We start from the raw sequence: 54,039 nt of genomic DNA, 5'->3' as shown, positions 1-54,039 counted from the left end.
GGCGCTGGACGGCCTGCGCGCCGAAGGCGCGGGCGGCGGCCGCGATGCCGGGGTCGTCGGTGGAGACGACGACGTCGGTGACGCGCGGGGCGCCGAGGCAGGCCCGGACCGCGCGGCCCACCAGGGGGACGCCCGCCACGGCGGCGAGGTTCTTGGCGGGGACGCCCTTGGAGCCGCCCCGGGCCGGGATCACGGCGAGTACGGTCGTCGGCATCACAGTTCTCCCAGGCGGCGGATGACGGGGGCCACGCGCTGCACGCCGTGGCGGTAGGCGCCGCGCGCCGCCTCGCGGACGATCCGGCGCACCCCGCTCTCGCGGGGCTCGGGCGCGGTGACGTCGAGGCGGTGGCGGGCGAGGACGCCGGGCAGGTATCCGCCGGCGGTCTCGGCCGTGTAGTACGGGGCGATGGGCGGCAGCGCGGGACCGGCGAGGAGCTCGGCGACCCGGGCGCGGGCCGCGTCGAAGGCCCGCTCGTACGGGACCGTCCCCGGCCCGCCGACGCCGACGCCCTGCCGGGACAGCCACTCCTCGTCGGGCCGCGGTACGGCGCCCTGATCGAGGCGGTCGAAGGAGGTGAGCAGCCCCGAGCCGAGGAAGTGGTGGTTGCCGAGCGCCTCGCGCACCCCGAGGTCGGTGAGGATCGCGGTGGGGATCCTCCGGTGGAGCGCTTCGAGCGCGGCCGTGGAGGAGACGGTGACCAGCAGGTCGGTGCGGTCCAGGACCTCGCCCATGTGCCCGTAGACGAGCCGGAAGTTGGGCGGCACGGGCAGGTCGCGCACCAGCTTCTGGTACGGGAACTCCTCCAGGTGCGTGGTGTGTTCGCCCGGCTTGGAGCGCAGCTTGAGCAGCACCTCGCGGCCCGGGTGGCGCCGGGCGTGCTCGACGAGCCGGCGCAGCACGTAGCCGCGTTCGGCCCGGGTGACGGGCACGGACGGCTGGGCGGCGAAGACCAGGGTGTCGCGGCCGGCCTCGGGGGTGTGCGGGGCGCCGCCCAGGAAGGGCAGGGCGGCCTCGACCACGGCGCCCGGGTCGGCGCCGACGCCCTCGTAGACGGCGCGGAACCGCTCGGCGTCGTGGCGGGAGTTGGCGAGGACGACATCGGCGCCGTGGCGCAGCAGCAGTCCGTCGGCGAGCTTCTCGTAGACGACGCCGACATAGCCGGTGACGATCACCGGGCGGCGGTCCAGGCCGAGTTCGGCCAGGCCCTGGAGCAGGGCGCGGACGGTGCCGCCGACCAGGGCGAGCACGATCACGTCGTAGCCCTCGCCGCGGGCCGCGGCGTCGCGTACCTCACGCAGGAACTCCGTCCCCGTCACCTCGCGCGGGGCGGTGGCGGACACCCCGGTCTCGGCGAGCTGGCGGGCGGTGGGGGTGGCACGGCCGCGCAGGACGAATCCGGTCGGGGTCGTCTCCCGGGACTCACCGGATTCCCCGGATTCCGCGGATTCACGGGGTTCCCCGGGGGTGATTCTGCGGGCGGTGAGCACGCCCCATTTCCACCGGGTGTCGGAATCGGCGAGTACGGCGACGCGCGCCGCTCGTTCGGTACGTGATGGCACGTCGAGGACGCTAGGAGGGCCGGGGGATTGGCGGCCCAACTGGGCCACAACAAATGGTTAACAGCACCATGACGCATTGCGGGAAACGGACAGAAAGGGGACCGGATCCGGGGTGGTTAAGGGGCCCGCCGCTTCGTGTTCACCGGGCATCCCCTTGTCGGTCAGGACGAATGCCGGGGCGGCGCCTAGCGTCGCCTCCGTGGTCAAGCTCTCCGTCGTCGTGCCGTTCTTCAACGTGCAGACATACGCCCCCGACGCCCTTCGAAGCCTGCGCGCGAACGCCCGTGAGGACTTCGAGTTCCTGCTGGTCGACGACTGTTCGACGGACGGGACCGCGGAGCTCCTGGAACGGGCCGAGCGGGAGATCCCGGGGGCCCGGCTGATCCGGCACCCGCGCAACGAGGGGCTCGCGACCGCCCGCAACACCGGCCTGGACGCGGCCCGCGGCACCTATCTGGCGTTCCTGGACGGGGACGACTGGCTCTCCCCCGGCTTCTACGCGGGCCTGGTCGCGCGCATGGACGAGCTGGGCTGCGACTTCCTGCGCACCGACCACGTCCGGGTGACCGGCCGGACCAGGTCGGTGCGGCGGGCGCCGGTGGGGCGGCGCCTGGAGGTGCTGCGGCCGCGGGACGCGATCCTGCCGGCCGACCGGACGACCTCGGTGGACTACCCGTACGCCTGGGCCGGGATGTACCACCGGCGGCTCCTCGACCGGGGGCTGCTGCACTTCCCGCACGGGCTGCGGACGGCGGAGGACCGGCCGTGGATCTGGCGGCTGCACCGGGAGGCCGAGTCCTTCGCCGTCACCGGCGATCTCGGAATCTTCTACCGGCGCGGAGTCGCCACCTCGCTCACCCAGATCGGCGATGTCCGGCAGCTCGATTTCATTCGCGCTTTCGACCAGGTGATCGAGGAGACGAAGAAAGATCCGGACGCGGAACGACTTCTCCCGAAGGCCGTCCGCACCTATTGCGCGGTGATTTCCCACCACATCGGGAACATGGCCAAATTCGAACCCGCGGTCGGACGGGAATTGCGGGCGCTGAGCGCCGGCGCGCTGCGCCGCATGCCCGGGGACGTCCTCGCGCAGGCGCTGGCCGCCATGGGCGAGGACCGGGCAGGCCCGCTGCGCCGGCTCAAGCGCCGCCGCCCCGCCCCCGCACCGGCCCCCCTGGAGACGAACGCCGCATGAGCACCACCACGACCGGCACCACCCAGATCTTCTACGCCTCCACCCTGTACGGGGCGGCCACCGTGGCCGCGGCCCTGGACAGCGGCTGCTTCCGCCCCGCCGGACGGCGCCTGCTGCTCGTGTCCACCAACGCGGCGGTGCCCGAGACCACCACCCCCGTGCACGCGATGCCCGGCTTCGAGCGGCTGCGCGGCCGGTTCGACGCCGTCCTCGACTGGAACGAGACGATCGAACCGCTCCACCCGGGCGGCTGGACCCCCCGGCCGGACGACCTGCCCCTGCTCCAGCGGCATCTGCGGCGGCTGTGGGACCTCGGCACGGACCGGATCGAACTCGTCGTGGAGTCCCTCCAAGTCGCCCCGGCCCTGACGATCGCCCAGCTCCTCCCGGACGCGTCGATCGACGTGTACGCGGACGGGCTGATGAGCTACGGCCCGACCCGCAACAAGATCGACCCGCTGGTCGGCGAGCGGGTGCGCCGGCTGCTGCACCTGGATCTGGTGCCGGGGCTCGAGCCGCTGCTGCTCGCCGAGTTCGGGGCCGTCGCGGAGACCGTGCCGACGGAGGCGTTCACCAAGGTCGTCGAGGAGCTGTCGGGCCCCCAGGCCGCGGAGCCCTCCTCGGGCGAGGCCCCCGCCCTGCTGCTCGGCCAGTACCTGGCGGCGCTCTCCCTCCTGACCCCCGCCGAGGAGGCGGACCTGCACCTGCGGATGGTCCGCGGCGCGGTCGCCCGCGGCCACCGCCGGCTCGTCTTCAAGCCGCATCCCACGGCCCCCGACGCCTGGTCCCGGGCGCTCGTCCGGGAGGCGGAGGCGCTCGGCGCCGAACTGACCGTCCTGGACCGGCCGGTGCTCGCCGAGGTGCTCTACCGGGAACTGCGGCCCGCGCTCGTGGTGGGCTGCTTCTCCACGGCGCTGTTCACGGCGAGCGCGTTCTACGGGATCCAGACCGCCCGGGTCGGCACCCGCCCGCTGCTCGCCCGGCTCACGCCGTACCAGAACAGCAACCGGGTGCCGGTGGCGCTCGCCGACGCGCTCGTGCCCGACCTGGAGGGCGGCGACGGGTGGGCGGCGCCGGGGACGGCGGAGCTCGCGGGCCTGGTCGCCGCGGTCGGCTTCGCGATGCAGCCGAGGATCCGGCCGGACCTGCGGGAGGCGGCCGTACGGCACCTGTCCGGGCCGCTCGCGGCGGCCACCCGGCACCACTTCACCCGCCGCCGCCTCACCTCCCTGGGCCTCCCCGGCGGCCTGCCGGTCCCCCGCCACCCGGGCCTGCGCCGCCTGGCCCGCCGCGCCCTGAGACTGAAGCGGCGGGCCCTGGGCGGCCGGTGAAGCCCCGGGCCGGCGGCTACGGGCGGGTGACCGGCTCCTGGAGCTCGGTCACCCAGCGGCTCGTGTCCTCGGGGCACTCCAGATACAGCTCACGGGCGTAGCCGGCGGACACGTAGCCGTTGGTGTCGATCCAGCCCGCCAGGGTCTGGGCGGTCGGCAGGATGCCGTCCATCGCCCCTCGGTGGACGACGGTGGCCGCCTCCTCGATCCCGGGCAGCACCCGCACCTCGACCCCCTCGGCCTCGGTGCCCTCCGGGACCGTCATCCCGGCGTGCACGACGACCGAACCGTCCCCCCTGCCCGCGTCCTCGTAGTACGCGATCCCCGGGCCGAAGCCGGTGACCCCGGCGGCCTCCAGGCGGCCGCACAGCTCCTCGTACAGCGGGCCGATGACGGGCGTGATGTCGGCCGGGCCGAAACTCGCGGCGATGCCGGTCAGCTCGGCGATCCGCACGGCCGGGATCCTCTTGACGACGACGTCCTGTGTGGACATGCGTCCCTCGCTCTCGATGGCTCGGAGCCGCGCACCGACCCGGGCGAGCCGCGCCCGCGCCTCCTCCAGGGCCGTCTCCAGCTCGGCCTGGCGCAGCCGCAGCATCCCGCGCAGCTCCTCCGCGCCGATCTCCTCGTCGAGGACGGCCCCCACCTGTTCCAGGGTGAAGCCGAGGTCCTTGAGCGCGATGACGCGGTTGAGCCGGGCGAGCTGGGCCGCCTCGTAGAAGCGGTAGCCGCTGTGCGGGTCGACATGGGCCGGGCGCAGCAGTCCGATGGCGTCGTAGTGGCGCAGCATGCGGACCGACACCCGCCCGTGCCGGGCGAAGTCTCCGATGGTGAACATGACGCCCCCTACGGAACGGCCTCACACGGTGTCAGGGTCAAGGACCCGCGAGCGAGAGCTTCGCGGCGAAGCCGAGGAAGAGGGCACCGGCGGCCGTGGTGGCCCCGGCCGACAGCCGCCTGCGGCGCCGGAAGGCGGCCGCGAGCCGCGTCCCGCCGAATATCAGGGTGGTGAGGTAGAGGAAGCTGCCGAGCTGGAGCAGGGTGCCGAGGACCAGGAAGGACAGCGCCGGGTAGGCGTAGGACGGGTCCACGAACTGCACGAAGAAGGAGATCAGGAAGAGGATCGCCTTGGGGTTGAACAGGCTGATGATCAGGGCACGCCGGTAGGGGTGCTCCGACGGGCCGGCCGGTGCCTCGGCGGACGTGTCCTCGACGGTCTCGTGCCGCGTGCGCCACATCGCCCACGCGGCCCGCAGCATCCCGTACGCCATCCAGGCCAGATAGCCGGCGCCCGCGTACTTCACGATCATGAACAGCAGGGGCGTGGTCTGGAGCAGCGAGGCCGCGCCGAGGGCGGCGAGCGTCATGAGGACCGCGTCGCCGGTGAACACCCCGGCGGCGGCCTGGTATCCGGTCCGGGTGCCCTTGCGGGCGGCGACGGACAGCACGTACAGCGAGTTCGGCCCCGGCAGGAGGATGATGAGGACGAGCCCGGCGAGATAGGTCGGCAGATCGGTGACACCCAGCATGGAGCGGAGTGTCGCACGGGGGTACGACACTCCGCTGTGACCTGCGTCTAGAAGGCGTCGGTCGGGACGTAGGTGCCCCAGACCTCCCGCAGCGCGTTGCAGACCTCGCCGACGGTGGCGCGGGCCTTGAGCGCGTCCTTCATCGGGTAGAGCACGTTGTCCGTGCCCTCCGCGGCCTTCTTCAGCTCCGCGAGCGCCGCGTCCACGGCCGCCTGGTCCCGCTCGGCGCGCAGCTTGGCGAGGCGCTCGGCCTGCTGGGCCTCGATCGCCGGGTCGACCCGCAGCGGCTCGTAGGGCTCCTCGACGTCGATGGTGTAGCGGTTGACGCCGACGACGACCCGCTCGCCGGAGTCGGTCTCCTGCGCGATCCGGTAGGCGGAGCGCTCGATCTCGTTCTTCTGGAAGCCGCGCTCGATCGCGTTGACCGCGCCGCCCAGCTCCTCCACCTTGGCCATCAGCTCCAGGGCGGCGGCCTCGACGTCGTCGGTCATCTTCTCGACCACGTAACTGCCGGCGAACGGGTCGACGGTGGCGGTGACGTCGGTCTCGTAGGCGAGGACCTGCTGGGTGCGCAGCGCCAGGCGGGCCGACTTGTCCGTCGGCAGGGCGATGGCCTCGTCGAAGGAGTTGGTGTGCAGCGACTGGGTGCCGCCGAGGACGGCCGCGAGGCCCTGGACGGCGACGCGGACCAGGTTGACCTCGGGCTGCTGGGCGGTGAGCTGCACGCCGGCGGTCTGGGTGTGGAAGCGGAGCATCAGCGACTTGGGGTTCTTGGCGCCGAACTCCTCCTTCATCACCCGCGCCCAGATCCGGCGGGCCGCCCGGAACTTGGCGACCTCCTCCAGAATGGTGGTGCGGGCCACGAAGAAGAAGGACAGCCGCGGCGCGAAGTCGTCCACGTCCATGCCGGCGGCGACCGCGGTGCGGACGTACTCGATGCCGTCGGCCAGGGTGAACGCGATCTCCTGCGCGGGCGAGGCGCCCGCCTCGGCCATGTGGTAGCCGGAGATCGAGATCGTGTTCCACTTCGGGATCTCGGCCTTGCAGTACTTGAAGATGTCGGCGATCAGCCGCAGCGACGGCTTGGGCGGGAAGATGTACGTGCCGCGGGCGATGTACTCCTTCAGCACGTCGTTCTGGATCGTGCCGGTCAGCTTGTCCGCCGGGACGCCCTGCTCCTCGCCGACGAGTTGGTACAGCAGGAGCAGCAGGGAGGCGGGGGCGTTGATCGTCATCGACGTGGACACCTTGTCCAGCGGGATGCCGTCGAAGAGCACCCGCATGTCGTCGATCGAGTCGATCGCCACGCCCACCTTGCCGACCTCGCCGTGCGCGATCGGGGCGTCCGAGTCGTGGCCCATCTGCGTGGGCAGGTCGAAGGCGACCGACAGGCCCATGGTGCCGTTGTCGATCAGTTGCTTGTAGCGGGCGTTGGACTCCACGGCGGTGCCGAAGCCGGCGTACTGGCGCATGGTCCAGGGCCGGCCGGTGTACATCGACGGGTACACGCCGCGCGTGAACGGGTACGCCCCCGGCTCCCCCAGCTTCTCGGCCGGGTCCCATCCCTCCAGGGCGTCCGGTCCGTAGACCGGCTCGATGGGCAGCCCCGACTCCGACTCGCGCGCCATGTGTTGTGCCTCCCGATAGACCTGCTGCTCACTGCTTGCTGCTCGAAGACCGCTACTGAGCGGTACCCGCCCTCGCTGCGGACTGTAGCGGCGGGCGTGCGGCCGGGTGGAGAGCAGCACGCTGGGACCTTCCTCACAGCATGCCCGTCTCGTTTCGGTCACGTGCGCAACCGGGCGGGGGCGGCGGGCATCCCTCCGTACACACGTGATTTCCCGGGGGGCACCGATGAAGCGTTCGTCCGTCATACGCAGAGCAGTCCTGGCCGTCGCGGCCGTGACCCTGGCCGCGGGCTGTGTGCCCGAGGCCGCGGGCTCCGGCGGCACCCGTACCGCGCCGCCGTCCACGGGGTCCACCGCACCGTCCACGGGCGCCACCGCGCCGTCGCCGACGCCGTCCTCGGCCGCGCCGACCGGTGACGACAAGCCGTCGTCGCCCGCGCCGACGGCGAGGGTCCTGATGGACGACGGCGACGAGAGCGCGCGGGTGCGCGAGCTCCAGGCCCGGCTGCGGCAGCTCGGCCACTTCGACCGGGCGCCCACCGGCTTCTACGGGACGATGACCGGCGGCGCGGTGAGGGCCTTCCAGAAGAAGCGGGAGCTGCCGCGGACCGGCTCGGTCGACGAGGTCACCTGGCGGAAGCTGCTCGCCGCGACGCGCGAGCCGACCGCCGACGAGCTGCGTCCCGCGACCACCAACAAGCTGGACAAGCCCGACGCGCGCTGCATGACCGGCCGGGTGATGTGCATCAGCAAGGAGAGCCGGACGCTGGCGTGGATGATCGACGGCAAGGTCGTGTCGTCGTTCGACGTGCGGTTCGGTTCGGAGAACACCCCGACCCGTGAGGGCGAGTTCAAGGTCGAGTGGAAGGCCCGGGACTGGACCTCGACGATCTACCACACGCCGATGCCGTACGCGATGTTCTTCAGCCGCGGCCAGGCGGTGCACTACTCGTCGGACTTCGCGGCCCGCGGCTACAACGGGGCCTCGCACGGCTGCGTCAACGTGCGGGACAAGGGGAAGCTGGCGGTGCTGTTCGACCAGGTGAAGGTGGGCGACAAGGTCGTCGTGCACTGGTAGGCCCGCGAGGAGGAGAAAGGGGCGCGGGTGGGACCGGGGGAACGTGTCCCACCCGCGCCGGTGCGCCGAGCCGAAGGTACGGGGGGAACCCCGGCTCCGTGCGCTCGCCGATGACCAGTCGGCTCATTCAGTACAGCGTCGGCGGGTCGAAAAGTGTCACACCCGTCTTGCGGCGCTCTTGCCGCGCTATGAACGGGAGCGGTCCTTGCCGTGCGTGCCGGCTCCTTCGGGGCCGCCGCCGGCTCCTTCGGCGCCGCCCCTGGAGCCGCCGGCTCCGCCCTCGCGGTTCCGGTCGCCTCGGTCGTCCTTGTCGTCGCCGTCGGCGTCGCCCGACTCCGTGCCACCGCTGCCGGAGCCGCTTCCCGAGCCGCTGCCGGGGCTTCCGCCGGGGACGCCGCTGGTGCCGGAGGTCCGTCCGGTGGAGACGGGCGGCTGCGTCGCGCCGGTGGACGGCGCGCCGGCCAGGACCCGCTCGCAGTACCGCTTCACGGTCTCGCCGCTCCTGAGGGATCCGGCGATCCGCTGCCGGCCGCTGTCGGTGAGCCGGCCCGCGCGGTAGTCCTTGCACGCCTCGACGATCCGCTTGTCCCGGAGCGCGCCGCCCTGGTCCGGGCCGGCCGTGCCGCCGTCCGGGCCGGTGGTGGCTCCGGCGGTGTCGCCGGGCCCGGGCGCGGTGGTGGACGGGCCGTCGGTGGGCCCGGGGGTGCCGGTCCGCCCGTCGCGGTCGGCCGGCACGCCGGGTACGTCGGTGCCGTCGCCGGTGCCGTCGCCAGGCGAGCCGGAGACGGTGGGCGCGGTGGTGTCGGCGGCCGTGACCGAGCGCCCGGGGGCGGGTTCGGAGGTCAGCGGCAGCATGCCCGTACCGGCGGCGACGGCGACTCCGCCGACCGTGACGGCGGCGAGCGCGGCGGCGATCCCGTACCGCAGGGAGCGTCCCCAGCGGCGGCCGGTGAGGACGGGGGCGATGCGGACGGCGCCGAGGTCGGCGGGGGCGCTCCGGCCCGCGGATCCGGGTGCGGCGGCCGTGGCGGCCGTCGCGCGCTCGGCGACGGCCTTGCGGAAGGCGGCGAGGGCGGCGGCCTCGCCGGGGAGTTCGCCGTCCATGGCGGCGGCCGTCGGCGTACGGGCCGTGTCGAGGGCGCGCGCGAGGAGTTCGGCCTGCGCGCGGGACGCGTCGTCGACGGGGTCGACCGGCTCGCCGCGCAGCAGCCGCTCCGCGGCCTCCTGGTCGAGCCACTGGTACCGCTCGTCGGCCATCACATGTCCTTCTGCGTCCGCGCGTGCGATTGCGTCACACCGCCGGGCGTCGCGGCCCCGGCCCGGCGACCGCGCTGCGGGGGTACGCCGTCGAGCGGGGCGTCGCCGTCGGGACCGCCGTCGGGGTCGTCGCCGTGCCCGGCCGTGCCGAGGAGTTCGGCGAGCTTCTTGAGGCCCCGATGGGCGGCGGTGCGGACCGCGCCGGGGCGCTTGCCGAGGGTGTCGGCGGCGCTCTTGGCGTCCAGGCCGACGACGACCCGCAGGACGACGGCCTCGGCCTGGTCCTGCGGAAGCTGGGCGATGAGGTGCATGGTGCGGCCGGTGGCCAGGGCTTCCAGGGCCTCGCCCGCGGTGTCGGAGTCGGCGGGCTTGTCGGTGAGCTCGGTCTCGTCGCCGCCGACGGCGGGCCGGCGGCCGCGCATCCGGATGTGGTCGAGGGCGCGGTTGCGGGCGATGCGGGCGGCCCAGCCGCGGAAGCGGTCGGCGTCGCCGCTGAAGCGGTCGAGGTCGCGCGCGATCTGCAGCCAGCTCTCGGAGGCGACGTCCTCGGCGTCGGCCTCGCCGACCAGCGTGCGCAGGTAGCCGAGGAGCCGTGGATGCACCGCGCGATACACGGTGCGGAAGGCGTCCTCGTCGCCGTTCTGCGCGGCGAGCACTGCGGCCGTCAGCTCCGCCTCGTCCCCCAGCACTCCCCACACCTGTTCGTCGTCGCGCTCATCGCGGCTGGTCGTCACCGCCACGCCGCCCGGGCGCAGCAGAACGCTACGTCCTTTTCGGGCGCCGCGTCCACGCGGGTCCGGTTCTTTGTACAACTCGAAAGTTCGCGCGGTGCGAGCGGGGTGTGACAGAAAACGCACGCACGGCGCTGTTAGGAGTACGGGGCCGTCCTGCGGCTCCGCGGACGACGACCGGGGCCTCTCCTGTGGGGGGTGGCGGCCCCGGTCGTCTTCCTTTTCGGGCACCTGGTGACGAGGTGCCCTTTTTCTTTGCCCGTTCACTGTCAACCAACGGTTGACAGTGAGGGACTGTCAACCTAGGGTTGCACTCATGACGACTCCCCTCGGCATGACCCACCCCGTGCGACTCGACGACCTGATCGAAGCGATCAAGAAGTCCCACGCGGACGCCCTCGACCAACTGTCCGGCGCGGTCATCGCGGCGGACCACCTCGGCGAGGTCGCCGACCACCTCATCGGCCACTTCGTGGACCAGGCCCGGCGGGCCGGCGCCTCCTGGACCGACATCGGCAAGAGCATGGGCGTCACCCGGCAGGCCGCCCAGAAGCGCTTCGTCCCCAAGGACGACAAGGAGGCGGACGCGGCGAAGACCGACCCGAACGCCGGCTTCAGCCGCTTCACCCCCCGGGCCAGGAACGTCGTGATGGCGGCGCAGAACGAGGCGTCCGCCGCCCGCAACGACAAGACGGTCCCCGCCCACCTCGCGCTCGGCCTGCTCGCCGAACCCGAGGGGCTCGCGGCCGTGTGGATCGGCCGGCAGGGCGTCACCCCGGACCGGATCCGCGAGGCGGTCACCCCGACGCTGCCGCCGGCCGCCGCCGAGGTGCCCGCGCTCATCCCGTACGACGCCGACGCCAAGAAGGTCCTGGAGCTCACCTTCCGCGAGGCCCTGCGCCTCGGTCACACCTGGGTCGGCACCGAGCACATCCTGCTCGCCCTGCTCGAGTTCGAGGCCGGCGACGGCCCACTCACGGGCCTCGGCCTCGACAAGGCGCGGGCCGAGCGGGAGATCGCCGAGGCGATCGCCTCCCTGCGCATCGAGGAGCCGGCGTCCCAGACCGAGCCGGAAACGGAGCCGGGGGCCTGAGCAGGCCGGGGGCGGCGCCCCAACCGGCGGCCCCGCCCCCGGCGCTCAGGCGGTCCGGGCGCGGCGGGAGACCACCGCGCGCAGGACGCGGCCGCCCTCGGTGGACAGGTCCCGGGCCCGGCGCAGGCCGGTCGGGCCGTGGGCGGCGGCCTCCAGGACGGCCTGCTGGCGGCGGAGTTCGCCCGCGTGGAGCGGGCCCGCCTCGGTCGTGTCGTACAGGCGGTGCACGGCGAGCGCGACCGCGGAGCATCGCTCCGCCCAGTCCCGCAGCGGCTCCTCGGCCCACGCGGCGGGCATGCCGTCCAGCATCGCGCGCACCATGGTGACGACGCCGCCGGCGTCCGCCTCCCCGCCGCCCGCGCCCTCCAGCTCGACCCGCGCCTTCGCGACCGCCTCGGCCCAGGCCGCGTCCTCGCCGCGCGCCACCGCCGCCCACACGGGCCGCAGCACCTCGGCGCGCTCCGGCGCGAGGAGCGGCAGACACCGGTCCAGGCAGGCGAGCCCGGCGGCCGCGAGTCCCCGCGCGTCGGCACGGTCGATCAGTTCCTGCAGGCTCGTGCTCGTCACGGACGTCATGGACGCCTCCTCGCCAGCGATGCGGACGCAGTACTTCCACTACTGCGCCGTACGGCGCGTTTTCGTCACTACGCGGCCGGAATCATGCCAGTGGCCTTCACGTGCTGCATAGAGGTGAGGCGGCGGACGACGAGGATCGCGAGGACGGCGGCGATGATGTTCAGCAGGAAGCCGGTGAGGGACCACCAGGTCGCCGTGGTCCAGGCCGAAACGGTGTCCGCGTCGCCGTAGAGCGTCGTGGCGATCCGGTCCACCACCGTGCCGGTCACCCAGACGGTCCACCAGCCGTTCAGGAGCGTCAGCTCACGGGCGCCGTCGGCCTCATACGGGTCCGGGCGGCTCGCCCGCCAGATCTCGACGGCGATCCCCCGCGGGATCCACAAGTTCGCGATCGGGACGAACCAGCCGCCGATGGCCCAGCCCGGGCCGCGGCTCGGCACGTCGGGGGCCCAGACCCCGGCGTTCTGCCGCAGCCGGTGGAACCAGACGATGAAGACGATTCCGGTCGCCACGAACAGCGTGAACGCCATGCTGTAGGCGACGTTCAGGTCGACGGGGCCGAACACGGCGGCGTCGAAGGAGTACGGGTTGTCGGCGAGCAGACCGCGCACGTCGATCAGGGCGAGCAGGGCGTCGAAGGCGATGTTGCCCCCGAGCAGGGCGACGACGGCGTACGACAGACCGTTCGGATTGCGGAGCACGACGGAACTCATGGCGATGTGGACCCCCCGGATGAACGGCGTCCCCTCTCCGGGAGCGCCGGGCGCCCGCACGGCCGCCGAGCCCGGGACCGTACGCGGCCCGGCATGCGCATGTCCATCGGATAAGGCGGCGGCCCCGGCCCGGGCAGCGGGGGCGTGCCCGCTCAGCGCACCCGGTTCGCCAGGGACCGGAACTCCGCCCAGCTCAGGGTCGGTTTCCGGGCGTCCCACAGCTTCTGGGCCGTCGCCGTCAGCGGCATCCGGATGCCGTCCGCCACCTGGGCCTGGGTCTGCGAGCCCGCCAGGTCGCACCAGACGGCGAACACGCCGCCGAGGATCTGCGGGTCGTAGCGGGCCGGGACCGCGGTCGTGCCGCGCACGACGAGCGGGGTCCACTCCTGGTAGATGCGGCGGCCGGTCGGATACGTGAACTGGTTGGGCTGGCCGAGGACGTAGTAGAGGTACTCGTCGTTGTAATTGATCATCCTGCGGCCGGCGCTCAGGTACGAGGTCGGTGTCCGGGCGCCGATCTCCTTGCCCGTCCAGTAGGCGACCTGGATGTCCCGGTCGGCGCTCACCACCCCGCCGGTGAAGAAGCCGTCGTTCCAGGCCCGCAGCTCCTTGCCGGTCGGCCGGACCACGGCCGCGCGGTCGTTGAGCCAGCCGGTCGCCAGGTCCTGGACCCGGCCGGAGGCGCCGTACTTCGCGGTGGCGGCGCGGGCGAGCTGGGGATAGGTCGCCTCGGGGTTCTGCGACATGAGGGCCACGTACTCGTCGGCGCCCAGGTGCCAGTAGCGGCCCGGGAAGAGCCCCGCGTACTCGCGCAGCAGCTCGTCGACGATCTTCGCGGCGGCCGGCTTCGAGATGTCGAGAGCCCCGCGCGGCGTGCGCCCGGTGGCGCTGACGAGCTGGAGCTCGGGATGGGCGGCGATGACCGCGCCGAGGTGTCCGGGCGAGTCGATCTCGGGGACCACCGTGATGTGCAGGCTCGCCGCCAGGGCGACGATCCGCCGGACCTCGGCCTTGCTGAGGTGCTGGGCGGAGACCACCTCGGGGTGGCTGTCGGAGGCGATGCGGAAGCCCTGGTCGTCGGAGAAGTGCAGACCGAGCTGGTTGAGCTTGAGGTCGGCCATCTCGCGCAGCCGGGCCTCGATCCAGCCGGCGGTGAAGTGCTTGCGGGCGATGTCGACCATCAGTCCCCGCTGCGGCTTCGCCGGGGCGTCGGTGACCACGCCCTCCGGCATCGTGCCGGCCGACCTGACGGACTGCTTGAGCGTCCGGGTGCCGTAGAAGACACCGGCCTGGTCGGGCCCGGTGATGCGGACCCCGCCGCCGCGGACGGTGAGGGTGTACGACTCGGCCGCGCCCCGCCCGCCGAGGGCGAGGCTCACGTCGCCGGGCCGGGCGGCCGCGGTGCCCCGGTAGCGGACCTTCAGCTCCCCCGCGATCAGCCGGGCCTCGTCGGCGAGGGCCCGCTCGTCCTTCGCGGCGACGACGACACCGGTGTCCGGTCCCGGCTTCCAGCCCGGGCCGCGGGCCGCCGTGTGGTTCCGGACGGCCGGGATCACCTGGGGCGCGGTGGACAGCGGATGGACCGTCGTCGGGCTCGGTGTCGGGGTCGGCGTCGGGCTCGGGGGCGGCGCCGCCGTGGTGGTCGCCGCGCCGGACGGGGAGCTCCCGGTGGGGGCGGAGACGGCCGGCGGAGCGGACGGAGATCCGTCGGAACAGGCCGCCACGGTGACCAGTGCCACCGCGGCCGCCATCAGTGCGGGGCCCCGGCGGGGCCCTCGTATGGAGTACCGCATCACTCGGAATCCTCCCTCATCGGGTGAACAACGGCATCCCGGGGTTTTCCGGCACTTCCGTCCACCCCTGCGACGAAACCCACTCGTCCAGGTGAAATTCGCGCATCCGTCGGACACTTCCCCCGTCCCGCCGATAGCGTGGCGTCACATCCACCCCATCGCTTCCGCATGGCTCGCGCCCTTCGCCTCCGGAGTCCCCGCTGACCAGCGACACCCACGCCGCCTCCTGCCGGACCCCGATGCCCCCCGCCATACCTGCCCAGCAGGGCACCGCCCGGCACCTCGGCGCCCCCTCCGGCGCCTCCGGCACCTCCGGCCTGTCCGGCCTCGCGCGCTTCAACGCGGCCCCGGCCTCCGTCGCCCAGCACCTGCTGCTCGACTGCTGCGGCAGCCGCCGTTGGGCCGAACGGGTGGCCGCGCACCGGCCGTATCCGACCCTCGACGCGCTGCTCGCCGCCGCCGACGAGGCCGGCTACGACCTGTCGGGCGCCGACCTCGCCGAGGCCCTGTCCCGCGAGACCGCGGCACTGCCCCACCCGGACGCGCCGCCGGCCGCCCGCACGGCGCTGCGGGCCGCCCTCGCCGCGTACGAGAGCGGCTTCGGACACGCCTTCGTGATCAGCCTGGACGGCGTCCCGGCCGGTGAGCGGCTCGACCGGGTCCTCGCGGGCATCCGGTCACGTCTCGGCAACGAAAGGGAGGAGGAACGGGTGATCGCGGCCGAGGAACTCCGCCGACTCGCCCGGACCCGGCTCACCCGTTCGATCGCCGCCTGGTGAGTTCGCCCGTAATGCGGCGATTCGGGGGCGAAAGATAGCCCGTCCGTGCCTGTTTGATCACACCTATGGACCCCGCGCGAGCGAACCGACAACTCGTCGCTACGATGACCGGGGCCGGTGGACCGTACCCGGCCGGGCCTGACCGACAGAGAAGCCGGCCGGCCCCGATCCCCGCTCCCGGAGGGTTTTTCCGTGCCGGCTGGAACGCTGTACCGCGGCCGGGAAGGAATGTGGTCCTGGGTGGCTCACCGAGTCACCGGCGTCCTCATCTTCTTCTTCCTGTTCGTACACGTGCTGGACACCGCTCTCGTCCGCGTCTCCCCCGAGGCGTACGACGAGGTCGTCGCGACCTACAAGACGCCGATCGTCGCTCTGCTGGAGTACGGCCTCGTCGCCGCCATCCTCTTCCACGCGCTGAACGGTCTCCGTGTCATCGCCGTGGACTTCTGGTCCAAGGGCCCGCGCTACCAGAAGCAGATGCTCTGGACCGTCGTGGGCATCTGGGTCGTGTTGATGGCCTTCTCCATCTACCCGGTCCTCGGCCACGCCGCACGTGAACTGTTCGGGAGCTGACGCCAGACATGTCCGCTGACACCTCCACCACGATCGGTCCCGTCGAAGGCGCCGGCTACGACGTGGACAACCCGGCCCCGTACATCGAGGCCCCCCGCAAGCGCACGGGGAAGACCCCCCGGGCGACCCGCGGCAACTTCGAGATGGCCGCGTGGCTCTTCATGCGCCTGTCCGGTGTCGTCCTCGTCGTCCTGGTCCTCGGCCACCTGCTGATCCAGCTCTTCCTGGACGGCGGCGTCTCCAAGATCGGCTTCGCCTTCGTGGCCGGCCGCTGGGCGTCCCCGTTCTGGCAGGTCTGGGACCTGCTGATGCTGTGGCTCGCGATGCTGCACGGCGCCAACGGCCTCCGCACGGTCATCAACGACTACGCGGAGCGCGCCAACACGCGCCTGTGGCTCAAGGGCCTGCTGTACACCGCCACGGTGTTCACCATCCTTCTGGGCACGCTGGTGATCTTCACCTTCGACCCGAACATCCGCTAGGCACGGGGCTGAGGTAATCCACGTCATGAAGATCCACAAGTACGACACCGTCATCGTCGGCGCCGGCGGCGCCGGCATGCGCGCCGCCATCGAGGCGACGAAGCGCAGCCGCACCGCCGTGCTGACGAAGCTCTACCCCACCCGCTCCCACACGGGCGCCGCGCAGGGCGGCATGGCCGCCGCGCTGGCGAACGTGGAGGAGGACAACTGGGAGTGGCACACCTTCGACACGGTCAAGGGCGGTGACTACCTGGTCGACCAGGACGCCGCCGAGATCCTGGCGAAGGAGGCCATCGACGCCGTCCTCGACCTGGAGAAGATGGGCCTGCCGTTCAACCGGACCCCGGGCGGCACCATCGACCAGCGCCGCTTCGGCGGCCACTCCCGCAACCACGGCGAGGCCCCGGTCCGCCGGTCCTGCTACGCCGCGGACCGCACCGGTCACATGATCCTCCAGACGCTGTACCAGAACTGCGTCAAGGAGGGCGTGGAGTTCTTCAACGAGTTCTACGTCCTGGACCAGCTCATCACCGAGGTCGACGGCGTCAAGACGTCGGCCGGTGTGGTCGCCTACGAGCTGGCCACCGGCGAGATCCACGTCTTCCAGGCGAAGGCCGTGATCTACGCGTCCGGCGGCACCGGCAAGTTCTTCAAGGTGACGTCCAACGCCCACACCCTGACCGGTGACGGCCAGGCCGCCTGCTACCGCCGTGGCATCCCGCTGGAGGACATGGAGTTCTTCCAGTTCCACCCGACGGGCATCTGGCGCATGGGCATCCTGCTGACGGAGGGCGCCCGCGGTGAGGGCGGCATCCTCCGCAACAAGGACGGCGAGCGCTTCATGGAGAAGTACGCGCCGGTCATGAAGGACCTCGCGTCCCGTGACGTCGTCTCCCGCTCCATCTACACGGAGATCCGCGAGGGCCGCGGCTGTGGTCCCGAGGGCGACCACGTCTACCTGGACCTGACGCACCTCCCGCCGGAGCAGCTCGACGCCAAGCTGCCGGACATCACCGAGTTCGCCCGTACGTACCTCGGCATCGAGCCGTACACGGACCCGATCCCGATCCAGCCCACCGCGCACTACGCCATGGGCGGCATCCCGACCAACGTGATGGGTGAGGTCCTCGCGGACAACACCACCGTCGTGCCGGGTCTGTACGCGGCCGGCGAGGTCGCCTGTGTCTCCGTGCACGGCGCCAACCGCCTCGGCACCAACTCGCTGCTCGACATCAACGTCTTCGGCAAGCGCTCCGGCATCGCCGCCGCCGAGTACTCCGCCAAGGCCGACTACGTCGAGCTGCCGGAGAACCCCGCCTCCTTCGTGGCGGAGCAGATCGAGCGTCTGCGCAACTCCACGGGCAACGAGCGGGTCGCCGACCTGCGCCGTGAGCTCCAGGAGACGATGGACGCCAACGTGATGGTGTTCCGTACGGAGCAGACCATCAAGACGGCCGTCGAGAAGATCGCCGAGCTGCGCGAGCGCTACAAGAACGTGTCCATCCAGGACAAGGGCAAGCGCTTCAACACCGACCTCCTGGAGGCCATCGAGCTGGGCAACCTGCTCGACCTGGCCGAGGTCATGGCCGTCTCGGCCCTGGCGCGCAAGGAGTCCCGCGGCGGTCACTACCGCGAGGACTACCCGAACCGCGACGACGTCAACTTCATGCGCCACACCATGGCGTACCGCGAGGTCGGCGAGGACGGCTCCGAGACCGTCCGTCTCGACTACAAGCCGGTCGTCCAGACCCGCTACCAGCCGATGGAGCGTAAGTACTGATGGCTACCCCCGTACTGGACAAGGTGGAGAAGGACTCCGCCGCGTCCCCCTACATCACGGTCACCTTCCGCATCCGCCGCTTCAACCCGGAGATCTCGGACGCGGCGGTCTGGGAGGACTTCCAGATCGAGATCGACCCGAAGGAGCGCGTGCTCGACGGTCTCCACAAGATCAAGTGGGACCTGGACGGCACGCTGACCTTCCGCCGCTCCTGCGCGCACGGCATCTGCGGCTCGGACGCGATGCGGATCAACGGCAAGAACAGGCTCGCCTGCAAGACGCTGATCAAGGACATCAACCCCGAGAAGCCGATCACCATCGAGGCCATCAAGGGCCTGACGGTGATGAAGGACCTCGTGGTCGACATGGAGCCGTTCTTCCAGGCGTACCGGGACGTCATGCCGTTCCTGGTGACCAAGGGCAACGAGCCGACCCGCGAGCGCCTGCAGTCCGCCGAGGACCGCGAGCGCTTCGACGACACCACCAAGTGCATCCTGTGCGCCGCGTGCACGTCGTCCTGCCCGGTCTTCTGGAACGACGGCCAGTACTTCGGCCCGGCCGCGATCGTCAACGCGCACCGCTTCATCTTCGACAGCCGTGACGAGGCGGGCGAGCAGCGCCTGGAGATCCTGAACGACAAGGACGGCGTGTGGCGCTGCCGCACGACGTTCAACTGCACGGACGCCTGCCCGCGTGGCATCGAGGTCACGAAGGCGATCCAGGAAGTGAAGCGCGCGCTGATCACGCGTCGCTTCTGACACCCGGTCACCGCGGGGAAGCCCGCTTCTGTACGCTGCGACGTGCAGGAGCGGGCTTTTTCGTGTGCGCGGGCGCGCGTGTGGAGGACGGGGACTGATGAGCGAGCCGAACCCTTACAAGGACGACGCCGACTACCAGTGGGGGCCGGGCCATCAGGCCGGGACGCCCGGCTACGGCTATCCGCAGACGCCGCCTCCGCCCGCCTACCAGCCCACCCTGCCGGGCGGTGTCCCGGTCCCGCCGCAGCACGCGCCGGTGCCGGTAGGGGCGGGTGCGCCGCTGCTGGCCCTCGGGGACATCACCGTGGTCGGCGACCAGATCATCACGCCGGCCGGGCCGATGCCGCTCAAGGGCGCGGTGTGGAACGCGATGGACATGTCGCGGACCGAGGAGAAGATGCCCACGGTGGCGATCGTCCTGGCGATCGTCTTCTTCATCTTCTGTCTGCTGGGTCTGCTGTTCCTGCTGATGAAGGAGAAGCAGACGACCGGCTTCATCCAGGTCACGGTGACCAGCGGCGGCCGGCACCACGCCACGATGATCCCGGCCACCGGCCCGGACACGATCCACTGGGTGATGGGCCAGCTCAACTACGCGCGGTCGCTCAGCATGTGACGCTCACAGCCCCGGCGAGGCCGCGTCCCGCTCGGCGGCGAGCATGATCCGGCGCAGCATGTCGTTGAGGCCGGCGCGCTCCTCGGGGCTGAGCACGCCGAGCAGGCGCTCCTCCTCGTGACCGAGGACGTCCATGGCGCCGAGCCAGGTCGCGCGGCCGGCGTCGGTGAGTTCGACGACGACCCGGCGCCGGTCGGTGGTGGAGGGGCTGCGGCGGACGAAGCCGCGCTTCTCCAGGGCGTCGAGGCGGCCGGTGACGGAGGCGGGGGCGAGGTCGAGGTCCTGGGCGAGTTCGGAGGGGGCGGCGCTGCCGCCCCGGCCGGCGAGTTTGTGGAGGGTGTCGAACTCGTGCCGTTCGAGGTCGAAGTCGACGAGCGACTGCTCGCGCACCCGGCGGAGGTGGACGGACAGCTTCTTCATGCGGGTGACCGCGCCCTCGACGACCGGGTCGAGGCCGGGCAGGACGGGCTGCCAGCGAGCCACGTGCTCGTCGGTCCAGTCGTACCGGGTCTCGCGGGGTTCCTCGGTGGGGGTCATGGGGCGATCGTACGACGCGGGGCCGCCGTCTCCGGGGAGGAGCGACACGACATATTTCGTTGACGAATTATTCGGCACCGAAATACTCTGCGACGCATGCCTGCCCTCACCGCGCCCGGCCCGCCCGTCCGCCATCCCCTGCGCACCCGCTCCTTCCGGCTGCTCCTCACCGGGCGGACGTTCTCGCTCCTCGGCGACGCCGTCATCCCGGCCGCCCTCGCCCTCGCGGTCCTGAAGGCGACCGGTTCCACCTCGGCCCTGGCGCTGGTCCTGGCCTGCGCGATGGTGCCGAAGCTGCTCCTGCTGCCGCTGGGCGGGGTGGTCGGCGACCGCTTCGACGCCCGTACGGTCGCGCTGGCGACGGACCTCGTCCGGTGCGCCACCCAACTCGTCGTGGGCGTCCAGCTCCTGGGCGGCACCCCCTCGATCGCGGTCATCGCCGCCGTCGAGGTGGTCGGCGGAGCGGCCGGGGCGTTCGCGGCGCCCACCGCCTCGCCGCTGGTCAAGGGCACCGTCCCGGCGGAGGCGCTCCAGCGGGCCAACGCGGCGATGGGCGTCGCCCACAGCGCGACCCGGGTCGGCGGGCCGGCCCTCGCCGGGACGCTGATCCTGACCGTCGGACCGGGCTGGGCGTTCGTCCTGGACGCGGCGAGCTTCGCGGTCAGCGCCGCGCTGCTGACCGCCGTACGGGTCGAGCGGGTGAAGATCCCGCACCGCTCGGTCCTCGCCGACCTCAGGGAGGGCTGGCAGGAGGTCCGCAACCGTGACTGGTACTGGACCAGCCTGATCGGGCACAGCGCCTGGAACGGGGCCGCCGCCGTGCTGATGACGCTCGGTCCGGCGATCGCCCTGGACCGACTGGGCGGCGAACTCGCCTGGGCGGTGTTCCTCCAGGTGGGCGCGATCGGGCTGCTGCTCGGTTCGCTGGCCGCCGACCGGATCCGCCCCCGCCGCCCGATCCTCGCGGCGAACCTCGGGCTCGCCACGTACGCGCTGCCGCTGCTGCTCCTGGCGGCCGGCGCGCCCGCGCCGCTGGTCATCGGCGCGTACGGGCTCGCCCAGACCGGCCTCGGCTTCCTCACCCCGGTGTGGGAGACGGCGGTGCAGCGGGCCGTCCCGGCGCACGCGCTGGCGCGCGTGACCTCGTACGACTGGCTGCTCTCCTTCGCGGCGATGCCGCTGGGTTACGCCCTGGCCCCGCTCGCCGCCTCGGCGTGGGGGCCCGGGGTGCCGCTGGTGGTGGCGGCGGTGGCGGTCGCGGCCTGCTGCCTGGGCACCGCCCTCGTCCCGGGGGTGCGCGGCTTCAGGGCCGAGTGAGGAGGGCCGGGGAGCCGAGGAAGCCGGCGAGCAGGCGGGCGGTCTCCTCGGGGCGCTCCAGGGCGGGCAGATGGCCGGCCCAGTCGAGTGCGAGGTGCCGGGCGTCGGGCAGCAGGGCGGCGAGCCGGGCCGCGACCTCCCGGAAGACGGGGACGTCGTGGTCGCCGGAGACGGCGAGGACCGGGACGTCGATCCGGGCGAGGTCCGCCTCGGCGACCCCCGCGGGCTCGGGCCCGAACTCCTCGGGGGCGGCGAGCTGGAGCTCGAAGGCGCGGCGCTGCATCCGCCGGACGAGCTCCCGGGCCTCGGCGTCGGCCTCGGGGCCGAGCCAGAGGTCCACGTTGAGGTCGACGGCGGCGTCGAGGTCGCCGGCCTCGAGCAGTTCGTCCTCGCGCCGGCCGAAGGCCCGGAGCTCCTCGCCCGGTTCCAGGTCCACCGGGGCGTCGGCGCAGAGCAGCGCGAGGGCGGTGGCCCGCCCGGGGTGGCGGGCGGCGAACTCCAGGGCGACCCCGCCGCCGAAGGAGGAGCCGACGAGCGCGGCCCGTTCGGCGCCGAGACCGTCGAGCAGGGCGGCCACGTCGTCGGCGTGGACGTGCGGCCCGTCGACGGGGGTGTCGCCGAAGCCGCGGAGGTCGCAGCGCACCACGCGGTGCCCGGCCTCGGCGAGAGCCTGGAACTGCCCCTCCCACATGCGCCGGTCGCAGACGCCGGAGTGGAGCAGCAGGACGGTCGAGGCGCCGTCGCCGGCCACGTCGTGAGCAAGTGTCATGGCCCTGACCCTACGGGGGTGTCTCCGGCCGCCGCCAGGGCTTTCCGAGGCAGGCTTGAACATGTTCAAAGAGAGGTCTACAGTCTTCGACGTCAGCTTTGAACGCGTTCAAGGGAGCGTGAGGGCATGGACCTCACTGTCGTCGCGTACGTCGTCTACCTGCTCATCAGCGTCGGGCTCACCGTCTGGGTCGCCCGCACCCTCAGCCGCAACGGCAGGGTCTTCCTCGCCGACGTGCTGCACGGCAACGAGAAGCTCGCGGACGCCGTCAACCATCTGCTCGTCGTCGGCTTCTACCTCGTCAACCTCGGCTTCGTCGCGCTCTATCTGAGCCAGGACGAGGCGGTCCTCGACGCCCGCGGGCTCTTCGAGGCCCTCTCGGTCAAGCTCGGGGTCGTGCTGCTCGTCCTCGGCGTGATGCACCTCGCCAACGTGTACGTCCTCAACCGGATCCGCCGCCGGGGCGTCATGGAGCGCGGACAGGTCCCGCCGGTGCCCCCGCAGGGCTGGACCGTCCCCGGCAAGGGCGGCCCCCAGGGCCCGGGCCCGAACCCCTGGGCCACCCCGGCCACCGGCGCCTGACGCCCCGGGCCGGACACCCGATGCAGCGGAACGCGCCGGTACGGCGCCTGACCGTCCTCTACGACGCCGACTGCCCGCTCTGCGTGCATCTGCGGCACTGGCTGCTCCGCCAGCCCCGGCTCGTCCCGCTGGACCTCGTCCCGGCCGGCTCCCGGGAGGCGCGGCGGCGCTTCCCGGCCCTGGACCACGGCTCCACCCTGCGGGAGATCACCGTGGTCGGGGACGGCGGCCAGGTCTACCGCGCCACCGCCGCCTGGATCGTCGTCCTGTGGGCCCTGGCCGAACACCGGCCCCGGGCCCACTGGCTGGCCACCCCCGCCGGACAGCCCTTCGCCCGGGCCGCCGTGCTCGCCGCCGCCAAGTGGCGCGAGCGGACCAGGACGGCCGACGGCGGGGACGGGGCCTGCGGGGACGGGCGGTGCGAGGCACCCGGCCGGTCCGACTAGGCTCAGGGCCTGTGGAGGACGCGATGGAAGAGAAGCAGGACAGGCCCGCCAAGGCGCCCAAGAGCGAGCAGACCCGTGCGCTCATCCTGGAGACCGCGCTCCGGCTCTTCAAGGAACGCGGCTACGACAAGACGACGATGCGGGCCATCGCGCAGGAGGCCGGGGTCTCCGTCGGCAACGCGTACTACTACTTCTCCTCCAAGGAGCACCTCGTCCAGGGCTTCTACGACCGGATCGCCGAGGAGCACCAGGCGGCCGTCACGCCGATCCTGGACAGCGGCGAGAAGGACCTGACGGCCCGGATCCGCGGGGTGCTCCTCGCCTGGCTCGACATCGCCGAGCCGTACCACGAGTTCGCCGCCCAGTTCTTCAAGAACGCCGCCGACCCGGACAGCCCGCTCAGCCCCTTCTCCCCCGAGTCGGAGGGCCCGCGCGAGGCGGCGATCGAGGTGCACCGGCGGGTGATCCGCGGCGCCTCGGTGAAGGTCGACCCCGAACTGGCCGAGCCGCTGCCGCGGTTGCTGTGGCTCCAGCAGATGGGCCTGGTGCTGTTCTGGGTCTACGACCGCTCCGAGGGCGCCGCCAACAGCCGGCGCCTGGTGGAGCGGCTGGCCCCGGTCACCGCCCGGGCCATCTCGCTCTCCCGCTTCCGGATCCTGCGCCCCCTGGTCACCGACGTCCACGACGTCCTGTCCGACTTCATGCCGACGGCGGCCGGAATGGCGGCCTCGGGCAAGCCGAAGCGGAGCGCCCGCAAGGCGTGACGCACGGCCCCGGACGTACGCGGCCTTCAGGGCCGGGCCGTTCCGGGCGGTCTAGATCCAGCTCAGCTCCCACAGGCGCCAGATGCCCGTGCCGTCCGAGAGGTACTGCGAGCCGGCCACGGCCTCCGTGGACAGCACGTAGTCCTTCTTCTGCCACAGCGGCACCAGCGGCACCTCCTTGGCGACCTCGTCCTGGAGGGACGTGAAGTCGGCGGACGCCCGCGCGCGGTCGCTGTACTGCTGGGTCGAGGCGATCAGCGAGTCGATCACGGGGCTGGAGAACCCGTTGTGCAGGGTGTTGTCCTTGCCGACGAGCGGCGCCGTGAAGCTGTCGGAGTCCGGGAAGTCGGGCAGCCAGCCGACCGTGTACGCGTCGAACCGGCCCGCCGCGTACATCTTCTGGAAGGACTGCCAGTCCACCGACCGGACCTCCACCTCGAACAGCCCGGTCTCCTCCAACTGCCGCTTCAGCTCGGCGGCCTCGGCCGCGTAGGTGGCGTCCTCGCGGTGGCCGAGGGTGAACTTCACCGGGGTGTCGACGTCCGCGTCCTTCAGGAGCTTCTTCGCCGTGGCGGTGCTGGGCTCCGGATAGGTGTCGTAGAAGGCGGTGCTGTGGCCGAGGAAGCCCTGCGGGATGAGGGAGTACAGCGGCTCGACGGTGCTCCTGTACGGGCCGGTGGTGATGGCCGGGCGGTCGATCACGGCGGCGACGGCCTGCCGGACCGCCTTCCTCGCCATCGGCGAGCCGGGACGCACGTTGAAGTTGAGGTTGCGGGTCTCGGCGCTGGCCGCCTCGGTGATCCGGACGCCTTCCTGCGAGCCCTCCTCCAGCGCGTTGATGAAGGCCGGCGGCATCTGCCGGTGCGTCACCTGCACCTGCTTGCTCTTCCAGGCCGCGGCGAGCTGCTCGGACTCCTTGAAGTACTTCACGACGACCGTGCGGCCGGCCTTGCCGACGGCGCCCCGGTAGCGCGGGTTGGGCTCCAGCCGGGCGCTGACGCCCGGCTGGTAGTCCTTGAGGACGTACGGCCCCGAGCCGTCGACCGTGGTGCCCCCGCGCAGCGTCCTGGCCGGGTACGTGGTGCGGTCGACGATGGAGCCGGCGCCGGTGGCGAGCTTCAGCGGGAAGGTGGCGTCCCGGCCGCTGAGGTGGAAGGTGACCTTCCGGCCGTCGGCGACGACCTTCCTGAGGGTCGGGAACAGCGGCTGCGGGCCGACGTCCGCCTTGATCGCCAGCATCCGCTCGAACGAGTGGCGGACGTCCTCGCCGGTGATCTTGCGGCCACTGGCGAAGGCGAGGTCGTCGCGGAGGGTGCACCGGTACGTCGTCAGCCGCGTGCCCAGGAACCCGCAGCTCTCGGCGGCGTCCGGGACCGGCGTGGTGAAGCCCGGCTTGAAGGTCAGGAGCGACTGGTACACGTTGCTGTACATCGCCCAGGAACCGGCGTCGTAGGCACCGGCCGGATCGAGCGAGGTCACCTCGTCCGTGGTGCCGACGGTGATGGGGGCGGTCCGCACGTCGTCGGAGGGCAGCAACTGCCAGCCCCCGATTCCGGCGGCCAGCACGACCCCACAAGTGATCAGAACGCGCAGACGGACCGTCGACCGCATGAGACGTGCTTCCCTTTTTCGCGTGCCCACCCCTGGCGCGGCGGCCTCCGGCCGGCCGCGATGGCGCCACCCAATCACACGGTCTTCACTGGTGGAAGAGTAAACCTTCACACCGCACGCATATGTCCCGGGATAAGGGGTTTCGGGTGACCGAACCGTACGTATCAGTCACCAAGCGCTCCGTCACGCCTGCTTCGAGGCCAGCTCCACGACGGTGATGTCGGAGGGCGCGCCGACCCGGACCGGCGGTCCCCAGGCGCCCGCGCCGCGCGACACGTAGAGCTGGGTGTCGCCGTAGCGTTCGAGCCCCGCGACGGTCGGATTGGCGAGCTCGGCGAGGAAGTTGCCGGGCCAGAGCTGGCCGCCGTGGGTGTGGCCGGAGAGCTGGAGGTCGACGCCGTGCCGGACGGCGTCGTCGATGACGATCGGCTGGTGCGCGAGCAGGACGGCGGTGCGGGCCCGGTCCCGGTCGCCGAGCGCCTTCACGAAGTCGGGGCCCTGCCCCTCGCTCTCGCCCGCCACGTCGTCCACCCCGGCAAGGTCGAAGCCGGCGCCGATCTCCGTCCGGGCGTTGCGCAGCGGCCGCAGGCCGAGGTCGCGGACGTGGTCGACCCAGGCGTCGGCGCCCGAGAAGTACTCGTGGTTGCCCGTCACGAAGAAGGCGCCGTCCCGCGCCCTCAGCCGCGCGAGCGGCTCGGCGGCGGACCCCAGGTTCTCGACGGTGCCGTCGACCAGGTCGCCGACGACGGCCACGAGATCGGGCTGCGTGGCGTTGATGGTGTCGACGATCCGCTGGGTGTGGGCGCGGCCGAGGATCGGGCCGATGTGGATGTCCGACACGACCGCGATGCGGTAGCCGTGCGCGCCGCGCGGCAGCTTGGCCAGCGGCACGGTGACGCGCTTCACCCGCGGCCCGCGCAGCACCCCGTACGCCCCGTACCCCACCGTCCCGGCGGCGACGGCGGCGGCCGTGCCCGAGACGAGCCGGTTGACGAAGAGCCGGCGGGAGAGCGCGGGCGCGGGCTGCGGCTGGGCGGGTGCGGGCCGGGACTGCGGGCCGTCCGTCGCCGGGCCGTCCGTCGCCGCCGGGCCGTCCGTCGGTACGGGGACGGGCGCGGACGCGGGCGCGGGCGCCGCTACGGGTGCGGTGGCCGGCACGGTGGCGGGGACGGTCTCCGGACGCCCGGCGGGCGCGGGCGCGGGGGCGTCGTCCGGGGCGAGTGCGGGGGCCGGGGCCGGCTCGGCGGCCCGGGTGGCGGAGGCGCGGCGGTCGGCCCATCGCCGCAGCAGCGGCCGCAGTGGTTCCGTCACCACCAGGGCGAGCGTCACGTACAGCAGCAGCGCGAGCCAGAAGAAGCCCGGCCAGGCGACGATCTGCTGGAGGACGAAGGGGGCGCCGGCGCGGCCGGAGGTGAGCGCCGCGACCGACAGCAGCGGCAGGACGATCGCCGCGGCCGTGCCGAGACGGCGGGCCACGCCGCCCGGCGCCGTCAGGTCACGCACCAGACGCCGCCACACGTACCAGTGGACCCCGCCCAGGAGGGCGAGGACCACGACCAGCACCAGCAGGAAGACGACCACGCCCCACGAACCCCTATCCGCGCTCGCGCCGAAGTGCGCGCACGCCACGCAACCCGATCACCCCGATGACCGTCCCCAGGACAAAGGACGTGATGGCCAGCAGAAGGTGAACCCAGAAGTAGGCCGTCGGATCGCCCGCGTCGTCGAAGGCGAGACCGCTCGCGTCGTTCCACAGGTTCTTGACGAAAGTGATCCAGATGAACCAGCTCCACACCCCGAACGCGAGCAGGAACCAGGAGACCGGCCGGCTGAGCTTCATGGTCCCAGTATCACCATCCGCCCCACGGGCGCTGTCGACGGCCCCGCGGACGGGTGCGCGGACGGGCCCGCGCGGGGGCCTGCGGACGAGTGGACGAGCCGGGACGAACCGCCCCGCGGGGTTCGGCCGCGGCTTCCGGGGAGGTACGTTCTCGACCGTGTCCGCTTCGAAGAAGACCGCGAAGACCGCATTGACGGTCGCCGCCGCCGCGCTGCTGCCCCTCCTCGCCGTATCCCCCGCCCACGCGGACGGCACGGACAAGCAGCCCAAGCCGCCCTCCGGGATGTCCTCCGTCGGCGGCAGGCTGCTCAGCCTCCCCGGCACCCAGGTGAGGCTCGGCGCCGGCGCCCCGGTGCTGCCGAAGGAGCTCAGCGCGCGCTCGTGGATCGTCGCGGACGCGGAGAGCGGCCAGGTCCTCGCCGCGCACAACGCGCACTGGAAGCTGGCCCCGGCCTCCACGCTCAAGATGCTCTTCGCGGACACCCTGCTGCCGAAGTTCCCCAAGACGCGGAACTACACCGTCAAGCCCGAGGACCTGGCCGGCGTCGGCGCCGGATCCAGCCTGGTCGGCATCAAGGAGAAGCAGACCTACAGCGTCCACGACCTGTGGCTGGGCGTCTTCCTGCGCTCCGGCAACGACGCCGTCCACGTCCTGACGGCGATGAACAACGGCAGGGAGCGGACCGTCGCGGACATGCAGGCGCGCGCCGAGGAGCTCCAGGCCCTGGACACCGTCGTCAAGTCCCCGGACGGCTACGACGAACCGCACCAGGTCTCCTCCGCGTACGACCTCACGCTCATCGCCCGCAGCGGCATGCAGAACCCGGACTTCCGCGAGTACGCCGCCACTCCGCGCGCCAAGTTCCCCGGCGAGCTGAAGCCCGGCAAGAAGCGCGAGACCTTCGAGATCCAGAACACCAACCGGCTGCTCACCGGTGACCTCGGCGTCCCGGCCTACCAGGGCATCGCGGGCGTCAAGAACGGCAACACCACGCACGCCGGGGCGACCTTCACGGGCGTCGCCGAGCGCAACGGCCGGGTGCTGCTCGTCACCGTCATGAACCCCTCGTCGAAGGAGCAGCACGCCGTCTACAAGGAGACCGCGCGGCTGCTCGACTGGGGCTTCGCGGCGGCCGGGAAGGTGACGCCGGTCGGCGAGCTGGTGCCGCCGAAGTCGGTGCGTACGACGCCGGGCGCGGACGCGGGGACGTCGGACGGCTCGGCCACCGCCGGCAAGGACGCGGCGGTGGGCCCCGGGACGGGCGCCGAGCAGGCTGCCGTGGCGGACGAGAAGTCGGGCGGCGCGGGCATCGCGCTCGCCGTGGCGGGCGGGATGCTCGTGCTGATCGCGGGCGCCGTGTTCCTGGTCAACCGGCGCTGGCCGCGGGCGGCGCCTGCGGGTCGGACGGCTCCGCCGGTCGACGAGAGCGTGAATCCCTGACGTCGGAGGCCGTGTCGGGCGCCTCCGAGTCGCTGTCGGGCCCGTCGCCGGCGTCCTCGGCGCGTGCGGCCCGGGTGCCGGTCGCCGTCCACGCCGCGCAGAACAGCAGCAGCTTCGCCATGAAGTTGATCCACAGGAGCAGGGCGACCGGCACGCCGAACGCCCCGTACATCGACTTCGCCGCGACGCCCTTCATATAGCCGCCGAGCAGCAGCTTGAGCAGTTCGAAGCCGACCGCGCCGAGCAGTGCCGCGACCACCAGGTCGCGGCGCCCCGGCTCGACGCCGGGCAGCAGCGTCAGCACGTACGACAGGATCAGGAAGTCGGCGACGACCGCCACCAGGATGGCCGCGACCTCCAGCAGGATCCCGCCGGCGCCCCGGTCGGAGACACCGAGCCGTTCCGCGGACCAGCCGACGGCGGTGGAGCCGAGCCAGGACGCGGCCAGCGTGCCGAGCATGACCCCGCCGAGGCCGAGCAGCACGACCGCGTCCTTGCCCTTGCGCACGATCGGGTTGCCCTCGTCGACGTCGTCCAGGCCCCACACCGCGCGCAGGCACTCGCGCATGGAGCCGACCCAGCCGATGCCCGTGAACAGCAGCACGGCGCCGGCGACCAGACCGACGGTGCCGGCGTTGTCGACCAGGCTGCCGATGTCGAGCTGTTCGGAGATGCCGGGGACCTGGTCGGCGATCTTCGTCTCGATCCGTTCGAGCTGTTCGGCCGACAGCAGCGCGGCGCCGATCGCGGCGGTGAGGGTGATCAGCGGGAAGAGCGACAGGAAGCTGATGAAGGTGAGGGCGGCGGCGAGCCGGGTCCAGTGGACCTTGTCGAGGGTCTCGTACGAGCGCCAGGCGTGGGTCTTCATCAGGCGGGCGACCCAGGGGCCGACGACGGGGAGCTTGGTCAGCCAGTCCATGTCGTACGCCTCTCTCCCTCGGGCGGTGGAGTCAGCCGGCGTTCCGGAAGACCAGGGTCCGGGTACCCCAGAATCGCAGACAGGTCGCCAGGAACATGCCCACCCCGAGTCCTGACACCGTGTCGGCGCGGGCGGAGGTGAGCCCGAGGCCGTGGTGGGACACGGCGAGGCAGAGCAGTTGGACGGCGGCGCCGGCGAGGTTCACGGCGAAGAACACGACGTACTCGCGCAGGGCGACGGCGCGGCGGCGATAGGTGCCGAGGGCGTTGCCGAGGTAGGCGACGGTGCAGCCGGCCAGGAAGGAGCAGACCTTGGCCGTGATCGGATCCTGCCCGAGCGCGCCGCGCAGCCAGAGGAAGACGCCGAGGTCGACGGCGTAGGCCACGCCCCCGGCGGCGAGGAATCCGAGCACCTCGCGCCGACGGCCGGTGGGACGGTCGGCGGTGGTGCGGGGCGCGCTGTCGGTCCAGGGCGCCCTGTCGGGGCGCGCGCTCACAGGTCCGCGAGCGCCATGCCGTACATCGCCGCCCACACCAGGCCGATGACGGCGAGCGGGCGGTCGCGCAGGACGACATCCTCCGGTTCGCCCGCCGTGCCCCGGTCGGCGAAGACGGCGTAGCGCAGCACGGCCAGGACGAAGGCGACGACGGAGAGCTGACGCCACGGCAGCAGCGAGCCGGCCGAGACGCCGCCGCTCTCCAGGGCCCACAGGCAGTAGCCGAGGACGGCGACCCCGGCCGCCAGTTGCCAGACGAAGCGGAGATAGCCGGTCGTGTACTGGGTGAGCAGCGCCCGGGTCGCGCCCCGGGCGTCCTCCATGCGGACCGCCTCCGAATAGCGCTTGGCCGCGACCATGAAGAGCGCGCCGAAGCCGGTGGTGATGAGGAACCAGCGCGAGAGCGGGATGCCGAGCGCGATCCCGCCGATCATGGCGCGCATGAGGAAGCCGGTGGTGACGACGGTGAGGTCGACGACGAGGACGTGCTTGAGGCGGACGCAGTAGGCGAGTTGCATGGCGAGGTACGCGGTCAGGAGCAGCGCCGTCATCGCGTTGCACAGCAGGGCGCTGGCGAGGGCCGCGCCGAGGCCGAGCGCGGCGCCGGTGGCGTACGCGAGGGGTACGGGGACGATCCCGGCGGCGACCGGGCGGTGCCGTTTCACGGGGTGGGCGCGGTCGGCCTCGGCGTCGCGGGCGTCGTTGACCAGGTAGACGGCGGAGGCGGCGGCCGTGAAGAGGACGAAGACCAGGCCGAGCCGGGCCGCGCTGTGCCAGGAGCCGAGCTGGCCGGCGGCGACGGGCGCGGCGACGACGAGGACGTTCTTCACCCACTGGCGCGGCCGGGCGGTCCGTACGAGCCCGCGGGCGAGGGCCGTGGGGCGGCGCGTCGGCGCGCGCCGCGCGGGTGCGGGCGGGTCGAGGACGGCGACGGCGGTGGTGACGCCGGTGGTGACCCCGGTGCCGACCCCGGTGGTGCGCTCAGCCATGGTGGCCTCCCGCCGGGGCCAGGGCCGGGACCGGGACCGGGACCGGAGGTGGCAGCGGGACCGGGAAGGGAGCCGGAGCCGGGGGCGCGGGGGTGGCGGCCGTACGGAGCCAGGCGCGGCCCGCCGTCGCGGCGGCGGCGCCGAGCAGCGCGCCGGCGGCGACGTCGGTCGGGTAGTGGACGCCGACGACGAGGCGGGACAGGCACATCGCGGCGGCGGCCGGGACGGCGACGTTCCCGGCCCGCGGGTGCAGGACGGTGAAGGCGACGGCCGCCGCGGCGGCGGAGCTGGCGTGGGAGCTGGGGAAGGAGTGCCGGCCGGCGGTGCGCACCAGCGGCGCGTACGTCTCGGGGCACGGCCGGGGCCGCCGTACGACCCGCTTGACGACCGAACTCGCCAGGTGGGCCGCACCGATCAGGGCGGTGCCGCGCAGCCAGCCGGCGCGGCGCGGCGGGTCCAGGGCGGCGGCGGTGAGTCCGGCGGCGAGCCAGAGCGCCGCGTGTTCGCCGCCGTGCGAGAGCGCGCGGGCGGCGGCCGCCACGGCCGGTCGCCGTCCGCAGGCGCGCAGCGCGGCCAGCGCCCGGTGGTCGGCCACGGTCCAGTCCCGGTGTCGCATGAGTCTCGCCCGCCTCCCCGTGCTGCCGTCAACCACGGGCGACTCTGACGCCCTCGGGTGTCATACGGCTCGGGACTCTTTCCTGACACTCGTTTAATCACCCATTTCGACGAACCGCCCACCAATCCCGGCATAAGCGACAGTCACGACGATACGGTCAGCTCATGGCTGCCGAGACACACGTCGACGAGGACTTCGACACCCTCACCGGCTGGGGCCGCACCGCCCCCACCCTCGCCCGCGTGATCCGCCCCCGCACGTACGAGGAGGCCGCCGCCGCCGTCCGCGCGTGCGGCGCCCGCGGGTCGATCGCGCGCGGGCTCGGCCGGGCCTACGGCGACGCCGCCCAGAACGCCGGCGGCGCCGTGCTCGACATGACCGGGCTCGCCCGGATCCGGGCCGTCGACGCCGAGGCGGGGCTCGTCGTCTGCGACGCGGGCGTCAGCCTGCACCACCTGATGGAGGTGCTGCTGCCGCTCGGCTGGTTCGTGCCCGTCACCCCCGGCACCCGGTACGTCACCGTCGGCGGGGCGCTCGGCGCCGACATCCACGGCAAGAACCACCACGTCTCCGGCTCCTTCTCGCGCCACGTGGTCTCCCTGGACCTGCTCACCGCCGACGGGCGACTGCGCACGGTCGTCCCCGGCACGCCGCTCTTCGAGGCCACCGCGGGCGGCATGGGCCTGACCGGGGTGATCCTGTCCGTCACGCTGCGCCTGCTGCCCGTCGAGACGTCCCTGATGACCGTCGACACCGAACGCGCCAGCGACCTCGACGACCTGATGGCCCGTCTCACCGCGACCGACCACCGCTACCGCTACTCCGTCGCCTGGATCGACCTGCTCGCGCGCGGCGCCGCGACCGGCCGCGCCGTCCTCACCCGCGGCGACCACGCCCCGTACGACGCCCTGCCCGTCCGCGTCCGCCGCGCGCCGCTCGCCTTCCGTCCCGGCCGGCTGCCGGCCGCGCCCGCGTACGTCCCCGAGGGGCTCCTCAGCCGCGCCGGCGTGAGCCTCTTCAACGAGCTCTGGTACCGCAAGGCACCCCGCCGCTCCACCGGCCGGCTCCAGCGGCTCTCCTCCTTCTTCCACCCCCTCGACGGGGTCCCCCACTGGAACCGGGTGTACGGGCGCGGCGGCTTCGTGCAGTACCAGTTCGTCGTCGGGTACGGGCAGGAGGAGACCCTGCGCCGGGTCGTCCGGCGGATCGCGAGCCGCGGCTGCCCGTCCTTCCTCGCCGTGCTGAAGCGCTTCGGCGAGGCCGACCCCGGCTGGCTGTCCTTCCCGCTGCCCGGCTGGACCCTCGCCCTCGACATCCCGGCCTCGCTCAGCGGCCTCGGCGCCTTCCTGGACGAGCTGGACGAGGAGGTCGTCGCCGCCGGCGGCCGGGTCTACCTCGCGAAGGACTCCCGGCTGCGGCCGGAGCTGCTCGCCGCGATGTACCCGCGGCTCGCCGACTTCCGCGAGCTGCGCGCCGCCCTCGACCCGCGGTCCGTCTTCGTCTCGGACCTGGCCCGGCGCCTGGCTCTGTAGCCCCGGCCCGGACCCGGGGCCAGCCGACCCCCGCCCCACCCACCTCGTACCCGACCCGACCGCTAGGAGATCGCCGTGAAGGACGCCTTCGGCGCCCCCCAGTCCCTGCTCGTTCTCGGCGGCACCTCCGAGATCGGCCTCGCCACCGCGCGCCGGCTGATCGCCCGCCGCACCCGCACGGTCTGGCTGGCCGGCCGCCCCTCCCCCGCCCTGAGCGCCGCCGCGGACTCGCTGCGCGCGCTCGGCGCGGACGTGCGCACCGTGCCGTTCGACGCCCTGGACACCGAGTCCCACGAGGAACGGCTCGGCAAGCTCTTCACGGAGGGCGACATCGACATGGTGCTGCTCGCCTTCGGCGTCCTGGGCGACCAGGAGCGCGACGAGGCCGACCCGCTCGCCGCCGTGCGGGTCGCCCAGACCAACTACACGGGGGCCGTCTCGGCCGGCCTGGTCTGCGCCCAGGCCCTCCAGGCGCAGGGGCACGGCTCGCTCGTCGTGCTGTCCTCGGTGGCCGGCGAGCGGGCCCGGCGGGCCAACTTCATCTACGGCTCGTCGAAGGCCGGCCTCGACGCCTTCGCCCAGGGCCTCGGGGACGCCCTGCACGGCACCGGGGTGCACGTGATGGTGGTGCGGCCCGGCTTCGTCCGCTCGAAGATGACCGAGGGCCGGGAGGAGGCACCGCTCGCGACCACCCCGGAGGCGGTCGCGACGGCGATCGAGCTGGGGCTGCGCCGCCGCTCGGAGACGGTGTGGGTGCCCGGGGCGCTACGGCTGGTGATGGCGGCGCTCCGGCACGTGCCGCGGCCGCTCTTCCGGCGCCTGCCGGTGTGAGCCCGTACGGGCGGCCCGCCGGTGGGAGCCCGCACCGGGCCGCCCGCCGGGGGACGCCCGCTAGCGGGTGGGGAACGTCGCCGGGGTGTCGACCGGGCTGCCGCCCTGGGCCGGGACCGCGGTGACGGTGCGGCCGCTGCCGAACTCGTAGTCGCACAGTTTGCGCCACACCTGGTCGGCGCCCTGCTCGTACAGCGCGAAGGAGCGGCAGGTCCAGTGCGCCGTGTAGCCGGCGAGCTCCTCGAAGGCCCGGTCCATCGCCTCGTCGGGGATGCCGTGGGCGACGGTGACGTGCGGGTGGTACGGGAACTGGAGCTCGCGCGGGACCGGGCCGGCCTCGTCGCGGATGCGCTGCTGGAGCCGGTCGCAGCCGGCGGCGCCGTCGGCGAGCTTCACGAAGACGACCGGGGACAGCGGCCGGAACGTTCCGGTGCCTTCCAGGCGCATCGCGAAGGGGTCGCTGGCGGCGGCGATCGCGGCGAGGTGCGCCTCGATCTCGGGCAGCCGCTCCTGGGCCACCTCGGTCGGCGGGAGCAGGGTGACGTGCGTGGGAATGCCGTGCGCGGCGGGATCCCCGAAGCCCGCGCGCCGCTCCTGGAGCAGGCTGCCGTGAGGCTCCGGGACCGCGATCGAGACGCCGATCGTTACGGTCCCCACTCGTTCTCCTCCGTCGTCCGTCGAAACGTGTCTGGTGGTGCAGCGCCAGTGTGCGGCCTGCACCACCTTTTCGGCCAGGGTCCTTGGACTCGGTGCCCGGCGTCCGTGCCGGCGCCCGTGCCGGCGTCAGTGCTTGGCGGGCAGGAAGCCGACCTTCTCGTACGTCTGCGCCAGCGTCTCCGCGGCGACCGCCCGGGCCTTCTCGGCGCCCTTGGCCAGGACCGAGTCCAGCGTCTCCGGGTCGTCCAGGTATTCCTGGGTGCGGGTCCGGAAGGGCGTGACGAAGTCCACCATGACCTCGGCCAGGTCGGTCTTGAGGGCGCCGTACATCTTGCCCTCGTAGCTCTTCTCCAGGTCGGCGATCGACGTCTCGGTGAGCACGGACATGATCGTCAGGAGGTTGGAGACGCCGGCCTTGTTCTCCGGGTCGAAGCGGATGACGGTGTCGGTGTCCGTGACCGCGCTCTTGACCTTCTTCGCGGTGGTCTTCGGGTCGTCCAGCAGGTTGATGAGGCCCTTCGGCGTGGACGCCGACTTGCTCATCTTGATCGCCGGGTCCTGGAGGTCGTAGATCTTCGCCGTCTCCTTGAGGATGTACGGCGCCGGGATCGTGAACGTCTCGCCGAAGCGGCCGTTGAACCGCTCCGCCAGGTCGCGGGTCAGCTCGATGTGCTGCCGCTGGTCCTCGCCGACCGGGACCTGGTTCGCCTGGTAGAGCAGGATGTCGGCGACCTGGAGGATCGGGTACGTGAAGAGGCCGACGGTCGCGCGGTCGGCGCCCTGCTTGGCGGACTTGTCCTTGAACTGGGTCATGCGGGACGCCTCGCCGAAGCCGGTGAGGCAGTTCATGACCCAGCCGAGCTGCGCGTGCTCGGGGACGTGGCTCTGGACGAAGAGGGTGCAGCGCTCCGGGTCGAGGCCGGCGGCGAGGAGCTGGGCCGCGGCGAGCCGGGTGTTGGCGCGCAGCTCCGCGGGGTCCTGCGGGACCGTGATCGCGTGCAGGTCCACGACCATGTAGAAGGCGTCGTGCGTCTCCTGGAGCGCGACCCACTGGCGGACGGCGCCGAGGTAGTTGCCGAGGTGGAACGAGCCTGCGGTGGGCTGGATTCCGGAGAGCACACGGGGAACGTCAGAGGCCATGCCCCACATTCTCTCAGGTGTGGGAACCGATCCCGGACTGCCGGTGTATCAGAGGTGTGAGGACGCGGGAGGGGACCCGGGAGGGGGGCCGAGTCGTCGTCGACGAGGGGGCCGTGATCGCACGGGTGCGCGCCGGAGAGCCGGAGGCGTACGCGGAGCTGGTCCGCGCGCACACGGGGGTGGCGCTGCGGGCGGCGGTGGCCTGCGGCGCGGGTGCGGAGGCGGAGGACGTGGTGCAGCAGGCGTTCTTCAAGGCGTATCGCTCGCTGGGGCGCTTCAAGGAGGGGGCCTCGTTCCGGCCCTGGCTGCTGAGCATCGTGGCCAATGAGACGAGGAACACACTGCGGGCGGCGGGCCGGCAGCGGGCGGTGGCGGGCCGTGAGGCGGAGCTGCTGGCGGGCGAGCCGCTGATACCGGAGGGCGCGGACCCGGCGGTGGCGGCGGAGGAGCGGGAGCGGCTGCGGCAGCTCCTGACGGCGCTGGACGGTCTGGGCGAGGAGCAGCGCCTGGTGGTGGTGCACCGCTATCTCCTGGAGATGGACGAGGGCGAGACGGCCGAGGCGCTGGGCTGGCCGCGGGGGACGGTGAAGTCCCGGCTGAGCCGGGCGCTGAAGAAGCTGGGAGCGAGGCTTCCGGAGGGAGGGGGTGAGGGGCATGGGTGACCGGGACGGCGGGCTGCCGGAGGAGCTGCGGGAGCTGGGGCGGCGGCTGCGGGTGCCGGACGTGGACGGCGAGACGATGGCCGAGCGGGTGCTGGCCCAGTTGCTCGCCGAGCGGGTGCCCCCGCCCGCCCCGCCCCCGCGCCGTCTCGCCTGGCTGCGGGACCGCTGGAAGCGGCTGCTCGCCGCGCTGTCCGGGCTGCTGGTGGTGCTGGTGCTGACGTCGCCGGTGCGGGCCGGGGTGGTGGAGTGGCTGGGCTTCGGCGGGGTCGACGTGCGGTACGAGCCGGGGGCACCGCCCGCGCCGGGCGAGCCGGTGCCGGGCTGCCCGCGGGGGGCCGCCGGGCTCGGCCTCGCGGAGGCCGGGCGCCGGGCCGGGTTCGTGCCGGCGGTGCCGGCGGCGCTGGGCGCGCCGGACGGGGTGGGGGTCACGGGCGCGCCGCCGCGCGCGGTGGTCGGCCTGTGCTGGCGGGCCGGGGAGGGACGAACAGTGCGGCTCGACGTGTTCCCGGGGCGGCTGGACCTGGGCTTCGCGAAGACGGTGCGGTCTCCCCCGGAGTGGGTGGCGCTGCCGGACGGCACGGAGGCGTATTGGTTCGCCCGGCCGCATCTGCTGACCTTTCCGCTGACGGACGCGGCCGGCGGGAGCTGGGCACCGTCGACCCGCACGGCGGGCCCCACGCTCCTGTGGACCGGGAGCGGGACCGGGAGCGGGGGCGCGCTGACCTTCCGCCTGGAGGGGGCGGCGGAGCGGGCGGAGGCGATACGGATCGCGGACTCGGTGCGGTGAGGCCCGGCCCGGAGGGGTCCCGGGGGCGCGGCGGGCGTGTTTCCACACCGGCGGGCGTGCCGTCGCGCAGGTTTCCCCGTCCGTCATCCGAGCGACGATAAGAAAAGGGAGCCACACCCGCCCCTGCCGCAGGACGAACGGAGATCCCGTGTCGAGGACGCAAGACGAACTCGCTGCCGCGGACGCGCACAGCGCCCACAACTACCACCCGCTGCCCGTGGTGGTCGCCACCGCCGAGGGTGCGTGGATGACCGATGTCGAGGGGCGCCGCTTCCTCGACATGCTCGCCGGGTATTCGGCGCTGAACTTCGGCCACGGCAACCGGCGTCTCATCGACGCCGCCCGGACCCAGCTCGAGCGGGTGACGCTCACCTCGCGCGCCTTCCAGCACGACCGGTTCGCCGAGTTCTGCGCGCGCCTGGCCGGGTTGTGCGGCAAGGAGATGGTGCTGCCGATGAACACGGGGGCGGAGGCCGTGGAGACGGCGGTGAAGACCGCCCGCAAGTGGGGGTACGAGGTGAAGGGCGTGCCGGACGGGCACGCGAAGATCGTGGTCGCGGCGAACAACTTCCACGGCCGGACCACGACGATCGTCAGCTTCTCCACGGACCACGAGGCGCGGGACCACTACGGCCCGTACACACCGGGCTTCGAGATCGTGCCGTACGGGGATCTCACCGCGCTGGAGGCGGCGGTCACGGAGAACACGGTGGCGGTGCTGCTCGAACCGATCCAGGGCGAGGCGGGCGTGCTGGTCCCGCCGCCCGGTTATCTGCGCGGGGTGCGGGAGCTGACGACCCGGCGGAACGTGCTGTTCATGGCGGACGAGATCCAGTCGGGTCTGGGCCGTACGGGGAAGACCTTCGCCTGCGAGCACGAGGACGTGGTGCCGGACGTCTACATCCTGGGCAAGGCGCTCGGGGGCGGTGTGGTGCCGGTGTCGGCGGTGGTCGCGGACGCGGACGTCCTCGGCGTGTTCCGGCCGGGCGAGCACGGGTCGACGTTCGGCGGCAATCCGCTGGCCTGCGCGGTGGGCCTGGAGGTGATCGCGATGCTGGAGACCGGCGAGTACCAGCAGCGGGCGACCGAGCTGGGCGAGCACCTGCACGCGGAGCTGGGCCTGCTGGTCGGCACGGGCGCGGTGGAGGCGGTGCGCGGCCGCGGCCTGTGGGCGGGCGTCGACATCACCCCCGCGAAGGGCACGGGCCGGGAGATCTCGGAGCGCCTGATGGAGCGGGGCGTCCTGGTGAAGGACACCCACGGCTCCACCATCCGCATCGCTCCCCCGCTGGTCATCGGCAAGGAGGACCTGGACTGGGGCCTGGAGCAACTGCGGGCGGTTCTGTCGGCCTGAGCCCCGAGGCGTCGCACCGGCCGGCGGTCACCCGCCGGCCGGGGTGGCCGCCGGAGGCGTCAGAGGATGACGTGCGGCAGGAAGCGGGCGTACTCGTCCGTGACCGGCCCCGCCGACTCCCGGATGCCGAGCCCCGCCGCCTCGTCCCCCACGGTCCACGCGCCCAGCACGACCCGGTTGCCGTCGAAGTCGGGCAGCGGGGCCAGCTCCTGGTAGCAGCAGGGCTCCTCGCGCCGTACGGGCTCGGCGCCCGGCTCGTGCAGGGTGACGCCCGCGCCCTCGCGGCCGAGCAGCGGCTTGGCGACGTAGCCGGGGCCGCCGGCGGCGGCGAGCTCGCGCGGGCCGTCGAGGTAGGCGGGCAGCAGGTTGGGGTGGCCCGGGTGGAGCTCCCACAGGATCGCGAGGAGCGCCTTGTTGGACAGCAGCATCTTCCAGGCGGGCTCGATCCAGAGGGTGGTGCCGGTGCCGCCGCCGTTGTCGAGGGTGTCGAGGACGTACGGGCCGAAGCGGTCCGTGGTGAGCCACTCCCACGGATAGAGCTTGAAGCAGGCCCGGATGAACCTCAGCCGGTCGTCCACGAAACGGCCGGAGATCCGGTCCCAGCCGATCCGCTCGACGGAGAGCGCCTCCGTGTCGAGTCCGGCCTGCTGGGCGGTCTCGCGCAGATACGCGACGGTCATCAGGTCCTCGCCGAGCTCGTCGCCCTCGGAGTGGACGAAGTGGACCGGGCTGCCGGGCGGCAGCAGACGCGCCTGCCGCTTCCAGGCGTCGACGAGCCGCTCGTGCAGCGAGTTCCACTGGTCGGCGCCGGGGAAGCGCTCCTCCATCCAGAACCACTGCGGGCTCGCGGCCTCCACCAGCGAGGTCGGGGTGTCGGCGTTGTACTCCAGCATCTTGGCCGGGCCCGTACCGTCGTAGCGGAGGTCGAAGCGGCCGTAGAGGGTGGGGAGTTCGGCGCGGCGCCGCCACGCCTCGGCGACCCGGGCGGCGAGCCGGGGGTCGGTGATGCCCAGCTCGGCGAATCGATCCTTCTCGACGATGTGGGCCGCCGCCGCCAGACACATGGCGTGCAGCTCCTCGACGACCTCCTCCAGGGCCTCGACCTCGGGCAGGCTGAAGGAGTAGTAGGCGCTCTCGTCCCAGTAGGGGCGCAGCGAGCCGTCGGGATAGCGGGTCAGCGGATAGATCAGACCCTGCTCCTCGACCGTCTGCTGCCAGCCGGGGCGGGGCTCGATGGTGTGGCGCTCCATGGGCGGGTCAGCCGCCGGAGGAGGAGGATCCGCCGCCGAAGCCGCCGCTGTCGACGGCGGACTTGTCGAAGCTGCCGCCGCTGGCCCGGCCGCCGCTGACGGAGCCGCCGTAGTAGTAGCGGCCGCTGGAGGACGAGCCGTCGTCGCTGCCGCCGGACTCGCACTTGTAGTCCGGCAGTTGCTTGTAGGTCACCGGGTCGACGCAGCGGCGGTCGGGTTCCGAGCCGCAGGCGGTCAGCGTGGCCGCGAGCACGCCCACTCCGCCGAGCACCACCGTGCCGGACCTCAGTCTGCGCATGTCCCGTTCTCCCCTGTCCGCCCGGCGACGCCGCCCGCGCCTGGTTGCGATCGCACAGTGTAGGCCCGGTGGGAAGGCCAGCCCGCCTCCCGTCGCACTAGAGTCCCTTTCGTGCTTCTTGGGATGGTGTGCGCCCTGGCCTCGGCCTTCTGCTTCGGCGCCGCGTCGGTGCTCCAGGCGCTCGGCGCCCGGGCGGCCGAGGCCGGCACGGGCGGCGGCGTCGACGTCGTCCTGATGGCGCGGGCGCTGCGGCAGTGGCGGTACGTGGCCGGGCTCGGCCTGGACGGTCTCGGCTTCCTGCTCCAGATCGTCGCGCTGCGGACGCTGCCGATCTACGCGGTGGGGGCGGCGCTCGCGGCCAGTCTCGCCGTGACGGCGGTGATCGCCTCGCGGGCGCTGGGGGTGCGGCTCAGGCGGATCGAGTGGGCGGCGGTCGGGGTGGTGTGCCTGGGGCTCGCGATGCTGGCGCTCGCCGCCGGCAAGGAGGGCCACGAGGACGTCGGCGCCTGGCTGGAGTGGGGGCTGCTCGCGGCGGCCCTCGCCGTGCTGCCGGCCGGCGCGGCGGCGGGCCGCCTCCCGGCACGGCCCCGGGCGCTGACCCTCGGGCTCGCGGGCGGCTTCGGCTTCGGCGTGGTCGAGATCGCGGTCCGCCTGATCGACTCGACGGACCTGGCCGACCCCGCCCTGTACGCGCTCCTCCTCGGCGGCGGCGCGGCGTACCTCCTCTACGCCTCCGCGCTCCACAGCGGCTCCGTCACCACGGCGACGGCGGGGCTCGTCCTCGGCGAGACGATCGGCCCGGCGGTGGCGGGCGTCGCCTGGCTCGGCGACCGCACCCGCCCCGGCCTCGGCTGGCTCGCCCTCCTCGGCTTCGCCCTCGCCGTCGCGGGCTCCCTGACCCTCACCCGCTTCGGCGAGGCCCCTCCCCCGACAGGGGCGTCGGGGGCGGACGTGGGCCGCTAGCCCGTGATCAAGGCCCCGCCCTACTCCCAACTCGGGGCGGGTCGGGGCTTTTTGCGTTTCAGAGTGCTTGCGGTGGGGTCACGCCGCTTTCCTCTTGGCTACCTCGGGGATTCGCTCGCGGAGATCACGAACCGCGCGGGACGTGTGGCGCGGCATCGTGAGGGCTCGCAGCTTGTCGAAGTGCTCGTCTCCTCGCGCCGTCGACAGGACTTCGTAGTCATCGAGGAATCGGCCCCACGTTCTGCACGACTCCTCCAGGTGCCCGAACTCGAATTGACGTTGCGCGAGTACCGCGTTCGCGTGGAGTCGACCTTGACGTTCCGTGGGGGACATGACTCGTACAGACGACTTGAGAGCCTTGATCGAACCCGCCAAGTCTCGTCTCTCGTAGTGCACGTGCGAGACGTGGAAGAGGAACGCGGCTTGGTCGTACCCGCCCACGGCGTCGCGTTTCGAATCGGCACGAGACAGAGCCGCCTCCGCTTCGCCAAGCCGGGCGATGGCGCCTCGGTGGTCGCCGACCATGGCGGACGCGTGTGCCTGCTGCCCCCGTAGGAACGCCACCAGTCTCGGGCCGGCCTGCGGAGCCGCTTCGGCGGCAGAGTCGGCGTACTCCAGAGCCTTGCGTCCGTAACGAAGGTGGGAAGCTTGCAGACTCATGCCCCGCAGGGTGCGGCAGTAGGTGAGCTGATCTTCCGACTCCCGCGCCAAGTCCAGCGCTCGAAGGTAATAGGTCTGGCCGAGTCCATGTGCACGCTCGTACATGGCCATCCACCCCGTGAGGTAAACGAGGTCGGACGCCGCAGACAGCATGTTGCGGTGAACGGTGTCGGACGCATCCGCCCGCAGGTAGTTGCCCACAGTGTTCACCAGGAATGCAGCGGCCATAGGCCGAGCATGTCCGCCGCCGAGATCGTCAAGAATGTCCGCGATCTTGTCCGTCATTCGTCGGACGGTATCGACTTCCCCTTGTCCGATCTTTCCCGTGGGTCGAGTGAGCCGTTCGAGATCATCGGCGCGAGCCTGGGAGACAAGCGCCGAAAACGTAGGAACGGTAAGCGCAGCGGAGTAGAGGCCCGCAGTCAAGAGCTTGCGGCGGGATGGGTCCATGTCTTCCTTCCCGAGATTGATCAGGGCTTCCACGGTGTCACGGCTGTCGCCGCTTCCCTCGCCCTCGGCCCGCTGCAACCCCGCTTCCGCGTAGGTCACAGGACGACCCAACCGACGTTCAAGAACGGCGAGGATCACCGCTCTGACCTGTGGATTCTTCGGCTGCGCACCGTTCTTCCACTGCGACACCGAGGGTTGGCGGTAGTTGAGCGACAGTCCCGCCTCTGCCCCTAGACGGTTCACGGCATGAGCGAACTTCGTTTCCGAGTATCCCGCCTGGTCAAGCAGGTTGCAGAGTCCATCATTTCGCCGTTGTTCGGAAGCTCTGGCCACGCCAACCCCCAGCGCTTATGAGACTTATGATTTGCCCTCCCCGTAACGGTACCCGTTCATGCACGCCACGCGGTTAGCTCGTCGTACGCAAACGATCAGCGCGTGGCCGGAACAGCACGTGCCTAAGCGGGAGGTGGACACATGTCGGATGGCGAGTGGTCGCCCATTGCCAAGCGCTACGCAGTTGACACCAGCTCGAACCCGCCCCGTCTCGGCTGGGTGGTACATCGCTACGAGGGAAGCGTGTACCTGCGTCCCGTAGGTGGTGGCACGGAGTGGGCCACTGCCCCCGACAACCTGCGCCCGCCCACCGAGGAGGAGCGCCAACGGATCCAGGTTCTCACCACGCCCGTCGAGGCAGTGACAGGGTGACGGGCGAGCGACGGAGCTACCCGGAGCCTGCGCCGGTTCACTACTCCGCGGTGGGCGACGGGTCGCGTGCCACGGACTACGTGGTTGAGATCCGGAATCACCCGCACGAGTCGCCGAAGCTGGACATTCCCGAGGGCTCGCCGCCGCAGCATCGGACGGAGCCGAGACCGTGACCACAGCGGTAATCGCGCCCCGGATGTACTCCCTGGACAAGCACCCCGACTCAGAGGTGACCATGACGGTTCGCTGCATGGACGGTGGGTGCACGTGGGAGCCGCTGCCGACGACCGAGCCGGCGAGCGCGCACGTGGAGTCCGAGTTGCACACCGCGGAGACGGGTCACGCGGTCTTCACGGTCTCGGTGGAGTACATCGGACTCGTGACAGTCACCAGGGCCGATGAGTGATCCAGGCCGTAGCGGTGACGGTGACCGGGCGGCGGGGCCGTGCAGTCCTGCGCGACTAGCCGTCCGGTCTCGAACGGGCGGTGGAAGCTCCCCCGCGCGGAGTCACCCCATAGGGCGCCCCCGGGTCTCTACAGCAGCGCCGCCGGCTCCCTCCAATGCCGGTGGTGGGGGACTGCACTCCAGGTTCCGTCCGTGTTCCTCCCCGGGCACGGACGGGACCCGCACACAGACTCCGTTCCTTCGGTCCGGCCCCTAACTGCGGGGAGGTCCCGAGCCGAGGGAACGGGAACGACCCCGGTCGACTGCCAACCATCACGCAGACAGCCGACCGGGTACCGACTTCGTGGCAACCGCCACGGAGTAGTAACAACACTAGGAGAAGTCATGCAGGTGGACGAACTGTTCACGGGTGAGCTGGTCATCGGCGTGCCGACCACCGAGGCCGCACTGATGGACAAGATGCCGGGCGGCGGCGACAACAACGGCGACCACTGCGCCGCGACCGTCTAACAGTCACCGGCTCTGTCACGCGGCGGGGTGGGGCTCATCGGGCCTCGCCCCGCCGCTCCCATCTGGAGGAACGAGTGATCTCACTGCGTCTGCGCTTGCGGGACCTCCGTAACCCGCAATGGGCACCCTTCGGCGGCACGTGGAGCACGGGTGCAAGCTGGATCAAGCCTGCGCCGCTCGGGGCGTTGGTCACCGAGTTCGACGACGACTCGGCGCCGCATGCCGTCGTGACCGTTCGCGAAGACAAGCAAGACCAACCCGAGCACGTGACGCTCACCATGAGCGCCGAGGAAGTCCGGATTACCGCCGGGGTCTTCGGAACGGCCCCCATCTACCTTGTGGCAGTCGGGGACGAGCTGATCGGATCGTGGGACCTCGCGGACCTGCGCACTTACCTGCGGGTGGATCGGCTGGTGTCACGGGTCGTTGCCCGGACACTGACCAGGCAGCACAGATACACCGCGGACACCTTGTTTGAAGGGGTGTACCGACTCACGGAGCGTGCGACCGCAGTGTTCGACTCCACCGGCCTTGCGGTGCAGTATCCGGAGCCGGCCGAGCATGTTCTAGAGCCTCGTAGGCTGTGCACCGGCCTCGATCCAGTGGCTACGTTCGACGCACTCTTGACGTCGGTCATCCGTGACGTGCCCGCCGCTACCGGCATCGTCGGCGTGGAGTTGTCCGGCGGAGCCGACTCGGCAAACGTCGCGCTCTCGGTAAAGGCCGCGGGGTTTCCGCGCGTGCACAGCTTCGGGCTGCTCATGGGCGGCAGGATCGGAGTCCTCCAGCGCGACCGGCGAACGACGATGGCCACTCTCTGGGGCTTCCATGACACCGCCATTCCCGCGCTGAGACATCCGCCGTTCACACCGGGCGGCGTACGAGCTGCCGGACGCCCGCACGACCCCGCCGGCGCCTTCTACCAAGAGGCGTTCGACGTCGTACGCGACCAGGCAGCCACCCGACGGTGCGCCGTCATCTTCACCGGCAGCGGGGGCGATGAGATCAACGCGATGCACTCCCGTACACACACACGGCTACCGGAAGCACCCCCGGTGCCGTGGCTCGGCGACCGGGCCGTGAACGCCCTCGCGGACGTGAACGCCGAACTGGCCCCTATGCCCGTACTTCCAATCCCGACGCTGATGAACTTCGGGATGCACAACCCTGGCTTCCTTCGGGTAGGGGTGTGGCCCGTGAGCCCTCTGGTTCACCCTCGCATCGTGCGGTTCATGGAACAGCTTCCGCACGAGCACAAGCGCGGCAAGACCATGTTTCGCGAGAGGCTGCGCCGAGCGGGTCTTCCTGAAACGGTCGCGGCGCCGACCGAACCGGAAAACTTCCTGGCAGTCATGGAAACCGGATTGCGCTCGTTCGGACTGCCGACGCTTGACGCCCTGCTGCGGGACTCCGTGTTGGTGGATCTCGGCTACGTTGACCCGAAGGCACTGGCCCGAGCCCGCGAGCACGCCGAGCGCGCACCCCTGGTTCCTGATCTGCTGTGCGACGTGGTCGCACTGGAAGTCGGGTTGCGATCCCTCACATGACCGGCCCCCATACGGAAGCTCAGCGCATGGAAGAAACGAACGTCTTCTACCGGCACCCCGCGCTGTATGACGCGGTGCAGTCGGACACGGGCAGTGCGGAGACGTGCCGAAGCCTGATCGAACGCTACTGCCCCGACGCGTCCACGCTGGTGGACTTCGGGTGCGGAACCGGGCGAGACGTGGAAGTCCTCACCAAGTACTACGAGTGCGTCGGCGTAGACCTCCAACCCGGGCTGGTGGAGTACGCACGGCGCGTGCGCCCGAGACTGGACTTCCGAGTGGGCGACATGCGCACGTCCCGGCTCGGGGCGCGCATGGACATCGTGACGTGTCTCGGGAACTCCCTCGCCTACGTGCACGACAACCATGACATCGAACGAGTCTTCGCTACCTTCGCAGCTCATGCGCGGGCCGGCGGGGTCCTGGTGCTCTGCTCACCCGTGTGGCCACTCATGCCCGCCGAGCCGACTCGCAGCACCGTGGACACTCCGCAAGGTCCCGCGACCGTCATAATCCGACATGAGTGGGACCTACGGACGCAGATCAACACCATGCGTAGGGAATGGGTTCTCGCCTCCGGCGAGCGGGCACGGGACGAGATCCTGCGCCGCGTGCTGTTCCCGCGGGAACTGGAGCACTATGCGACGGCTGCCGGGTTCGACGTACTCAACATCATGAACGAGCCTGGAGCGGGACTGACGGGCCCTACTGCCTACACCGTGGCGCGGTACGCCCCCTAACCGCTACGCGTCCGCCTGGTCGTCGCCCTCGGCGCCCGAGCCGACGGGAGGGGCAACGAACGATCCTTTCCCCCATCGGGTCTCGATGAGCCCGCGCTCACGAGCAATGCCGATGGCGCGGCGGACGGTCATCCGGGCCACGCCGTGTCGCTCGCACAGCTCGGACTCTGAGGAGATGGGGTCACCCGGACTCTTCCCCTTGATCTCTTCCATCAGTGCGTCCAGCACATCCATGTACGGGGCGCGGGGGCCGCTCGGGGTCTCGGGCATGGGGGCAGCGTAGACAAACCGCCAAACATGAGCGACTTAGACAGGCAGAACACTTATACAGGTAGACGAGTTAGACAAGTTGGCTTAGCGTGATTCCCCGAACACACGAAAGCCCCGGAAGACCGGTCCTACGCGGTCCGCCGGGGCGTGCCGATCAGCTATCAGGGAGCTGAAAGACATGCGCGATCTTATCGCCCTCGCATCCATCGGGCTCGGGTCTCTGCTCGTCCTCTGGTGCGCACTCGAACTCCCACCGAGCCGCCAGCCCGGACGCCACTCCGCCGCGTACCGCGCGCCCGAGACCCTGCCCATCCTCACGGGCCCCGGTAGGAAGCCCTGGCCCACCCCCGTCCCCGAGCACGTCCGCGCACGACGGATGCCGCTCCGCGGCGAGGACACCGCACTGATTCGCCCGTACGCCCTCGCCGAGGACACGTTGGAGTTCGGCATCATCCGCGAACGGCGCACCGCTGCGGTCCTCGCCACGCTCGGCGTGGACTACCCATACGGCTACTCGGGGGACCACTTCGAAACCCTCGCGACGCTCGCCACTGCTGGGGTGGCCGTGTGACCCGCGACGGACTGACTAACCCGACCCCTACTGTGCACGCAGCGCTCTGTATCAAGTGCCACCAGCTCACGAAACGGCCCGTTGCCGTCCGCTGGATTCAGAGCAACAGCGGCCCCGGAACGACCCTCTGGGCATGCCCGGAGCACGCGGAAGAACTGACCCCCGGCCCGATGCCCGGAGAGCTTGACCAGGGCGCGTAGCCCCTCGCAGACACCCAAGAGCCCCGTTCGGCCATTCGCCGAGCGGGGCTCTTGGGTGTCACGGCTCCGGTAGCGCACGCATCAGCGCGTCCAGCGCCCCCGACCACGCGCTGTCCGAGGGTGTCGCGTAGCCGACGACGAGGGCGTCGCGGGAGGGGGGCGCGGTGGGGTGGCGGAAGCGGTTGACGCCCACGAGGGCGAGGCCCTGGAAGGCGGCGGCGCGGGTGACGGACGCCTCGGTGCCGGCGGGGAGTTCGAGGACCGCGTGGAGGCCGGCCGCGATGCCGCTGATCCGGGTCGCGGGCGAGCGGGCGGCGACCGCCGCCACCAGTTGGTCGCGGCGGCGCCGGTAGCGCAGCCGCATCGCGCGGACGTGCCGGTCGTACGCCCCCGACGCGAGGAACTCCGCGAAGGTGAGTTGGTCCGTGGCGCTCGACATCCAGTCGACCGCCCCCTTCGCCGCCGCGACCTCGTCGACCAGGTGCTCCGGCAGCACCATCCACGCCAGCCGGAGCCCCGGCGCGAGGGACTTGCTCGCGGTGCCCAGGTAGACCACCCGCTCGGGGTCGAGGCCCTGGAGCGCGCCGACCGGCTGGCGGTCGTAGCGGAACTCCCCGTCGTAGTCGTCCTCCAGGATGAACCCGCCCGCCGCCCGCGCCCAGTCGACGGCCGCCGCCCGCCGGTCGGGCAGCAGCGCGCCGCCCAGCGGGAACTGGTGGGCCGGGGTCATCAGGACCGCGCCCACCGCGCCCAGCTCCCCCGTACCCAACTCCTCGGTGCGGGTGCCCCGTTCGTCGAGCGGCAGGGCAGGTGTCCGGAGGCCCGCGCGGGCCAGCAGGTCCCAGTGGATGTCGAGGCCGTACGACTCGACGGCCACCTCCCGCACGCCACGGGCCCGCAGCACCTGCCCCACGAGCATCAGCCCGTGCACGAAGCCCGAGCAGACCACGATCCGTTCCGGCGTCGCGTACACGCCCCGGGCCCTGGCCAGGTACTCGGCGAGCACGGTGCGCAGTTCGATCCGGCCGCGCGGGTCGCCGTATCCGAACGCCTCGTGCGGCGCGGCCATGAGCGCCTTGCGGGATGCCTTGAGCCATTCGGCGCGCGGGAAGGAGGCGAGGTCGGGCGTGCCGGGCCGCAGGTTGTGGGTGGGTTTCCCGGCCGTGGACGGCGACGCGGCGGTGCTCCGGCCCGGCCTCGCGGGGCCGCGCGGGGCGGACCGCAGGGCCACCCGCGTCCCCGAGCCCTGCCGGGCCGTCAGCCACCCCTCGGCGACCAGCTCCGCGTACGCGTCGGCGACGGTGTTGCGGGCCACGCCGAGGTCGGCGGCGAGGGAACGGGAGGACGGCAGCCGGACACCGGCCGCGAGCCGCCCGCTGCGCACGGCCTCCCGCAGCGCGTCCATGAGCCCGCTGCGCAGGCCCTTCCCGGACAGCTCCAGATGCAGGTCGGCGCCGAAAGTGGCCCAGTCGTTCGCCATGGAAGTGGACCATACCCGGGCGCCACCCGGCTCGTACGGTGAACGTCATGACGATCACCACGCAGGAGCAGCAGCAGATCACCTACGCCCACGAGCACCCGCCCCGGCTCGCCTTCGCCGAGAAGCACCCGGAGTTCTACAAGGCCATGGTGGGCCTGGAGATCGCCGCGTCGAAGCACGTCGACCCGACCCTCTACGAGCTGATCAAGCTCCGGGCCTCGCAGCTCAACAACTGCGCGTTCTGCCTGGACATGCACACCAAGGACGCGCTCGCGGGCGGCGAGACCGTGCAGCGGATCGTCCAGCTCTCCGCCTGGCGCGAGTCCCGGCACTTCTACACCGAGCGCGAGCTGGCCGCGCTCGCCCTGACGGAGGCGATCACCGTCCTCACCGACGGCTTCGTGCCCGACGAGGTGTACGAGGAGGCCGCGCGGCACTTCGACGAGACCGAGCTCGCGCATGTGATCGGTGCCGTCACCGTCATCAACGCCTGGAACCGGATCGCCGTGACCAGCCGGTTCACCCCCGGCCACTACACCCCGGGGATGTACAAGCGATGAGCGGCACGGCGCCGGCGGGCGCCGCGGCGCTGCGGGCCCTGCACCTGCGGGTGCCGCCCGGCGGGCGTCCGCTGGTCCTGCCCGGACCGTGGGACGCGGCCTCGGCACGCGCCTTCGAGGAGGCCGGGTTCCCGGCCCTGGCCACGCCCAGCGCGGGGATCGCCGCCGCGCTCGGCCACGAGGACGGCGCCACCCCGGCCGCCGAGATGTTCGCCGCCGTGGCGCGGATCGCCCGGGCCGTCTCCGTACCGGTCACCGCCGACGTCGAGGGCGGCTACGGCCTCTCCCCGAAGGAGCTGGTGGCCCGGGTCCTGGAGACGGGCGCGGTCGGCGTGAACCTGGAGGACTCCGACCGTACGCACGGCCTCAAGGAGCCCGCCGCGCAGGCCGACTTCCTCGCGGCGGTACGGGCGGAGGCCGGCCGGGAGCTCTTCGTCAACGCCCGCGTCGACACGTATCTGCACCCGACCGTCCACGAGGACACCACCGCCGCGGCGGTCGAGCGGGGCCGGCTCTACGAGGCGGCGGGCGCCGACTGCGTCTACCCGATCAAGGCTCCGGCCGAGGACCTGCCGGAACTGCGGGCCGGGATCGCCGGGCCGCTCAACTTCCTCGTACGGCCCGGGGATCCGCCGTTCGCCGAGCTCGGCCGGCTCGGCGCGACCCGGATCACCTTCGGGCCGGGGCTGCTGCTCCGTACGCTCCAGGGCGTCACCGCGCTCGCGGAGGAACTCCTGCGCGACGCCTGAGGAACAAGGGCCTCGGGAACGGGTTTTCGAAGCGGTAGTCCGAGACTCCTCGGGGAACGCGCGGCGCCCCCGGCCGAAGACCGGGGGCGCCGTGCGTCACCTGCAGAGAGCCGGACTCGGGGAGCCGGACTCGGGGAGCCGACTCAGATGAGGCCGAGCTCGCGGACCGCGTCGCGCTCCTCGGAGAGCTCCTTGACCGAGGCGTCGATGCGCTTGCGGGAGAACTCGTTGATGTCCAGGCCCTGGACGATCTCGTACTTGCCGTCCTTGCAGACGACCGGGAAGGAGGAGATCAGGCCCTCCGGGACGCCGTAGGAGCCGTCCGACGGGATGCCCATGGAGGTCCAGTCGCCCTCGCGGGTGCCGTTGACCCAGGTGTGGACGTGGTCGATGGCGGCGTTGGCGGCCGAGGCGGCGGAGGACGCGCCACGGGCCTCGATGATCGCGGCGCCGCGCTTGGCGACGGTCGGGATGAAGGTGTCGGCCAGCCACGCCTCGTCGTCGACGACCTCGGCGGCGTTCTTGCCGGCGATCTCCGCGTGGAAGATGTCCGGGTACTGCGTCGAGGAGTGGTTGCCCCAGATGGTGAGGCGCTTGATGTCCTCGACGGAGGCGCCGGTCTTCTGCGCGAGCTGCGACAGGGCGCGGTTGTGGTCCAGGCGGGTCATCGCGGTGAAGCGCTCGGCCGGGACGTCCGGGGCCGACTGCTGGGCGATGAGGGCGTTGGTGTTGGCCGGGTTGCCGACGACGAGGACCTTGATGTCGTCCGCGGCGTGGTCGTTGATGGCCTTGCCCTGCGGCTTGAAGATGCCGCCGTTGGCGGAGAGCAGGTCGCCGCGCTCCATGCCCGCGGTGCGCGGGCGGGCGCCGACGAGCAGCGCGATGTTGGCGCCCTCGAAGCCCTTGTTCGGGTCGTCGAAGATGTCGATGCCCTTGAGCAGCGGGAACGCGCAGTCGTCGAGCTCCATGGCGGTGCCCTCGGCGGCCTTGACGCCCTGCGGGATCTCGAGGAGGCGCAGCTTGACCGGCACGTCCGCGCCGAGCAGGTGGCCGGAGGCGATGCGGAAGAGCAGCGCGTAGCCGATCTGGCCGGCCGCGCCGGTCACGGTGACATTCACGGGAGTGCGGGTCATGGCGATCTCCGTAAGACAGTCTGGCGGTGGGGGGTCCCTGCCCCTGGTGGTGGGATAACCCCTCTTGATCGATCGGTGTCTCGACGTGAAGAGATATCCAGCGGTCAGGCTATCCGACCCGGGCCCCGCCCAATCCCCGCCCCCTTGTGGGACGGCTCACTGCCACCCGGCTACCGGACAGGGACGTACCGGAATGGTCACCTCCATGCCACAGCGGCCCAGCAGCCCTTGAACCACCCATGGCGCGTACATGACCCTTGATCGCGGGGCGCCCGTCCTCCCTCGGGGGAGAGGACGGGCGCCCCGTCTCAGGTCACCGTGAGGTGGAGGATGTCCTCCAGGAACGGGATCCGCAGCCAGGGCTCCGGCTGCACCATGAGCGCGAGCAGCACGATCAGGGCGCCCATCACCCCGTACGTGATCATGTCGGTGAACCGCGAGCGCACCGCCAGCATGCCGACGGAGGGCAGGGCCCGCCGCAGCACCGCGCCGGTCAGGAGCGCGACGCCGACCAGCAGGGTGCCGACCCGGAATGACTGCGGGAACAGGTCGGTGCCGACGACCAGCAGACCCAGCACCGTCAGTCCGAGCACGGTGAGCAGCGGCCACTGGCGGGCGGGCGCCGGGGCGTCCCCGGGCGCCGCCCGGCCGCCGCCCTCGGGGCGGGCGGTCGTGGTGGTCAGCTTCGCCCGCGGGTGCCGACGTGACGCGGCCGGAGCCGCCGCCCCGGTCCCGGTCTCGGCCCCGGCACCGGACCCGGCCCCACCGGCCCCGGTCCCGGCCTCGGATCCACCGGCCCCGGCCCCGGCCCCGGTCTCGGCGTCGGTGCCCGTGCCGGGGGCCTCCGAGCGGCCCGTACCGCTCCGCTCCCGCGGCCCTTCGGAGGGGGACACGGTCAGCGGATCCCGGCCGCGCGCTCCGCGGCCTCGACGACGTTCACCAGGAGCTGGGCGCGGGTCATCGGGCCGACGCCGCCGGGGTTCGGCGAGATCCAGCCGGCGACCTCGGCGACGCCCGGGTGCACATCGCCGACGATCTTGCCCTCGTCGTTGCGCGAGACGCCGACGTCGAGCACGGCCGCGCCGGGCTTCACGTCCTCCGGCTTGATCAGGTGCGGCACGCCGGCCGCCGCGACGATGATGTCCGCGCGCCGCAGGTGGGCCGCGAGGTCCTTGGTGCCGGTGTGGCACTGGGTCACGGTGGCGTTCTCGGAGCGGCGGGTCAGCAGCAGCGGCATCGGACGCCCGATGGTGACGCCGCGGCCGACGACCACGACCTCCGCACCCTTGATCTCCACGCCGTGGCGCCGCAGGAGCGTGATGACGCCGTTCGGCGTGCAGGGCAGCGGGGCGGGCTCGTTGAGGACCAGCCGGCCGAGGTTCATCGGGTGCAGACCGTCGGCGTCCTTGGCCGGGTCCATCAGCTCCAGGATGCGGTTCTCGTCGATGCCCTTGGGCAGCGGAAGCTGCACGATGTAGCCCGTGCAGGCCGGGTCCTCGTTGAGCTCCCGCACGACCGCCTCGATCTCCTCCTGGGTGGCGGAGGCGGGCAGCTCGCGCTGGATGGAGGCGATGCCGACCTGGGCGCAGTCGCGGTGCTTGCCCGCGACGTACTTCTGGCTGCCCGGGTCGTCGCCGACCAGGACGGTGCCGAGACCGGGCGTCACACCCTTCTCCTTGAGGGCCGCCACACGGGCGGTCAGGTCGGACTTGATCGCGGCCGCGGTGGCCTTGCCATCGAGAATCTGGGCGCTCATGCGGCCATCCTCCCGGATGACCCCTGCCGGTTTCCAATTCGGAAGCCGAGATTGCACTTGCACAACCGCCGCGCGTATCGACTGGACAAGCGGACGACACTTTGACCACGATGATCTGCGCAGTGCCGCGGGCAGTGCTGGGGGGACAGACCGCTCTTGAATGTTCGCTGGCTTTCCTCGGTGCGGGCCGCGTCGTCCCCGCAAGACCCCACGGAGGAACCCCTCATGAGCTTCGGCGACCCGAACAACCCCTACGGGCAGCAGCCCGGTTACGGCCAGCCGCAGGGCGGCGGCCAGCCCGGCTACGGTCAGCCCCAGGGCGGTCAGCCCGGCTACGGCTACCCGCAGCAGGCCCCCCAGGGCGTGCCGCAGCAGTACGGCTACCCGCAGGCGCCGCCGGTCCAGCAGCCGTACGGCGGCTACCCGCAGGCCCCGATGGGCTACGGCGCCCAGCCGCCGCTGGCGCACTGGGGCTGGCGCGTGCTGTCCCGCCTGATCGACACGGCCGTCATCCTCGTCCCGTACTACCTGCTGATCGGCATCGGTGCCGCGATGTCCAACGGCAGCGGCGAGGGTCTGGCCGCCGTCCTCGGTCTGATCGGCTTCGTCTACCTGGTCGGCATGTTCTTCTTCCAGGTGTACAAGGAGGGCGCGACCGGCCAGACGATCGGCAAGAAGGCCGTCGGCACGCGCACCCTCAAGGAGGCGACCGGCGCGCCGGTCGGCTTCGGCATGGCGTTCGTGCGCCAGCTCGCGCACTTCATCGACGGCATCGCCTGCTACCTGGGCTACCTGTGGCCCATCTGGGACGCCAAGAAGCAGACCTTCTCCGACAAGATCTGCAGCACGATCGTCGTCAAGGAGAACCGCTGACCGCGGTGGTGTGACGGACGGACGTGAGACGCGGGCGGGCCCCCGGTTCGAGGAGAACCGGGTCGGGCGCCGCCCCGGTGACCACGCCCCGGTAGTAGTCCTGCTCGTCGGTGCCCGGGTAGAGGGCGTGCGGGGTGTCGACCATGCCCTCCTCCA

General features: G+C 72.2%; 58 protein-coding genes and 1 pseudogene (1 of these 59 only partly in view). 29 read left to right on the top strand and 30 right to left on the bottom strand.

Annotated features, from left to right (window positions below):
* On the bottom strand, positions 1 to 214 hold the beginning of the coding sequence (locus ABZ135_RS24070; protein WP_356698300.1) for an acylneuraminate cytidylyltransferase. 977 nt of this gene lie to the left of the window's left edge; only the first 214 of its 1,191 coding nucleotides appear in the window; the start codon lies at positions 212 to 214; its stop codon lies off the left edge, out of view.
* A complete protein-coding gene (locus ABZ135_RS24065; RefSeq protein WP_356698299.1) occupies positions 214 to 1,560 on the bottom strand; it encodes a DUF6716 putative glycosyltransferase in 1,347 nt (448 codons plus the stop codon). The genes ABZ135_RS24070 and ABZ135_RS24065 overlap by 1 nt, the downstream gene beginning before the upstream one ends.
* A gap of 199 nt (positions 1,561 to 1,759) precedes the next feature.
* Here ABZ135_RS24065 and ABZ135_RS24060 point away from each other — a divergent pair, with 199 nt between their 5' ends.
* Positions 1,760 to 2,755, top strand: a complete 996-nt coding sequence (locus ABZ135_RS24060) for a glycosyltransferase family 2 protein (protein ID WP_356698298.1) — start codon at positions 1,760 to 1,762, stop codon at positions 2,753 to 2,755.
* Entirely contained in the window at positions 2,752 to 4,086 is a 1,335-nt protein-coding gene (locus ABZ135_RS24055; RefSeq protein ID WP_356698297.1) for an alpha-2,8-polysialyltransferase family protein, read from the top strand. The genes ABZ135_RS24060 and ABZ135_RS24055 overlap by 4 nt, the downstream gene beginning before the upstream one ends.
* Before the next feature lie 16 nt (positions 4,087 to 4,102).
* Here the strand turns inward: ABZ135_RS24055 and ABZ135_RS24050 are convergent, their stop codons facing one another.
* From ABZ135_RS24050 to ABZ135_RS24040, 3 genes are read right to left on the bottom strand one after another with little or no spacing between them, the layout of a single operon-like run.
* Positions 4,103 to 4,924, bottom strand: a complete 822-nt coding sequence (locus tag ABZ135_RS24050; protein ID WP_356698296.1) for a MerR family transcriptional regulator — start codon at positions 4,922 to 4,924, stop codon at positions 4,103 to 4,105.
* Between the two features lie 37 nt (positions 4,925 to 4,961).
* A complete protein-coding gene (leuE, locus tag ABZ135_RS24045) occupies positions 4,962 to 5,615 on the bottom strand; it encodes a leucine efflux protein LeuE (protein ID WP_356698295.1) in 654 nt (217 codons plus the stop codon).
* Between the two features lie 47 nt (positions 5,616 to 5,662).
* On the bottom strand, positions 5,663 to 7,243 hold the full coding sequence (locus ABZ135_RS24040; RefSeq protein WP_356698294.1) for a methylmalonyl-CoA mutase family protein: 1,581 nt from the start codon (positions 7,241 to 7,243) through the stop codon (positions 5,663 to 5,665).
* A gap of 226 nt (positions 7,244 to 7,469) precedes the next feature.
* On the opposite strand from ABZ135_RS24040, the gene ABZ135_RS24035 reads away from it, so the two are divergent.
* Positions 7,470 to 8,321: a L,D-transpeptidase family protein gene (locus ABZ135_RS24035; protein ID WP_356698293.1), complete on the top strand. Its 852-nt coding sequence runs from the start codon at positions 7,470 to 7,472 to the stop codon at positions 8,319 to 8,321.
* A 186-nt stretch (positions 8,322 to 8,507) separates the two neighbouring features.
* Here ABZ135_RS24035 and ABZ135_RS24030 read toward each other — a convergent pair whose 3' ends face one another.
* Both ABZ135_RS24030 and ABZ135_RS24025 read right to left on the bottom strand, forming a co-directional pair.
* A complete protein-coding gene (locus tag ABZ135_RS24030; protein WP_356698292.1) occupies positions 8,508 to 9,578 on the bottom strand; it encodes a hypothetical protein in 1,071 nt (356 codons plus the stop codon).
* Entirely contained in the window at positions 9,578 to 10,267 is a 690-nt protein-coding gene (locus ABZ135_RS24025; RefSeq protein ID WP_356698347.1) for an RNA polymerase sigma factor, read from the bottom strand. The genes ABZ135_RS24030 and ABZ135_RS24025 overlap by 1 nt, the downstream gene beginning before the upstream one ends.
* Before the next feature lie 358 nt (positions 10,268 to 10,625).
* On the opposite strand from ABZ135_RS24025, the gene ABZ135_RS24020 reads away from it, so the two are divergent.
* Positions 10,626 to 11,402 carry a Clp protease N-terminal domain-containing protein gene (locus ABZ135_RS24020; RefSeq protein WP_356698291.1) on the top strand — a complete coding sequence of 259 codons (777 nt, stop codon included), beginning with the start codon at positions 10,626 to 10,628 and terminating at the stop codon, positions 11,400 to 11,402.
* 45 nt (positions 11,403 to 11,447) lie between these two features.
* Here ABZ135_RS24020 and ABZ135_RS24015 read toward each other — a convergent pair whose 3' ends face one another.
* The 3 genes from ABZ135_RS24015 to ABZ135_RS24005 form a co-directional block, all read right to left on the bottom strand.
* Entirely contained in the window at positions 11,448 to 11,978 is a 531-nt protein-coding gene (locus ABZ135_RS24015) for a hypothetical protein (protein WP_356698290.1), read from the bottom strand.
* 68 nt (positions 11,979 to 12,046) lie between these two features.
* Positions 12,047 to 12,691, bottom strand: coding sequence for a DUF4328 domain-containing protein (locus ABZ135_RS24010; RefSeq protein WP_356698289.1), 645 nt, complete (start codon positions 12,689 to 12,691; stop codon positions 12,047 to 12,049).
* Positions 12,692 to 12,843: 152 nt separating this feature from the next.
* A complete protein-coding gene (locus ABZ135_RS24005) occupies positions 12,844 to 14,484 on the bottom strand; it encodes a glycoside hydrolase family 20 protein (RefSeq protein WP_356698288.1) in 1,641 nt (546 codons plus the stop codon).
* Positions 14,485 to 14,723: 239 nt separating this feature from the next.
* On the opposite strand from ABZ135_RS24005, the gene ABZ135_RS24000 reads away from it, so the two are divergent.
* From ABZ135_RS24000 to ABZ135_RS23975, 6 genes are all read left to right on the top strand, one after another.
* Positions 14,724 to 15,263 (top strand): 2-oxo-4-hydroxy-4-carboxy-5-ureidoimidazoline decarboxylase, encoded by a 540-nt coding sequence (locus ABZ135_RS24000; protein WP_356698287.1) that lies wholly within the window; start codon positions 14,724 to 14,726, stop codon positions 15,261 to 15,263.
* A 192-nt stretch (positions 15,264 to 15,455) separates the two neighbouring features.
* Positions 15,456 to 15,836 carry a succinate dehydrogenase, cytochrome b556 subunit gene (sdhC, locus tag ABZ135_RS23995; RefSeq protein WP_356698286.1) on the top strand — a complete coding sequence of 127 codons (381 nt, stop codon included), beginning with the start codon at positions 15,456 to 15,458 and terminating at the stop codon, positions 15,834 to 15,836.
* Positions 15,837 to 15,844: 8 nt separating this feature from the next.
* On the top strand, positions 15,845 to 16,318 hold the full coding sequence (locus tag ABZ135_RS23990; protein ID WP_356698285.1) for a succinate dehydrogenase hydrophobic membrane anchor subunit: 474 nt from the start codon (positions 15,845 to 15,847) through the stop codon (positions 16,316 to 16,318).
* A gap of 25 nt (positions 16,319 to 16,343) precedes the next feature.
* Positions 16,344 to 18,098 (top strand): succinate dehydrogenase flavoprotein subunit, encoded by a 1,755-nt coding sequence (gene sdhA, locus ABZ135_RS23985; RefSeq protein ID WP_356698284.1) that lies wholly within the window; start codon positions 16,344 to 16,346, stop codon positions 18,096 to 18,098.
* Positions 18,098 to 18,856, top strand: a complete 759-nt coding sequence (locus ABZ135_RS23980; protein ID WP_352079839.1) for a succinate dehydrogenase iron-sulfur subunit — start codon at positions 18,098 to 18,100, stop codon at positions 18,854 to 18,856. The genes sdhA and ABZ135_RS23980 overlap by 1 nt, the downstream gene beginning before the upstream one ends.
* A 97-nt stretch (positions 18,857 to 18,953) precedes the next feature.
* Positions 18,954 to 19,472, top strand: a complete 519-nt coding sequence (locus tag ABZ135_RS23975) for a hypothetical protein (RefSeq protein WP_356698283.1) — start codon at positions 18,954 to 18,956, stop codon at positions 19,470 to 19,472.
* Between the two features lie 3 nt (positions 19,473 to 19,475).
* Here ABZ135_RS23975 and ABZ135_RS23970 read toward each other — a convergent pair whose 3' ends face one another.
* Complete coding sequence (locus ABZ135_RS23970) at positions 19,476 to 20,009, bottom strand: MarR family transcriptional regulator (protein WP_356698282.1); 534 nt, start codon at positions 20,007 to 20,009, stop codon at positions 19,476 to 19,478.
* Between the two features lie 96 nt (positions 20,010 to 20,105).
* On the opposite strand from ABZ135_RS23970, the gene ABZ135_RS23965 reads away from it, so the two are divergent.
* Positions 20,106 to 21,326 (top strand): MFS transporter, encoded by a 1,221-nt coding sequence (locus ABZ135_RS23965; protein ID WP_356698281.1) that lies wholly within the window; start codon positions 20,106 to 20,108, stop codon positions 21,324 to 21,326.
* Here ABZ135_RS23965 and ABZ135_RS23960 read toward each other — a convergent pair.
* A complete protein-coding gene (locus ABZ135_RS23960; protein ID WP_356698280.1) occupies positions 21,313 to 22,095 on the bottom strand; it encodes an alpha/beta hydrolase in 783 nt (260 codons plus the stop codon). The two genes, ABZ135_RS23965 and ABZ135_RS23960, sit on opposite strands and share 14 nt — an antisense overlap.
* 126 nt (positions 22,096 to 22,221) lie before the next feature.
* Between ABZ135_RS23960 and ABZ135_RS23955 the strand changes: the two genes are divergently transcribed.
* Genes ABZ135_RS23955 through ABZ135_RS23945 form a run of 3 tightly spaced genes read left to right on the top strand, consistent with a single transcriptional unit; the run spans position 22,222 to position 23,887 of the window.
* On the top strand, positions 22,222 to 22,677 hold the full coding sequence (locus ABZ135_RS23955) for a hypothetical protein (protein ID WP_356698279.1): 456 nt from the start codon (positions 22,222 to 22,224) through the stop codon (positions 22,675 to 22,677).
* Positions 22,678 to 22,697: 20 nt separating this feature from the next.
* Entirely contained in the window at positions 22,698 to 23,123 is a 426-nt protein-coding gene (locus tag ABZ135_RS23950; RefSeq protein ID WP_356698278.1) for a DCC1-like thiol-disulfide oxidoreductase family protein, read from the top strand.
* A gap of 23 nt (positions 23,124 to 23,146) precedes the next feature.
* Positions 23,147 to 23,887, top strand: a complete 741-nt coding sequence (locus ABZ135_RS23945) for a TetR family transcriptional regulator (protein WP_356698277.1) — start codon at positions 23,147 to 23,149, stop codon at positions 23,885 to 23,887.
* A gap of 51 nt (positions 23,888 to 23,938) precedes the next feature.
* On the opposite strand, the gene ABZ135_RS23940 is transcribed toward ABZ135_RS23945, so the two are convergent.
* The 3 genes from ABZ135_RS23940 to ABZ135_RS23930 all read right to left on the bottom strand — a co-directional run bounded on the left by ABZ135_RS23940 (position 23,939) and on the right by ABZ135_RS23930 (position 27,338).
* Positions 23,939 to 25,498 (bottom strand): ABC transporter substrate-binding protein, encoded by a 1,560-nt coding sequence (locus ABZ135_RS23940; protein ID WP_356698276.1) that lies wholly within the window; start codon positions 25,496 to 25,498, stop codon positions 23,939 to 23,941.
* A gap of 183 nt (positions 25,499 to 25,681) precedes the next feature.
* On the bottom strand, positions 25,682 to 27,079 hold the full coding sequence (locus ABZ135_RS23935; RefSeq protein WP_356698275.1) for a metallophosphoesterase: 1,398 nt from the start codon (positions 27,077 to 27,079) through the stop codon (positions 25,682 to 25,684).
* A gap of 13 nt (positions 27,080 to 27,092) precedes the next feature.
* Entirely contained in the window at positions 27,093 to 27,338 is a 246-nt protein-coding gene (locus ABZ135_RS23930; RefSeq protein ID WP_356698274.1) for a hypothetical protein, read from the bottom strand.
* A gap of 157 nt (positions 27,339 to 27,495) precedes the next feature.
* Between ABZ135_RS23930 and ABZ135_RS23925 the strand changes: the two genes are divergently transcribed.
* Entirely contained in the window at positions 27,496 to 28,779 is a 1,284-nt protein-coding gene (locus ABZ135_RS23925) for a D-alanyl-D-alanine carboxypeptidase (protein ID WP_356698273.1), read from the top strand.
* Here ABZ135_RS23925 and ABZ135_RS23920 read toward each other — a convergent pair.
* From ABZ135_RS23920 to ABZ135_RS23905, 4 genes are all read right to left on the bottom strand, one after another.
* The gene (locus ABZ135_RS23920; protein WP_356698272.1) at positions 28,706 to 29,698 is read right to left on the bottom strand and encodes a YhjD/YihY/BrkB family envelope integrity protein; all 993 of its coding nucleotides are present in this window, start codon (positions 29,696 to 29,698) and stop codon (positions 28,706 to 28,708) included. The two genes, ABZ135_RS23925 and ABZ135_RS23920, sit on opposite strands and share 74 nt — an antisense overlap.
* Positions 29,699 to 29,729: 31 nt before the next feature.
* The gene (locus ABZ135_RS23915; protein ID WP_356698346.1) at positions 29,730 to 30,110 is read right to left on the bottom strand and encodes a GtrA family protein; all 381 of its coding nucleotides are present in this window, start codon (positions 30,108 to 30,110) and stop codon (positions 29,730 to 29,732) included.
* 80 nt (positions 30,111 to 30,190) lie between these two features.
* Positions 30,191 to 31,183 carry a decaprenyl-phosphate phosphoribosyltransferase gene (locus tag ABZ135_RS23910; RefSeq protein ID WP_356698271.1) on the bottom strand — a complete coding sequence of 331 codons (993 nt, stop codon included), beginning with the start codon at positions 31,181 to 31,183 and terminating at the stop codon, positions 30,191 to 30,193.
* Positions 31,176 to 31,799 (bottom strand): phosphatase PAP2 family protein, encoded by a 624-nt coding sequence (locus ABZ135_RS23905; protein WP_356698270.1) that lies wholly within the window; start codon positions 31,797 to 31,799, stop codon positions 31,176 to 31,178. The genes ABZ135_RS23910 and ABZ135_RS23905 overlap by 8 nt, the downstream gene beginning before the upstream one ends.
* Before the next feature lie 164 nt (positions 31,800 to 31,963).
* On the opposite strand from ABZ135_RS23905, the gene ABZ135_RS23900 reads away from it, so the two are divergent.
* Both ABZ135_RS23900 and ABZ135_RS23895 read left to right on the top strand, forming a co-directional pair.
* Complete coding sequence (locus ABZ135_RS23900; protein ID WP_356698269.1) at positions 31,964 to 33,331, top strand: FAD-binding oxidoreductase; 1,368 nt, start codon at positions 31,964 to 31,966, stop codon at positions 33,329 to 33,331.
* Positions 33,332 to 33,406: 75 nt separating this feature from the next.
* Positions 33,407 to 34,162, top strand: coding sequence for a decaprenylphospho-beta-D-erythro-pentofuranosid-2-ulose 2-reductase (locus ABZ135_RS23895; protein ID WP_356698268.1), 756 nt, complete (start codon positions 33,407 to 33,409; stop codon positions 34,160 to 34,162).
* A gap of 60 nt (positions 34,163 to 34,222) precedes the next feature.
* On the opposite strand, the gene ABZ135_RS23890 is transcribed toward ABZ135_RS23895, so the two are convergent.
* The gene (locus ABZ135_RS23890; protein WP_356698267.1) at positions 34,223 to 34,819 is read right to left on the bottom strand and encodes a 2'-5' RNA ligase family protein; all 597 of its coding nucleotides are present in this window, start codon (positions 34,817 to 34,819) and stop codon (positions 34,223 to 34,225) included.
* 126 nt (positions 34,820 to 34,945) lie between these two features.
* Positions 34,946 to 35,959: a tryptophan--tRNA ligase gene (trpS, locus tag ABZ135_RS23885; RefSeq protein ID WP_356698266.1), complete on the bottom strand. Its 1,014-nt coding sequence runs from the start codon at positions 35,957 to 35,959 to the stop codon at positions 34,946 to 34,948.
* Positions 35,960 to 35,976: 17 nt separating this feature from the next.
* Between trpS and ABZ135_RS23880 the strand changes: the two genes are divergently transcribed.
* The 3 genes from ABZ135_RS23880 to rocD all read left to right on the top strand — a co-directional run bounded on the left by ABZ135_RS23880 (position 35,977) and on the right by rocD (position 38,762).
* Positions 35,977 to 36,621, top strand: coding sequence for a sigma-70 family RNA polymerase sigma factor (locus tag ABZ135_RS23880; RefSeq protein ID WP_356698265.1), 645 nt, complete (start codon positions 35,977 to 35,979; stop codon positions 36,619 to 36,621).
* Positions 36,614 to 37,408: a hypothetical protein gene (locus ABZ135_RS23875; protein ID WP_356698264.1), complete on the top strand. Its 795-nt coding sequence runs from the start codon at positions 36,614 to 36,616 to the stop codon at positions 37,406 to 37,408. Before ABZ135_RS23880 ends, ABZ135_RS23875 begins: the two co-directional genes overlap by 8 nt.
* Before the next feature lie 148 nt (positions 37,409 to 37,556).
* On the top strand, positions 37,557 to 38,762 hold the full coding sequence (rocD, locus tag ABZ135_RS23870; protein ID WP_356698263.1) for an ornithine--oxo-acid transaminase: 1,206 nt from the start codon (positions 37,557 to 37,559) through the stop codon (positions 38,760 to 38,762).
* A gap of 59 nt (positions 38,763 to 38,821) precedes the next feature.
* Here the strand turns inward: rocD and ABZ135_RS23865 are convergent, their stop codons facing one another.
* Together ABZ135_RS23865 and ABZ135_RS23860 are read right to left on the bottom strand one after the other, a co-directional pair.
* The gene (locus ABZ135_RS23865) at positions 38,822 to 40,012 is read right to left on the bottom strand and encodes a glutathionylspermidine synthase family protein (RefSeq protein WP_356698262.1); all 1,191 of its coding nucleotides are present in this window, start codon (positions 40,010 to 40,012) and stop codon (positions 38,822 to 38,824) included.
* A gap of 7 nt (positions 40,013 to 40,019) precedes the next feature.
* Positions 40,020 to 40,310 carry a hypothetical protein gene (locus ABZ135_RS23860; protein WP_356698261.1) on the bottom strand — a complete coding sequence of 97 codons (291 nt, stop codon included), beginning with the start codon at positions 40,308 to 40,310 and terminating at the stop codon, positions 40,020 to 40,022.
* 123 nt (positions 40,311 to 40,433) lie between these two features.
* On the opposite strand from ABZ135_RS23860, the gene ABZ135_RS23855 reads away from it, so the two are divergent.
* Positions 40,434 to 41,273 (top strand): hypothetical protein, encoded by an 840-nt coding sequence (locus tag ABZ135_RS23855; RefSeq protein WP_356698345.1) that lies wholly within the window; start codon positions 40,434 to 40,436, stop codon positions 41,271 to 41,273.
* A 78-nt stretch (positions 41,274 to 41,351) separates the two neighbouring features.
* On the opposite strand, the gene ABZ135_RS23850 is transcribed toward ABZ135_RS23855, so the two are convergent.
* A complete protein-coding gene (locus tag ABZ135_RS23850; RefSeq protein ID WP_356698260.1) occupies positions 41,352 to 42,716 on the bottom strand; it encodes a hypothetical protein in 1,365 nt (454 codons plus the stop codon).
* 541 nt (positions 42,717 to 43,257) lie between these two features.
* Between ABZ135_RS23850 and ABZ135_RS23845 the strand changes: the two genes are divergently transcribed.
* From ABZ135_RS23845 to ABZ135_RS23830, 4 genes are all read left to right on the top strand, one after another.
* Entirely contained in the window at positions 43,258 to 43,494 is a 237-nt protein-coding gene (locus ABZ135_RS23845; protein WP_356698259.1) for a hypothetical protein, read from the top strand.
* Between the two features lie 384 nt (positions 43,495 to 43,878).
* Positions 43,879 to 44,004: a hypothetical protein gene (locus ABZ135_RS23840; protein ID WP_356698258.1), complete on the top strand. Its 126-nt coding sequence runs from the start codon at positions 43,879 to 43,881 to the stop codon at positions 44,002 to 44,004.
* 74 nt (positions 44,005 to 44,078) lie between these two features.
* Positions 44,079 to 45,551: an asparagine synthase gene (locus ABZ135_RS23835; RefSeq protein ID WP_356698257.1), complete on the top strand. Its 1,473-nt coding sequence runs from the start codon at positions 44,079 to 44,081 to the stop codon at positions 45,549 to 45,551.
* A gap of 26 nt (positions 45,552 to 45,577) precedes the next feature.
* Positions 45,578 to 46,291 (top strand): class I SAM-dependent methyltransferase, encoded by a 714-nt coding sequence (locus ABZ135_RS23830; protein ID WP_356698256.1) that lies wholly within the window; start codon positions 45,578 to 45,580, stop codon positions 46,289 to 46,291.
* A gap of 3 nt (positions 46,292 to 46,294) precedes the next feature.
* Here the strand turns inward: ABZ135_RS23830 and ABZ135_RS23825 are convergent, their stop codons facing one another.
* Positions 46,295 to 46,561, bottom strand: a complete 267-nt coding sequence (locus tag ABZ135_RS23825) for a winged helix-turn-helix domain-containing protein (protein WP_356698255.1) — start codon at positions 46,559 to 46,561, stop codon at positions 46,295 to 46,297.
* Between the two features lie 178 nt (positions 46,562 to 46,739).
* Between ABZ135_RS23825 and ABZ135_RS23820 the strand changes: the two genes are divergently transcribed.
* Positions 46,740 to 47,132, top strand: coding sequence for a hypothetical protein (locus tag ABZ135_RS23820; RefSeq protein ID WP_356698254.1), 393 nt, complete (start codon positions 46,740 to 46,742; stop codon positions 47,130 to 47,132).
* A gap of 258 nt (positions 47,133 to 47,390) precedes the next feature.
* Here the strand turns inward: ABZ135_RS23820 and ABZ135_RS23815 are convergent, their stop codons facing one another.
* A complete protein-coding gene (locus tag ABZ135_RS23815) occupies positions 47,391 to 48,812 on the bottom strand; it encodes a PLP-dependent aminotransferase family protein (protein ID WP_356698253.1) in 1,422 nt (473 codons plus the stop codon).
* A 47-nt stretch (positions 48,813 to 48,859) separates the two neighbouring features.
* Here ABZ135_RS23815 and ABZ135_RS23810 point away from each other — a divergent pair, with 47 nt between their 5' ends.
* Together ABZ135_RS23810 and ABZ135_RS23805 are read left to right on the top strand one after the other, a co-directional pair.
* Positions 48,860 to 49,372, top strand: coding sequence for a carboxymuconolactone decarboxylase family protein (locus ABZ135_RS23810; protein WP_356698252.1), 513 nt, complete (start codon positions 48,860 to 48,862; stop codon positions 49,370 to 49,372).
* Positions 49,369 to 50,121, top strand: a complete 753-nt coding sequence (locus ABZ135_RS23805; RefSeq protein WP_356698251.1) for an isocitrate lyase/phosphoenolpyruvate mutase family protein — start codon at positions 49,369 to 49,371, stop codon at positions 50,119 to 50,121. The genes ABZ135_RS23810 and ABZ135_RS23805 overlap by 4 nt, the downstream gene beginning before the upstream one ends.
* A 143-nt stretch (positions 50,122 to 50,264) precedes the next feature.
* On the opposite strand, the gene ABZ135_RS23800 is transcribed toward ABZ135_RS23805, so the two are convergent.
* From ABZ135_RS23800 to ABZ135_RS23790, 3 genes are all read right to left on the bottom strand, one after another.
* Complete coding sequence (locus ABZ135_RS23800; RefSeq protein ID WP_356698250.1) at positions 50,265 to 51,254, bottom strand: malate dehydrogenase; 990 nt, start codon at positions 51,252 to 51,254, stop codon at positions 50,265 to 50,267.
* A 308-nt stretch (positions 51,255 to 51,562) separates the two neighbouring features.
* Positions 51,563 to 52,147 carry a DUF3017 domain-containing protein gene (locus ABZ135_RS23795; protein WP_356698249.1) on the bottom strand — a complete coding sequence of 195 codons (585 nt, stop codon included), beginning with the start codon at positions 52,145 to 52,147 and terminating at the stop codon, positions 51,563 to 51,565.
* A gap of 2 nt (positions 52,148 to 52,149) precedes the next feature.
* Complete coding sequence (locus tag ABZ135_RS23790; RefSeq protein WP_356698248.1) at positions 52,150 to 53,010, bottom strand: bifunctional methylenetetrahydrofolate dehydrogenase/methenyltetrahydrofolate cyclohydrolase; 861 nt, start codon at positions 53,008 to 53,010, stop codon at positions 52,150 to 52,152.
* A gap of 225 nt (positions 53,011 to 53,235) precedes the next feature.
* On the opposite strand from ABZ135_RS23790, the gene ABZ135_RS23785 reads away from it, so the two are divergent.
* Positions 53,236 to 53,883, top strand: a complete 648-nt coding sequence (locus ABZ135_RS23785) for an RDD family protein (protein WP_356698247.1) — start codon at positions 53,236 to 53,238, stop codon at positions 53,881 to 53,883.
* 64 nt (positions 53,884 to 53,947) lie between these two features.
* Here ABZ135_RS23785 and ABZ135_RS23780 read toward each other — a convergent pair.
* Positions 53,948 to 54,039 (bottom strand): annotated as a pseudogene (locus tag ABZ135_RS23780) (NADH-quinone oxidoreductase subunit NuoI); the annotation flags it as partial.

The organism is Streptomyces sp. NPDC006339 (assembly GCF_040612775.1).
In the GTDB taxonomy this organism is placed as follows: Bacteria; Actinomycetota; Actinomycetes; order Streptomycetales; family Streptomycetaceae; genus Streptomyces.
The sequence above is the reverse complement of the archived record's forward strand: the minus strand, read 5'-3'. Positions and strand labels throughout refer to the sequence as shown.

Coding starts and splice junctions, on each gene's coding strand:
- ABZ135_RS24055 (WP_356698297.1), top strand. CDS start 2,752: ATGAGCACCACCACGACCGGCACCACCCAGATCTTCTACGCCTCCACC.
- ABZ135_RS24050 (WP_356698296.1), bottom strand. CDS start 4,924: ATGTTCACCATCGGAGACTTCGCCCGGCACGGGCGGGTGTCGGTCCGC.
- leuE (WP_356698295.1), bottom strand. CDS start 5,615: ATGCTGGGTGTCACCGATCTGCCGACCTATCTCGCCGGGCTCGTCCTC.
- ABZ135_RS24040 (WP_356698294.1), bottom strand. CDS start 7,243: ATGGCGCGCGAGTCGGAGTCGGGGCTGCCCATCGAGCCGGTCTACGGA.
- ABZ135_RS24035 (WP_356698293.1), top strand. CDS start 7,470: ATGAAGCGTTCGTCCGTCATACGCAGAGCAGTCCTGGCCGTCGCGGCC.
- ABZ135_RS24030 (WP_356698292.1), bottom strand. CDS start 9,578: ATGGCCGACGAGCGGTACCAGTGGCTCGACCAGGAGGCCGCGGAGCGG.
- ABZ135_RS24020 (WP_356698291.1), top strand. CDS start 10,626: ATGACGACTCCCCTCGGCATGACCCACCCCGTGCGACTCGACGACCTG.
- ABZ135_RS24015 (WP_356698290.1), bottom strand. CDS start 11,978: ATGACGTCCGTGACGAGCACGAGCCTGCAGGAACTGATCGACCGTGCC.
- ABZ135_RS24010 (WP_356698289.1), bottom strand. CDS start 12,691: ATGAGTTCCGTCGTGCTCCGCAATCCGAACGGTCTGTCGTACGCCGTC.
- ABZ135_RS24005 (WP_356698288.1), bottom strand. CDS start 14,484: ATGCGGTACTCCATACGAGGGCCCCGCCGGGGCCCCGCACTGATGGCG.
- ABZ135_RS24000 (WP_356698287.1), top strand. CDS start 14,724: ATGCCCCCCGCCATACCTGCCCAGCAGGGCACCGCCCGGCACCTCGGC.
- ABZ135_RS23990 (WP_356698285.1), top strand. CDS start 15,845: ATGTCCGCTGACACCTCCACCACGATCGGTCCCGTCGAAGGCGCCGGC.
- sdhA (WP_356698284.1), top strand. CDS start 16,344: ATGAAGATCCACAAGTACGACACCGTCATCGTCGGCGCCGGCGGCGCC.
- ABZ135_RS23980 (WP_352079839.1), top strand. CDS start 18,098: ATGGCTACCCCCGTACTGGACAAGGTGGAGAAGGACTCCGCCGCGTCC.
- ABZ135_RS23975 (WP_356698283.1), top strand. CDS start 18,954: ATGAGCGAGCCGAACCCTTACAAGGACGACGCCGACTACCAGTGGGGG.
- ABZ135_RS23970 (WP_356698282.1), bottom strand. CDS start 20,009: ATGACCCCCACCGAGGAACCCCGCGAGACCCGGTACGACTGGACCGAC.
- ABZ135_RS23965 (WP_356698281.1), top strand. CDS start 20,106: ATGCCTGCCCTCACCGCGCCCGGCCCGCCCGTCCGCCATCCCCTGCGC.
- ABZ135_RS23960 (WP_356698280.1), bottom strand. CDS start 22,095: ATGACACTTGCTCACGACGTGGCCGGCGACGGCGCCTCGACCGTCCTG.
- ABZ135_RS23955 (WP_356698279.1), top strand. CDS start 22,222: ATGGACCTCACTGTCGTCGCGTACGTCGTCTACCTGCTCATCAGCGTC.
- ABZ135_RS23950 (WP_356698278.1), top strand. CDS start 22,698: ATGCAGCGGAACGCGCCGGTACGGCGCCTGACCGTCCTCTACGACGCC.
- ABZ135_RS23945 (WP_356698277.1), top strand. CDS start 23,147: ATGGAAGAGAAGCAGGACAGGCCCGCCAAGGCGCCCAAGAGCGAGCAG.
- ABZ135_RS23940 (WP_356698276.1), bottom strand. CDS start 25,498: ATGCGGTCGACGGTCCGTCTGCGCGTTCTGATCACTTGTGGGGTCGTG.
- ABZ135_RS23930 (WP_356698274.1), bottom strand. CDS start 27,338: ATGAAGCTCAGCCGGCCGGTCTCCTGGTTCCTGCTCGCGTTCGGGGTG.
- ABZ135_RS23920 (WP_356698272.1), bottom strand. CDS start 29,698: ATGGACTGGCTGACCAAGCTCCCCGTCGTCGGCCCCTGGGTCGCCCGC.
- ABZ135_RS23910 (WP_356698271.1), bottom strand. CDS start 31,183: ATGGCTGAGCGCACCACCGGGGTCGGCACCGGGGTCACCACCGGCGTC.
- ABZ135_RS23905 (WP_356698270.1), bottom strand. CDS start 31,799: ATGCGACACCGGGACTGGACCGTGGCCGACCACCGGGCGCTGGCCGCG.
- ABZ135_RS23900 (WP_356698269.1), top strand. CDS start 31,964: ATGGCTGCCGAGACACACGTCGACGAGGACTTCGACACCCTCACCGGC.
- trpS (WP_356698266.1), bottom strand. CDS start 35,959: ATGGCCTCTGACGTTCCCCGTGTGCTCTCCGGAATCCAGCCCACCGCA.
- ABZ135_RS23875 (WP_356698264.1), top strand. CDS start 36,614: ATGGGTGACCGGGACGGCGGGCTGCCGGAGGAGCTGCGGGAGCTGGGG.
- ABZ135_RS23865 (WP_356698262.1), bottom strand. CDS start 40,012: ATGGAGCGCCACACCATCGAGCCCCGCCCCGGCTGGCAGCAGACGGTC.
- ABZ135_RS23860 (WP_356698261.1), bottom strand. CDS start 40,310: ATGCGCAGACTGAGGTCCGGCACGGTGGTGCTCGGCGGAGTGGGCGTG.
- ABZ135_RS23855 (WP_356698345.1), top strand. CDS start 40,434: ATGGTGTGCGCCCTGGCCTCGGCCTTCTGCTTCGGCGCCGCGTCGGTG.
- ABZ135_RS23840 (WP_356698258.1), top strand. CDS start 43,879: ATGCAGGTGGACGAACTGTTCACGGGTGAGCTGGTCATCGGCGTGCCG.
- ABZ135_RS23830 (WP_356698256.1), top strand. CDS start 45,578: ATGGAAGAAACGAACGTCTTCTACCGGCACCCCGCGCTGTATGACGCG.
- ABZ135_RS23825 (WP_356698255.1), bottom strand. CDS start 46,561: ATGCCCGAGACCCCGAGCGGCCCCCGCGCCCCGTACATGGATGTGCTG.
- ABZ135_RS23820 (WP_356698254.1), top strand. CDS start 46,740: ATGCGCGATCTTATCGCCCTCGCATCCATCGGGCTCGGGTCTCTGCTC.
- ABZ135_RS23815 (WP_356698253.1), bottom strand. CDS start 48,812: ATGGCGAACGACTGGGCCACTTTCGGCGCCGACCTGCATCTGGAGCTG.
- ABZ135_RS23810 (WP_356698252.1), top strand. CDS start 48,860: ATGACGATCACCACGCAGGAGCAGCAGCAGATCACCTACGCCCACGAG.
- ABZ135_RS23805 (WP_356698251.1), top strand. CDS start 49,369: ATGAGCGGCACGGCGCCGGCGGGCGCCGCGGCGCTGCGGGCCCTGCAC.
- ABZ135_RS23800 (WP_356698250.1), bottom strand. CDS start 51,254: ATGACCCGCACTCCCGTGAATGTCACCGTGACCGGCGCGGCCGGCCAG.
- ABZ135_RS23790 (WP_356698248.1), bottom strand. CDS start 53,010: ATGAGCGCCCAGATTCTCGATGGCAAGGCCACCGCGGCCGCGATCAAG.
- ABZ135_RS23785 (WP_356698247.1), top strand. CDS start 53,236: ATGAGCTTCGGCGACCCGAACAACCCCTACGGGCAGCAGCCCGGTTAC.